Origin of the sequence: Bergeyella anatis (assembly GCF_036016955.1) — a bacterium.
GTDB lineage: Bacteria > Bacteroidota > Bacteroidia > Flavobacteriales > Weeksellaceae > JAYWXI01.
This window is the reverse complement of record NZ_JAYWXI010000001.1, coordinates 172238-229750: the sequence shown is the minus strand read 5'-3', so window position 1 is coordinate 229750 and position 57513 is coordinate 172238. Positions and strand designations below refer to the sequence as shown.

Below are 57513 nucleotides of genomic sequence, written 5' to 3'. Positions count from 1 at the left end.
ACAGATATTTTTAAAGAAAAGACCCAAAAACTCCACGAAGCCCTTGCGGAAATGATGGCCGACGGGGTCATCACTGCCGAAGAGAGGGAGCAGTTCAATCAACTTTACATGGCGATCGTGGAAGAAAGCCGCCAAAAAGTTGAAATGCTAAACCAAGCCGGCATCGGCGTCATCCAGCAGCAGGAACATATAAACAGCCTGCAAGGAGCAATCAAGGGAGCCTCGGAGGAAAGTATTGGCATTTTGACCGGACACATGGCCGGGCTTCGGCTTCATGTCATTGAGATCGTCAAGATGATGAAGTCCAACGGAACCGATGGATTAGAAAAGCTGTCCAAGCTCATCCAAATCCAACAACAAATCGAAAGAAACACGCGAAAAACAGCGGAAAACACGGAAAAGTTGCACGACATCGACGACAACATCCAAAAAGTAGAAAAAACAATAAGCTCGCAATACAACGACTTGAAAGCATCCGGATTAATCTAAAAATATGGAATTTAAAGACCGATTGAACGACCTACTACTCTCCGATATTGGCACGGTAATAATGACCGGAACGGAGGAACTGCTCGCTTTTCCCGAGAGGAAAGAAGTGCTGGAAAACGACTGGCCTGAAGAAAACGGCTCGGAGTACGACCTTTCCGAGCCTAAATTCAAGGACAAGGAAGTAACCCTGAAAATGGGAATCCTCGCCGATAATGACGGGCTATTTTGGGATTACCACGGCGACTTGTTCAACGAGCTGAAAAAGCCGGGGCTTTTATCTCTGTACATTTCTGACCATGAAGAAACCTATAAAGTATTTTATAAGAAATCGAGCAATTTTAAAAAGGTTTTAAAACGCCTTAAAAACGTCCAAAAAGTCTTCGTGAAATTTGATCTAACATTAAAAGTGATAAGCCGTGTTTAGAATTGAAAGAAATAAAACAATAGTAGCTGAAATAAAATCGAAAGGCTCCGTTACCGAAAAATTATTTGGTGAGGAGACCGTTACAATGGATTTCACGCTGCCTAACTTCGTGCTTTTCCGCATAGGCGATGCCGTGGAGGTTTATGGCAAAACTTATTACATCTCACAGGAGCCTGTGGTTAATAAAAAAAGCTCGCGGGAGTATGTTTACAACTTAGTTTTCAATGGCGAAAAATACCGCCTCGCTGAAGCTCAATATTTTTTCTATGATGAAAACAATGAACTTAATGTCTCGGAATTTTCTATCACGGCAACCGCTCAAAAAATGATAGAGCTTTTAGTGGCTAATGCCAACCGAACGCAAACAGGCTGGAGCGTTGGGAATATAGATAGCACCGAAACTAAAACAATAGATTTCAGCGATTATAATTGCCTCGCCGCTCTTACCCGTATAGCGGAGGATTTTGGTTTGGAGTTTTGGGTGGATGAGGACAAATCTATTCATTTAGAAGAAAGAAAAAAGGTGTCTGGTTACACTTTGGAATATGGCAAAAGCAAAGGGCTGAAAGGTATTACCCGAAATCCTTACACAGAGAGTAGCTTAGTTACTCGTCTGTATGCGCGAGGCTCTTCCCGAAATATCCCAAAGAACTATCGCAATGGGCAAAAGTTCTTGCGTATGCCAGTGCCTTTTTTGGAGAAAAACACCGATAAATACGGTGTTATAGAACATACACAACCCTTTGAGGATATTTACCCAAAGCGTGTAGGTACTGTTACACAAGTCTATGCAGATAATCCTTTAAAATTCTCGGATAGCACTTTAGATTTTGATTTAAACGAGTACAACGAATATGGAAACACCATACTACAAAAAGGTATATCGGCAAAAGTTATCTTTCAAACGGGCGATTTGGCGGGTTACACGTTGGAAGTTCGGGAGTATGGCTTTGATAGTGCGACCAAAACCTTCACGCTTCTAAAAAACGACGCTGAAAAGAGCTTTGAAATTCCGTCCGACACCTTCAGGCCGCAAGTGGGCGATAAGTATATTATTGTCGATATAGCCATGCCAAAGGCTTATGTGGATAAGGCAGAGGCGGAGCTCCAAGCTGCTGCACAAGACTATTTGGATAAAAATAGTGAGCAGCGATTCATCTATGCCGTAGAACCCGATCCTATTTATCTGAAAAAAATAAATTTCAATTTGAAGCTGGGGCATACGGTGAGATTCAAAGACTTGGACTTTGGATTAGACGATGATATTAGAATCATTAGTATCACTCGAAACCTCAACGATCCTTACGATGTTAGTTTTGAAATCGCAGAACAGGCAACCATTACGCAGATTGTCCGTAACTACATCGAAAAAGAAAAAGTGCTCTCCGGCCTTCGCAAGGAGCAGAAACACAACGCCCAAATGGCTCGCCGTTCGTGGCTATTTGCAGAAGAAATCAAAAACAATGTGTTTGATAATGAGGGCTATTTTGATGCTCAAAAGATAAAGCCTTTGAGTATTGAAACGGGGATGCTTTCGGTGGGTTCCCGGATGCAGCAGTTTTCGCTTCCGGATGTTGCGCTAAGTTTGTCCGAAGACGGTAAGAGACTTCGGAACACAGCAGGGCAAATGGTACATCTAACGATAGACCCGAACGCCCCGAGGATTTGGAATTTAGCAGAAAATACGACGGCTCAGTTTAGCGACAATTTCAATTTTATTTATGTCAAGGCGGACAAAATAGGTGCTAATGCAACCTTAGTCGTAACCGAACAAAAAATAATGTTCGACAGTGATCCGATATTTTACTTTTTTCTTGCGGGCTCGGTGTCTTCGGCAATAGATGGCATTCGTCGAATTAAAACCTCACACGGCTATACGCAAGTCAGCCCCGGAGAGATCACCACCGGAAGAATAGCCAGCCCAAACGGTAGCAATTACATAGACCTGAAACAAGACGGCATCGAAATAAACGCCAAAGTAACCTTTGCGGGCAATAGTCCTGCCATACAGCAAGCGGTAGATGCGGTGAGTGTGGGAGGTCGGAATCTGGTAAGAGAATCTAACGTTTTTCTAAGTGGTGCACCGGCAGATGGGATAATCGCCAACATTACTTCGGAAGGGTATTTGAGGGTTGCCAGCTCGCTTCCAAACGGCAATTGGCATACAAGCTGGTTTTCAAGAATAGACGAAATAGAGGAGCAAATGACAGAAGGTGAAGCCTTCACTATTACCTTTTGGGTGAAAAGGTTGAGTGGTCATGGTAAGCCCACTATTTACCTGAAAGATGGAATGGGTTACTTTCATCTAAATGGCGAATTAAACAACTCCGAATTCAAGCCCCTAAGCTATACAGGAACTTGGAAAAAAGCCAAATCATTACGCCCTCATTTAGGTTGGGCACCTGCAAATGGAGAATTTATCATTAAATGTTGGAAAATTGAAAAAGGTAATAAAGCCACTGACTGGACACCTGCTCCGGAAGATATACAGCAAGAGATAATGTCGGTAAAGTCAAAAGCCGACCAAATAGATAATCTCGGCACAATGGCGTGGCAGAACTCCGTGGAAAAAGCGATGTTGGGAGACACTATTGTGCAAGGCGGTTACATTAAAACGGAGCTTTTGAACGCCTCGGCAATAGTGAGTAATGGTGGAGGGGCGACAACTGCCCAACTTAATAATGCCATCAACAACATCATTGTTGGGGGGCGGAATTTGGTTTTGGATTCTGACAGGGAAATTTCGGAGGGACATTTGGATTTTAGGTACAGTTTCGAGAATGACCTTAAGAAATTGAGAGGGAAAACCGTCACTGTATCTGTGGATGTAGAAATCGAAGGCGCTACAGGAGGGAGGATAGGTTTTGAGCCTTCGCTCGTGTTTGCAGACGGGTCTTCGATTTGGATCAGCTGCTGGAAGTACGTGGGCACGAATGAGAACTATCGAGGAAGAATATCTGAAACGGTTGAAATCCCCGATAAAGAAATTGTGGCAGTATACCAGCGGGGGATTTATGTCCAGACGAGTGGGCATTTGACGAAAGTAGGCCGTCCCAAATTTGAATTTGGCAACAAAGCAACCGACTGGACACCTGCGCTTGAAGATGTAGAAGCGCAGTTTGCCAACCTTCAACAAGGGATGAACAATATTCAAACCTCTTTGTCTGATGTGAAGACCAAGACCGATAACTTCGCTTCTATTCAAGGCGGGTTGATGATGGCTAACTTGATGTCAGTCGGAAGCAACCAAGCTAATCAAAACGCTTTTATTAGTGGTATTACCGACGAGGGGGCAATGAGCGTGAGGTTTGGAGCAGGAGCTAATTATGCCAATAAAAGCACGGCGCCGTTCCGGGTGTTGGATAACGGAAAAATGTTCGCCGAAGACGCGGTTATTTCAGGGGAAGTGAACGCGAGAGGCGGAAGCATCGGCGATTGGCGGATTTCAGATTCGGTGCTTTGGGCTTCCGACGGAAATGGAAACGACCCATTCGCTCCCTTTTCTAGCTACGCCTTCTTTTCTCCTTCCCAATTTCTCATCCGAAAAAATGGCGACACGAGAGGCGACACGAAGGAGGTGCTGATGGGAATAACCCACAGCATTGCTTCCGGGACAGAAGGAGCTTCGGCAGCAATAAAAAGCACCATTAAAAAAACACCCTTCGATCTCGACAAACATAATGTGGCCCTGCGGCTTGAAGCGAAGAACGGAGTAGAAAATACGGCTTTAGAGGTTGTTTCTGGTGACGTCAGAATAGGAGAAGGGAACCTGATAATGGGTGAGAAATCCGAGGTGTTTGTTGGCGGGGAAAAAGGGTTTACTGGGAGGGTCAGATTAAGCGTGGGTAGTAGAAATGCATTCGGGACGGTTGATTTTTGGGATCAGTATTTGATATTCAAAAATGGAATGCTAATAAGGATATAATAAAACAAATAAAATAGCTATGGAAACGAAAAAATTACAAAAAGTGAACGAAAGAGTGGCCACGACGCTAATGGAAATCATTGGAGAGAAGGCGATTTATTATCAGTATGAAACCGATTACAACACTAAATCGCCTCAGACGATTAATTTTAGCACTCAGCTGAAAGATGGGAAGACCTTATCAGGTTCTTACTCTAAAGGAGGAGGGCTGTCATTAAATGGAACGGGCGTAAATAGTGTGGAAGATTTACAGGTAGTCAATACCGCCTTTTCCACTATCTTAGAAATCATCAACGGGTATGAAGTTGAAAAAGAAGTTTCAGAAGAAGAAGTAAAAGATGGTGGTAGTCAATAAATATTTAGTACCGAAAGGTTACACCGCGATGGCGGTGTTTCCTTTCATCTTTCTGAAGAAGAAAGAATATAAAAACAACAAGTATCTCCTAAACCACGAGAAAATACATCTAAGACAGCAATTAGAATTATTGATTTTACTGAACTTGCAAACACCAAGAGGCAAAAAGATAGAAGGAGCAGAACGAGAAGCTGTTTGTGATATACTTAAAAAAGCTGACGAACGAGGTTTTGTAGATTGGATAAGCCTATCTAGTTCCCTTAAGTTTTCTATGAATTACGGAACTAAGTTGAAGGATTTTACAGAAGACACGCTATACAACAGCATCAGAAAAAGTAACTATGAGACTGCAAGCGATTACCTCACAGGTATAGAGGTGGTTTCAGAGGATTACAAATGCTTATTTGCAAAGTGGAAAGATAATGCTAATGTGGTCTTCTTAGTAGACCCACCGTATCTAAGCACAGATACCGCCACCTATAAAAATGAAGACTACTGGCACCTAACGGATTATTTGGAAGTGCTGGAGACCTTGCAGGGTGCTAATTACTTCTACTTTACGAGTAATAAATCACAGATTGTGGAGCTCTGCCAGTGGTTAGAGACCCGCACAGCCGAGAACGCCAACCCATTCAAGGGAGCAACCTGCACCGCAGTGAACAACCAAATTACTAGTAAATCTAGCTATATAGATTTGATGTATCACTATAAAAAAGGGGCTGAATAAGCCCTCTTTTTGTGTCAAAAAATGTACATTTCAAACTAAATTTTTGTATATTTCGTTTTGCCGATTATAAAAACCCCAAAAACAACCCTTTACGAAAAAGCAAACGGCTACGAAAACTTTACCTCCCAAACCCCCATTGATAGTAGCAGCATCTTTGCCATAGGCTCAGTCAGCAAACAATTCACCGCGGTTCTCATCCTACTGCTTCAAGAGGAAAAAAAACTAAAAATCACTGACCCTGCCGCACTTTATTTACCCCAACTAAAAACCACAGAATACCAACAACTCACCATAGAACAACTCCTAAACCATACTTCCGGGCTGAACGACTTCGGCGAGCGCCTGCTCTTCAAAAGCGGAACCGATTACAACTACTCCAACAAAGGTTATTTCTTCTTAGGAAAAATCATCGAGAAAGCCAGCGGAAAAACCTACGAGCAAAATTTAAAAAACTTGTTTGAAAAAGCAGGCCTGCGGACTTCGTTCTTTCCCGAAAACCTCCCCCAAAACGCCCGTTTTGCCAGCGCACATACCGGTACAACCGAGCTCCCCTCTCCCGTAAATCAAATGCCCCTGCGACTGGCTTCCCCAAACATATCCACCCCAGCCGGCGGACTTCTCTCCACCACCGAAGATCTGCATCGTTGGAACAAAGCTCTATTCGGGGGAAAAATCATTAATTCCGAATCGCTGAAAGCAATGACTTCCATCACGGCTTCCAGAAACCATTATATTTTAGGAAACGTAGGGTACGGCTATGGCATCATGATAAACCCCGACCCCGAAAGCCCGAAAGCCTATTTTCATACCGGCTACGTCAAAGGTTCGCCTTCCCTGCTGATCTACTACCCCGAATCGCAAACCTCTGTGGTTGTTCTTTCCAACATCGCCGACGAAACCAAAGCCAAAGATGCCTTTTTTCTCCCTCACAAAGAAGTAAAAAGAGCCGCTGATTTAGCCGAAAAAACAGCCTCTCTAACTCGGAAAGAAAAGCTAATCCCTTAATCAAAACTCCCCCAGCCTAGTTCTCCCAACAGAAAAATAAACTAAATTTGCCAAGTGGAAACAGAAAAAATCATCATGGGCATCGACCCCGGAACCACCGTCATGGGCTTCGGAATCATCGCCGTAAAAAAAAACAAAATAACCTTAACCGCCATTCATGAGCTCATCCTCGGCAAACTTCCTAACCACGAAACCAAACTAAAACACATCTTTGAACGAACCCTCTCCCTAATCGACGAATACCACCCCGACGAAGTGGCCTTAGAGGCTCCTTTTTTCGGTAAAAACGTTCAATCCATGCTTAAATTGGGAAGAGCCCAAGGCGTTGCCATGGCCGCCTCACTGCACCGCGACATTCCGATTACCGAATACTCTCCAAAAAAAGTAAAAATGGCCATCACCGGAAACGGAAACGCCAGCAAAGAACAAGTGGCCGGTATGCTGAAGCACCTCCTGAATCTCAAAACATTTCCCACCAAACACCTCGACGCCTCCGACGGACTGGCCGTAGCCGTCTGCCATCATTTTAATTCCAGCACAATGGCCAAAGAAAAAAATTACTCCGGATGGGAAAGTTTCATCAAACAAAACCCCGACCGCATCAAATAAAAACGCCCCGCACGAAGCGAGGCATTCAATTTATAGCGCTCTAAACCCTTTGAATGTCGGCACCTATAGCCCTCAAACGACCGTCGATGTTCTCATAACCGCGATCAATCTGCTCAATATTATGAATCACGGATTTACCCTCCGCCGATAATGCCGCAATAAGCAAAGCATTACCCGCCCGAATATCCGGAGAGGTCATGGTCGTCCCCCGCAAAGGAAATTCATGGTTAAGCCCAACCACCGTGGCTCTGTGCGGATCACACAAAATAATCTGAGCCCCCATGTCAATAAGTTTGTCCACAAAAAACAAACGCGATTCAAACATCTTCTGATGAATCAATACCGTTCCTTTCGCCTGAGTTGCCACCACCAAAACAATGGATAGTAAATCCGGCGTAAATCCCGGCCAAGGCGCATCCGAAACCGTAAGAATAGACCCATCGATAAACTTCTGAATCTTATAAGTCTCTTGTGAAGGGATGTAAATATCGTCCCCGCTCTGTTCCAACGCAATCCCTAATTTTCTGAACGTACTAGGAATAACCCCAAGCTGATTCCAATGCACGTCCTTAATTGTAATTTCGGATTTAGTCATCGCTGCCAACCCAATCCAAGATCCGATTTCCACCATGTCGGGAAGCATCGTATGCTCCGTCCCATGCAGGTGCGTCACCCCTTCTATCGTCAGCAAATTAGAACCAATCCCCGAAATGTTGGCCCCCATACGATTCAGCATTTTACACAACTGCTGGAGATAAGGTTCGCAAGCCGCATTGTAGATCCGCGTTTTGCCTTTCGCCAACACAGCAGCCATAATCACATTGGCCGTTCCCGTTACGGAAGCCTCCTCCAAAAGAATAAATTTCCCGCGAAGTTCCTTAGCCTTCAGCGTATAATACGATTCGATTTCGTCATAATGAAATTCTGCACCCAGCTCCACAAACCCCTGAAAATGGGTATCTAAACGACGACGGCCAATCTTATCCCCTCCAGGAGTAGGCATATAAGCCTCACCAAACCTCGCCAACATCGGCCCCAAAAGCATAATCGAGCCCCGAAGACGAGCCCCGTCTTTTTTAAATTCTTTGGATTTGATATAATCAAAGTTTACTTTATCCGCCTTAAACGTATAGTCGCCTTTTCCGTTTTTGGTAATCGCCACACCAAAATCACCCAAAATTTCAATCAAACGATTGACATCGTGGATATCCGGGATATTTTTAATCCGAACCTCTTCTCCCGTCAAAAGCACCGCACACAAAATTTGCAACGCCTCATTTTTTGCCCCCTGAGGAGTAATCTCCCCCTGAAGTCTACGCCCTCCCCTAATCTGAAATGTGCTACTCATAACTACCTTCTGTTTTTATTTTGCTGGTTTTTATACCGGTGATTATTATTCCTGTTATTTTGATATTTCTGGTTTTTATTACGGTTGTTATGAGTCGTATAATAGATTTTGCTCTTCTCCAGCGTCTCAATTCCCATAAGATCCAAACGATTGTTGGAAAGCTCCTTTAAATGACGGAAAATAACATCGTCCGTCACATGTTCCTTATTGTAAATATTATAAGATTTCTTCATGTTGTTGGCAATGACCCCTATAAGAGCCTCCTTCTCTTCGCTCTCTTCCTGCTCGATCGCCATGTCGATAAGTTGCAAAATACTCTTCCCGTAAAACTTATAATCCCCCTGAAGAGCCGGATAATCCATCCGCTTCGGCCGTTCCGCCATTTCTTCCCTCGTAGGAAAAGCATAAGGCGAATCCACATCCAAATCGTAATCTGCCAAAATATAAAGATGATCCCAAAGTTTATGTTTATAATTCTCCTCATCCCTCAACTGCGGATTGCGCTGCCCCATAAAATCCACAATAGCCATCGCCATTTCATTGCGCTCCTCTTTGGTGGGAAGTTCCTTGCACCGCTCCACCAACTGCTGTATAATCCGGCCGTATTCCGGCATTTGGAGTCTTGTTCTTGATGTATTATATTCCATGGTTGCAAATATAGTCATTTCATTATTCCAAATTCAATACTTTAAAAGGCATTCGCCCCCTATTACCAATAAAAAAATCCGGACTGAGCCGAATTTTCATTCTTTCACGTTATCTAAGAATCGCTCCCGCTCCTCAGGCGAGAGATTGAGGCAAATGGTGCTGCCCAAAGATTTTCGCCGCTCCGCTATCCGATCGTAAAGCCAATCGCCCACCATTACGGGAAAAACATTAAGTCTGGAAAGCAAAGCATAACGCCCTCCCAGCAACAAAGCTATTTTGGATACCGCCTGAGATTTTTTCAAATAGAAGGCTTTAGGTTTCCATAAATAAAGTGTATCCAAATGGTTCATCTCCAGCCCCCGTTCTTTCAAAAACGAACGACCAAAGTCCGATTGCAGCGAAGCAAAGCGAAAAACAGCTTTTCGATCGTGCTTCAATATCCAACGAACCCAGCGATTGCAAAATCCACAATCTCCGTCATAGAACACATAATACTTGGATTCCTCCACCATCTCCCAGCGCGATTAATCTTCGTCCGAATCGTGATCCTCTCCAGAAACGGAACCTTCCGCCCCCGCAACCTGATGGCTGGCCGCCTTGAAATACTGAACCATCTCCGCCTTCTGAGCCTCCGTTAGTTTGGCTTCGGGATGCGCCAAAACATAAGAATCCATCGGCATGGCTCCTTTCTTCACAAGCTCCGCCGCTTCATCCAGTTTTCCGGCTTGACGCTTCGCATCGTACGTCGCAAAAGTGGAAAAGTTAAGTTTACGACGCCCCTCATCAATATGATTTTTCAAAAACCAAGCCACCGGCTGGATGTTACTGTACCAAGGGTACTTGGTTTCGTTACTATGACAGTCGTAACAAGCATTGCGAATATTATCCGCCACCCCCTTCGGCGTGTTTTTTATGGCAAGAAAATCCATCCCCTGATCCACGGGAGGATTAGTTTTGTCGATTCTGAAAAATTGGATGAACACAAAGGCTACCAAAAGGCCAATAAAGAGTTTTTTCATGGGTCGTAAAATTTGAATTAATATCGTGTTTTTTTAATCACTTTCCCTTTAAAGTGCAAAAATCACGCCGAAAAAAACTATTTTCATCGAAACAAAAGCCCTCCTTCCCTCTTTTCAAGTTCCACCACCTGAAAAAGAAATCCTTCAAATTAATCGAAAAAAACTTAACTTTGCGAAAATTTTGGGCTCGGATCGTCCGGGTAACCCATTAATAATCATTATCATCTTTCAGCCGCAACACAGGCAAGGTGATTATTAAACAAATTTTATGAGCAATATTGTCGCTATCGTAGGACGTCCCAACGTAGGAAAGTCCACCTTGTTCAACCGTTTACTCGAACGTAGAGAAGCCATTGTGGATTCCACCGCGGGTGTAACCCGAGACCGCCATTACGGCAAATCCGACTGGAATGGCGTGGATTTTACCGTCATCGACACCGGAGGATACGAAGTCAGCACCGATGACATCTTCCAAGAGGAAATCACCAAACAAGTCGAACTCGCCGTTGATGAAGCCACCTCCATCATTTTTATGATGAACGTGGAAGAGGGACTAACCGACACCGATCGTGAAATTCACAAAATGCTTCGGCGTTCCAACAAGCCAGTATACATCGTCGTCAATAAAGTGGATTCTTCCAAAGAAGAACTCGCCGCTACCGAATTCTATCAGTTGGGCATCGAAAAATACTACACCCTTTCTTCTGCCACTGGATCCGGTACCGGAGAACTTTTGGACGACATCATCCGCGATTTTCCGACCACCGACTACAAAGATCCTTTCGAAGGACTGCCAAGAATAACCATCGCCGGACGTCCCAACGTGGGAAAATCCACACTAACCAACGCTCTGTTGGATGTGGAACGAAATATCGTAACCAATATCGCAGGAACCACAAGAGATTCCATCGAAACCCTGTACAATAAATTCGGACACGAATTCGTCCTGGTTGACACCGCCGGGATTCGCCGAAAAGCCAAAGTAAAAGAAGATCTGGAATTTTACTCCGTTATGCGTTCGGTAAGAGCCATTGAGCATTCTGACGTAGTCATCATCATGGTCGACGCCACCCAAGGCTGGGAAAGCCAAGACATGAACATCTTCGGCATCGCCCAAAAAAACAGAAAAGGCATTGTTATTTTGGTCAACAAATGGGATTTGGTCGAAAAAGAAACCAATACCATGAGAGATTTCGAGCGCTCCATTAAGGAAAAAATCGGCCAGTTTAACGACATCCCCATCCTCTTTATTTCGGCACTGACCAAACAAAGAATTCTAAAAGCCGTGGAAACCGCCATGGAGGTTTACGAAAACCGTAAGAAAAAAATAAAAACCTCCAAACTAAACGAAATCATGCTGCCCATTTTCGAAAATACCCCTCCACCTGCCCTAAAAGGCAAATACATCAAAATCAAATACTGCGTACAACTGCCCACTCCAAGCCCGCAGTTCGTCTTCTTCTGCAACCTTCCGCAGTACGTAAAGGAGCCGTACAAACGATTTACCGAAAACCAATTAAGAAAAGAATTCGGATTCACAGGGGTGCCCATCGAAGTCTATTTCCGTCAGAAATAAAAACCTAACATCAACTAAATTTTAAATCATTATGGTAACGATTCTCTCCGATCAATTCTCCTTGGTCAATTCATGGATCAACGACCTGCGCAATACCAAAGTCCAACAGGACCGAATGAAGTTCCGCCGAAACATGGAACGCATCGGTGAAATTGCCGCCTTTGAAATTTCAAAAGGCCTAGAGCAAAAAGAAATGGAAATCACCACACCGCTGGACCTCATCAAAGTAAAAGAAATTGCCGTACAACCCGTTATTACAACCATATTAAGGGCCGGCGTTCCTCTTTTCCAAGGACTGCTAAACTATTTCGACAAAGCCGACTGCGGTTTTGTCGCCGCCTATCGGAAACACGACGCCAATGATTATTTCTCCATCAAACAAGATTATCTAACCTGCCCCAACATCGATGCCCGTCCGCTTATCGTAGCCGACCCCATGCTCGCCACGGGAGCCAGCTTGGTGGAAGCCCTAAAAGATCTTTTAAACCACGGCACCCCCTCGCAACTGCACATCGTGGCAGCCATTGCATCGAAACAAGGCGTCGAAACCGTGCAAAAAGCCTATCCCGACGCTCATATTTGGATTGGTGCCGTAGACGAAAAACTTACTCCGAAAGGTTACATAACCCCAGGATTAGGCGACGCCGGCGATTTATCCTACGGAGAAAAATTACAACGTTAAACCTAAAAAACTGCCCCAAAAAGGCAGTTTTTTTTATTTTCATCCAAATAAATTATTCATCCACGGCCATAACCAAAACCCCAATCGAATGCTCCCCCGATTTCAAAAGCTCCCATGCGGCTGAAGCCATCGTATGCCCCGTAGTATACACATCATCAATAAGCAGGATTTTTTTTGGCGATCCCAAAGGTCTATTCAACGAAAAAGGATGCTGACTTAGTAACCCTTCCCTTTCTTTACGGTCTTTTTGGGCTTGTGCTTTTTTATAAAAATTACGCCTCAGCACCTCTCCGTCATGCTGTACCCCCAAATGTTCCGCCAACGTTTCGGCAAAAAGATGCAGCTGATTATACCCTCTCTTCTTTTCCTTTCGGGGATGCAACGGAATACTCACCAATAAATCGTACTCTTTCAATTCGTCCGCCCAACGCTCCAAAACCCATTCCGCCAAAACACGCCCCACCTTCTCCCGTCCCCCATACTTCAACTGATGTATCATCTTCTGACTGAGATTTCCCGGCTCAAACTTCATCAAACCATAAGCCTTCCTTACAGGAAAGGCCATTCTGCATCTCTTTTCCAACCCATCATCCACCCCTTCCACGCCATGAATAAACCCAATCGAAGGCAAACAAAGATTGCAAACCAACGCTTCTGACCCAATAATCCGAGAACACCCCAAACAACGATTAGGAAAAAGAAAATCTAAAATCATCATAGAAAAATGGCAGGTTAAATTACCTGCCTCAATATACAAAAAATCATGGATTCGTTGAAAAAAAACTATCTTACGACAATGGTTTTCTCCTTGGATGAATCCCAACGGTACTCGAACCTAAGCTGCTTTTTATCCGCATCATACGAAAAAGGAATACTCCGCAAACCAATTCGCACCCTTTTAGGCACAAAATCCAAATGATGCAAAACCAATTCCAAGTGTTTCCGTTCCGCCGAATAAGCCCCTCCCAATTCATTTTCCAACTCAATCCGCAGACGTTTCCCTTTCCGCTCCAGCTCGATTTCCATTTTCTCATATGCCCCGCTTTCCCGGGCGGACGCCGACACACCGTCGTCATTATAAATCTCCGTCTCGGAAGCCTTCACCTTTTCATCCAAATAAAAATGCAACACCAACTCCCGCCCCGTGTAGGCTTTGGTCGACTGCATCGGCTTAGCCATAGGAATAATCGCCCCTCCCCGAACAAAAGTCGGAATTCCGTCCTCCCGAAGGTTCACCGTGTGGTAATCTCCACCTTCGTAAACTTTCCCACTGTAATAATCGTACCAACGATTCCCTTTAGGAAAATAAACCCGTTGCGTAGTCTCTCCGCTTTTCAAAACCGGAGAAACCAAAAAATCATCCCCCCAAAGATAAGCCTCCGAATAAGCATAAAGCATCGGATTCTCGGGCTCTTCAAAGAAAAGCGGCCGCATCAGCGGAAGCCCCTTCCTGTGATTCCGATAAACCAAATTGTAATTGTACGGCAACAAAGCATAGCGAAGCTCTATCGCTTTTTTAGCCAATGCCTTGGCTTTGGCACTACGAAACACCGCCTCACTCGGAGCCTTCTCGCCCGTATGCGGACGATAGATAGGCTGAAAGACCCCATACTGCAACCATCGGGTATAAAGTTCGTCATCCTCCTGATCTCCAGCAAACCCGCCCAAATCACTACTCATATAAGCAATCCCCTGAAGCCCCATCTGCAAGGAGATTTCCGGCTGGCTGCTAAGTCCGCCCCAGTTTTTTCCCACATCGCCCGACCACGGCACAATCCCATAACGCTGCGACCCAGAATACCCCGCCCGCATCAAAATAAAAGGACGCTGATCAGCCTGATATTCCTTAAAGCTCTCAAAAACCAATTTGGCCCAATCATGCCCGTAAATGTTATGCACCTGATCGGCCGTTCCCGTTTCATGTCTCAAAAACGACGGATGCGCTTCCGGTTCGCCCAAATCGCCCCAAATCCCCGTCACGCCTTTAGCCAACATCCCTTTATAAATCGTCTTAAACCATGCATTAGCTTCGGGACGGTAAATATCAATAAGCCCCCCTTTACCGAAGTAAAAATCAAAAACCCCAGGATGCCCAAGCGAATCTTTAGCCAAAACGCCGCGATCCAACGCCTCCTGCCATCGTTCGGAAGTCTGCAAAACAAAAGGTTCGGTAATAAGAACCGTTTCCGTATCCATCGCTCGAAGTTCAGCAATCATTTTTTCGGGATCGGGAAACGTTTCCTTATCAAAAGCCAAATTCCCAAGCGTCCCTTGGATACTCTTCCCAAACCAATACAAATCCAATATCACCGCATCCACAGGAATCGACTGCGCACGAAAAGCCTTAATCACCTCCAAAGTCTCCGCCTGAGAACGGTAACCGAAACGGCTGGAAAAATTACCCAAAGCCCAACGTGGAAGCATCGGCTGACGCCCCGTGAGCGCCGTATAGTTTTCGAGCATTTTCGCCCAAGTTTTTCCCGTCACCACTTGGTAAACCTTTCGCCCCGAAATCGTCTCGTAAGACAACGTCTGATCGCCACGGCTATCCAAATCCAAATACCCAATCGGCGCATTATCAAAATGAAGCAGGTACTTCTTACTGGAAACCACTACCGGCATAGTGTAATTAAGCAATTCACTATGCGCCCCATAGCCATAATGTGCCCGATTGTAAAGTTCAAAACGATGCCCTCTCCGATTCATCCCCACAGCTCGAGCCCCCGCTCCATAAAGCACTTCGTCCGGTGTCAGGTTGAATTCTATCGTTTCCAAATCCTTTTTCTGATAACCGCCCTTTTCGGAAATCAAAAATACCCCGCCATCGTAGTAAGAAATCTGAAATGGGTTTTTATCAATCATTATCGCAAGGGTTTTCCCTTCAATCCTAATACGCTCGGCATCCTGTTCCACACGAACCAGAACGTCCTCCGGCTTCATCACCACAGCATGGGAAGCCTCCTGAAAAACCTCACCGCTAGGCACAAACGCCGTTTCCACAATAGCGTCAGAATAAAACTTAAACAAATAACGCCCGTCATTGGTTTCCAAAACCCAACCGCCAGCCCCCTCGGAAAACGAAACAAACCGACGTTCCGGATTTTGAGCCCCAAACAGAACAAAGCTCAACACAAAAACAACAAATGCTAATTTCTTCATCAAAAAACAAATTGGAAGCGTAAAGTTAAGAAAATAGCCCCGCCTCCGAAAGTGACATTTAGCATCTCTCAACTTTGCTTATCTTTGCACCATGATACGCATTACCAAAATCTTCACGTTCGAGACCGCCCACGTCCTCTACAACTACGACGGCAAATGCAAAAACATGCACGGGCACTCCTACAAACTTTTTGTCACCGTGAAAGGAACGCCCCTGAACGACCTCGACCACCCCAAAAACGGAATGGTGGTGGATTTTGGCGAAATCAAAACCATCGTGAAAAACGAAATAATAACCCCTTGGGATCACGCCGTATTAATCAATGGCGACTCTCCGCACGAAACCCTGGGCAAAGAACTTCAGAGCCAAGGGCACAAGGTCATTTTTTGCCCTTACCAACCCACCTGCGAAAACATGCTCTACGACATCGCCGAAAAAATAAAACGCAAACTTCCCCCGTCGGTAGAACTGGCCTACCTAAAACTCCACGAAACCGAAAACTCCTACGGCGAATGGTTTGCCGAAGAAAACCCTTAACCCGATTTTCAAAATCCAGCATTTATTTTTTCATTCCGCTTTAATGACAACCATACGGCTAAAACCCCACAAAAAAGTATTCTTCTGCTCCGACCAGCACTTCGGAGCCCCCTCTGCCGAAGCAAGCAAAAAAAGAGAAGCCCTTTTTGTCCGATGGCTGGACGAAATAAAACCCGAAGCACAAGTGCTTTTCATCATGGGGGATCTGTTCGATTTTTGGCACGAGTGGAAACACGTCGTCCCCAAAGGCTATGTAAGAGTACTGGGCAAAATCGCCGAACTGAAAGAGGCCGGAACCGACATTTATTTCTTCGTCGGAAACCACGACCTATGGATGAAAGACTACTTCGAAAAAGAACTGGGCATCCCCGTATTCTTTGAAAAAAAACTCTTCGATGTCGACGGAAAAAGATTCCTACTGGCCCACGGAGACGGCCTAGGCCCCGGCGATTACGGCTACAAACGGATGAAAAAACTCTTCACCCACCCCCTCGCCCAATGGCTATTCCGCTGGTTGCATCCCGACATTGCCATGCCCATCGCTATTTACTTCTCCCAAAAAAACAAAATGATTTCGGGGGAAGAAGACAAAGCCTTTCTCGGCGAAGACAAAGAATACCTCATTTGCTATGCCAAAGAAAAACTAAAAACCGAAAAAATAGACTACTTCGTCTTCGGACACCGCCATCTTCCCATGACCCTTAACCTAAACGATCAAGGAGCCCAATACATTAACTTAGGCGATTGGGTTTCTTATTTCACTTACGGCGAATTTCAAACCACCTTCCAGCTAAAAAAATACAAACCCTAAACCCTCACAAGAATTTTCTATGCACCTCAACAATCTCCCATTTCAGATCAAAAGCATGGAGGAGTTTCAAAAAGCCTGCATCGAAACCTTTTTACACCAATACCAAAACGTTGAGGTCTATCGGCATTTCGTGGATTTCCTGAACGTTCGTCCCGAAAACGTTTCACAAATCGACCAAATCCCCTTTCTCCCCATCGAAATTTTCAAAAAACACGTGGTGATCGACCGTCGCTTTCAGCCCGTTCACTACTTCCAAAGCTCTGGGACAACCAACATCCAAACCCGATCCCGCCACTACATCGCCGATTTTTCGTTATACGAGGAAAGTCTGCTACGGAGTTTCGCCCACTTCATTGGAGCCCCCGAAACGTTTGTCTTTTTGGGGCTGTTGCCAAACTATTCCGAAAATCCGCACTCTTCCCTCATCTACATGGTGGATGCATTAATGAAAGCCTCCGCCCATCCCGAAAACGGCTATTTTCTTTACAACCATAACGAACTACTGGCAACCCTCGAACGGTTAAAAGACCAAAAAGCTATTCTTTTCGGGGTTTCTTTTGCTCTTCTCGACTTCTTGGATTCCGTGCGTACCCTTACCGGCCGAAACCTCGAAACCCAAGACCGCCCCCTTACCATTATCGAAACCGGAGGAATGAAAGGCCGCAAAGAAGAAATCACCAAAGACCAACTCCTGAAAAGCCTGAAAGAAGGATTCGGAACCGAACGCATCTATTCCGAATATTCGATGACCGAACTCCTCTCCCAAGCCTATTCCCTGGAAGAAAACACCTACCAGTGTCCTCCCTGGATGCGCATCCTCATCCGAAACACGGAAGACCCTTTCGCCTATCTACCAGACGGAAAAACCGGAGCCATCAACATCATTGATTTGGCCAACCGCCACTCCTGCGCCTTCATCGCCACACAAGATTTGGGGAAAACCCTCCCCGAAACTTCATCCAACCCGCTTCACCCTCGCTTCCAGGTGCTCGGTAGAATAGACCATTCCGACATCCGAGGCTGCAGTCTTTTGGTCTCCTGAAAAAATCCACAAAATAAAAAACACTCAAAACCAAGGCTTTGAGTGTTTTTTTTCGTTTCCTTAAAACTTCGCCATAAGCTTCTCCTCCTGCAAATCCAAATACCGCAAATGTTTCCGTATGATTTCCTCATCCAACAAAAGCTCTTCCGAATTTCGCCGTAACAAGTAAGCCCTTTGGCTGTTTAATACATCCAAATGAATCTTACGGTATTCTTCCAAGTGAAAAATAATCTCGGTACTCTCCAGCCTTTTCTCCCAATGCGACAACTGGTCTTTAAGTACCGGAAATTGTTCCAATTTATCACTATACTCATTCTTGATCTTCTCCACCGCTATCCTCGCCATCTGGATATTAATCTCATCGTCAATCTCTTTTTCAGGGCGCGTAAAATCCGGATCCTCAATCTTAAGCTGGCGAATCAAAAAAGGAAGTGTAAGCCCCTGAACCACCAAAGTCAAAAGAATCACCACAAAAGTAATGAACAAAATAAGGTTACGCTGAGGAAAAGCCGTCCCGTCTTCCAACGTCATGGGAATCGACAAAGCCGCCGCCAAAGACACCACCCCACGCATCCCCGTCCAGCCCAAAAGCAAAGGCCCCTTCCAGCCCGGATTCTTCGTATCCGCCACCGGAATAAAATTCTTCATCACCATTGTCGTTACTACCGCTCCATACGCCGCAATAATCCTCACCACAATCAAAACCACCGTAATCAAAACCCCATAACCAATCGCCGTATACAAATCCGTATCCCCCAAATTCCCAACAATTTCCGGCAAGTCCAAACCAATCATCATAAAAACAAAACCGTTAAGCAGAAAGCAAAGACTCTCCCAAACAGACACCCCCTGAATCCGAGAAGTACTCCCCAAAAACGAATGCTGACGGTAAGCAAGGTATAACCCGCCAGCCACCACGGAAAGAACCCCCGAAGCATGCACCTCCTCCGCAGCGATATACATAAAAAAAGGAGCCACCAAAGTCAATACCACGTCAATGGTCGCATCCGTAGGTAAAATCTCATGCATCTTGATGAACACATAGCCAATCAACAATCCGATGCCCACGCCCCCCAAACACATCCAAAAAAAGCTCAGCGTCGCCTGATGCCAAACAAACTGCCCCGTAGCCACCGCCACCATAGCAAAACGAAAAACAATAAGCGAAGAAGCATCATTCAGCAAACTTTCCCCCTCCAAAAGAGAAGAAAAACGTTTGGGAACCTTAATAAATTTCAAAATCGCTCCCGCACTCACCGCATCGGGCGGAGAAACAATCCCCCCCAACAAAAACCCCAAAGCCAAAGAAAACCCCGGAATAAAATGGTTGGCAATAAAAGCCACCACGCAGGACGTAAAAAACACTACCACGAAAGCAAAACCAAAAACAATACGCCGCCAACGCCACAATTCTTTCCAGGAAGTTGCCCAAGCCGCCTCGTAAAGCAAGGGCGGAAGAAAAATAAAAAAGATAAGTTCCGGATCTATCGTCAATTGAGGCGTCCCTGGGATGAAACTAATCGCAAGCCCCGCCAATACAAGTAAAATCGGATAGGCAATTTTGATTTTTTTGGCCAGCATGATCAACAGTACAATCACCACCACCAAAATCAAATAAAAAGGAAATACGTCCATTTTCATAATCAAATTCTTGTTTCTGTTAAATTAATAAAAAACATTAACTCCCCGAACCGAGCGAAAAAGCCAAAAACGAAACCCAACCTCAATGATGATGGAACAAATGCCCCAACATTGCTAATCCTACACCCAAAACCACCAGCCCCATTTTTGCCCAATCCACATTGTGATTCTTGTTGCTTTCAAAAATAATCACCGACGAGATATGAAGAAAAATTCCTCCGACCAAAGCCAAAAAATAAGGCTGCCACTGTGGATGAAAATAATTCCCCAAATAAATGCCCAACGGAGAAGCCAAGGCAAACATCACCACCACAACCCAAGAAAGCGTCCTAAACGGTTTTTTCCGGCCAAAAAGAAACGCCCCCAAAACAAATGAAATCGGAAGATTATGGAACAATATTCCCTGCAAATAAGGTGAACCGACCTGCGTTTCATTGGAAAGCGGAATCCCCTCGATAAAAGCATGAATAAACATCCCGATAATCAATCCCAAAGGAAGAATCCCCTTACCCGAATGATGAAAATGGCCATGCTCGAACCCCTTGGTAAGGTTCTCCAAAATCATCTGGAGCAAAACCCCGCCAATTACCCAAAGTCCGATATGATGATGCTCCGAAGCATATACCTGAGGAAAAACCTCATTCAGACACACGGTGATTAAAAACCCCGCACTCAAAATGAGAAGACTCTTGGCCAAACGCTCCCGCTCCCCGTAATACTTACCCAAAATAACTCCCAGTAATACACTGGCGATCAGTAACGTTACAATCATTTCTCTTTACGAAATACGTTAATACATCTCGGCGATTTTTCAAGCTCGAAAGGATTCAAAGCATAATCACCATAAATTTTCTCGTTAACCAGCCCCACTTTCTCCGCCAAAGCATGAATTTCTTCCAAAGTATGCAATTTGACTTTTTCAAAATAATGATGCGAACGCCCTTGGTCTTCAAAACGAATATCCTTCACCACCTCATTGCCTTCCAGCTTCCGATGAATCCGAAAAACAATCCCATCCACACAGACTTCACTTTCGGCTACCAGCGTATTGCGAACATGCCTCTCGTTTAAAAAATCCAAAACAAAAACACCGCCCGCAGAAAGCACCCCGGCCACCGAATCAAAAACGAGAAAATCATCCTTAGGATCGTCAAAAAAACCAAAACTCGTGAATAAATTAAAAACCGCATCCACCTCGGCAACCTCCGTTATCGGGCAACGCATATCATGCACCCGAAACTTCAGGCTTTCGCTGGTCCATTGGCGGTTATGCGCAATGCTTTCCTCCGATAAATCCAACCCCAAAACCCGATACCCCATACCGTTAAGAAACACCGAATGCCGCCCCTTACCACAAGCCAAGTCAATCACCTGAGCCTGAGGAGGTAATTCCAAAGCATTAACCAAAGCCCGAATAAACCCTTCGGCCTCGGCATAATCCCTGTGACGATAAAGTTGATGATAATAAGGCGTATTAAACCATTCTTTAAACCAAGCCATTTTGCAAAAATAACTAAATTTGCCGAAACATCGTCAGAAGTAAAACTATGGACTACGACAATCTAAAGATTCAAATCAAAACTTTTTTCGGACTGGAAACCGTTTTAGCCGAGGAAATAAAAAAACTCGGCGGACGCCAAGTGGAAATAAAAAACCGAGCCGTAAACTGCGAAGGCGATTTGGGCTTTCTTTACAAAATAAACTACGCCGCCCGAACGGCCGTAAAAATCTTGGTCCCTCTTTTTGAGTTCAAAGCTTTCGACGAACAAAAATTTTACGACAGACTCCTGAAATTCGATTGGTCGGCCCATATGGACGTGGAGCAAACCTTCGCCATCGATGCCACGGTACACTCCGAGCGTTTTACGCATTCCCAATTCATGACCCTGAAAATGAAAGACGCCATCGTCGATTTTTTCAGAAAAAAAACAGGACGCCGCCCCAACGTAAATCCTAAAAATCCCGACATCAAATTCAATCTTCATATCGACCGCCAGCACGTTACCATCGCTTTGGACAGCTCGGGTGAGCCCCTTTTCAAACGAGGGTACCGCTGCGAACAAGGCGAAGCCCCTATCAATGAGGTTTTGGCCTCCGGAATGCTTCAAATCGCGGGATGGGACGGCAAAGGCAACTTTCTTGACCCCATGTGCGGAAGCGGAACCCTGCTAATCGAAGCCGCCATGATCGCCCTGGAGCTTCCCGCCCAGCTGTTCAGAAAACATTTTGCTTTTCAAAACTGGAAAAACTACGACGAAACCCTTTTCCGTAAAATAAAAGAATTCCGCATCAACCGTATCAAAGCCTTCGACGGAAAAATCATCGGCTTCGACATCGACCCCAAAATGCTCTACGCCGCCAAAGCCAATATTGCCAAAGCGGAAATGGAAGACGTCATCGAAATCAAAAAACAAAATTTCTTTGAAAGCAAAAAAGAACACTTCCCCCTTCTGATGGTCTTCAACCCGCCTTACGACGAACGAATAGCCATCCGCTTCGAAGATTTTTACAAAAAAATAGGCGACACCTTCAAACAAAATTACCCCAATACTTTGGCATGGCTCATCACCTCCGATCTGGAAGCCGTGAAAAAAGTCGGACTAAGACCCTCCCGAAAAATCAAATTGTACAACGGAAAACTGGAAACCCGATTCCTCCAGTACGAAATGTACGAAGGCAGCAAAAAAGAAAAAAACACGGAATCCCAACCCTTCAATACCTAAAACCATCGTGATGCCCACCCTTTCGATTATCATCGCCATATACAACCGTAAAGACGAACTCTTTGAACTCCTGAGCTCCCTGAGCCGCCAGACCGATAAAGCATTCGAAATTATCATTGTGGATGACGGTTCGTTGATTAACCTTCGTCCCACCGTCGACTATTTTAACACCTCGCTGAGCATCCGTTTTTTCCGAAAAGACAATTCCGGCCCCGGATTAAGCCGAAATTACGGCGCCCGAAGAGCCGAAAACGAGTGGCTGGTCTTCCTCGACAGCGACGTCATCGTAGAGCAAGACTACATTGCCAATGTTAAACAAAATCTCAGTCGCACCCAATGCGATGCCTTTGGCGGTGCCGACAAAGCCCACAAAGGGTTCAACCTCATGCAAAAAGCCATCTCCTACGCCATGACCTCCGTATTTACTACCGGCGGCGTGCGCGGAAGCAAAAAAAGCATCACCAAATTTCAACCCCGAAGTTTCAACATGGGCGTAAAAAAAACCGCTTTCGACCAAGTTGGCGGATTTTCCGAAATGCGCATCGGAGAAGATCCCGACCTGTCCATGACCCTCTGGGAAAACGGCTACAAAACCGCTTTTTTCGATAATATTGGCGTATACCATAAGCGAAGAGTGGATTTCGGTAAGTTTTCTAAACAAGTTTACCAATTCGGATGCGCCCGCCCCATCCTCAACCAAAGACACCCCAATTACGTTAAACTCTCGTTCGCTTTTCCGTCCCTATTCCTTATCGGGTACCTCCTGGGCTTTATCGAATACTTTGCATTCCACCGGGGATTTATCCTTTCCCTCTACGGACTCTATACCTTCTTGGTATTTTTCCACGCCCTTGCCCTGACCAAAAACATCAGCATCGCCGGCATGGCCGTTATCGCCACCTACATCCAAATGTTCTCGTACGGATGGGGCTTTTTAAAGTCATGGATTAAACTTAACCTACTAAGAATGAAACCTCAAGACGCCTTTCCGCATCACTTCCACAACCCCTAACCCTACACGATCACCGCGTCAATGGCCTCCAATACAGCCGCATAAATCGTCTCCAAACTCTCATCGGAAATCGTATACGGCGGCAAAAGATAAACGGTATTGCCCACCGGGCGAAGAACAATGCCCTTCTCAATGAAAAAACGGTAAAGGCGGTTTCTAAGCGATCCATAATAATCATGCGCCCCGTCCAAATCCAGTTCAAAAGCCAAAATAACCCCCAGCACCCGTACATTTTTCACCTTTTTTCCCTTCAAACGCTGCTCAAACCTCCGATGCGAACGATTAACCCTCGCCACGTTTTCCTGCATGACCTCCGACAGCAGCAAATCCACCGCCGCCAAAGCCGCCGCACACCCCGTAGGATTAGCCGTAAACGTATGCCCGTGGAATAAAGCCCGATGAACCTCATCCGAATAAAACCCGTCAAAAACCTCCTGAGAAAAACTCGTTACCGCCATGGGAATCGTTCCGCCCGTAAGCGCCTTAGATAAACACACCATGGCCGGCGGACGAGAAAGGTAATCGCAAGCAAACGTCCGGCCCGTCTTCCCAAATCCCGTCATCACCTCATCCGCAATACTGAAGATTCCAAAACGCTCCGCCATCGCCAGCAGAGCCTCCAAAGGTGCAGCCTCATACATCTGCATCCCCGCCGCTCCCAGCACTAAAGGTTCAAAAATAAAACAAGCAAATTCGCCCGTCTTTGCCAAAGCCTCAAACCGAGACAAACTCTCCTGCTCCCGCCCCGCCACCGGAACCGGAATCCGCTCCACCTGAATCAACGAATGACGAAAAGCCTCGGTAAAAAACGAAATACCACTGGCCGCCATAGCCCCAAACGTGTCGCCATGAAAAGCATTTTCGAAAGCAATGACTTTCGTCCTTTTCTCCCCTCTATTGTAGAAAAACTGCAATGAAGCCTTTATCGCTATTTCCACCGCCGTGGAACCATTATCCGAATAAAAAATTTTCTTCTGATTCGACGGTAAAAGCCCCAATAACTTTTCGGAAAGTTCAATCGCCTTAACATGGGTAAACCCGCCGAATAAAACATGCTCCAAAGTCCTGAGCTGCCGATAAATCGCCTCAGCCAATACCGGATGAGAATGCCCGAAAGGATTAACCCACCAGCTCGCTATCCCGTCAATATACCGCTTCCCATCCACATCCCACAAAAACTCTCCCTCCCCCTTTACAATCACCGGCAAAGCCTCAAGCCCCTTGTGTTGGGTATAGGGATGCCAATTATACTCCAAATCTTTTTCCGCCCAAGTCATGCCTTAAAAAAATTCCGGTTAAACTGCTCCGCATACCGACGAACCGTCTCTTGAGTCCATAAAGGCTCCCGATTAATACGGCCAATCACTTCGAGCCCCGTTTTGGAAACGATAAGTTCCTCCGTGGAAGTATTCGCCTCCCCATTGAATACCAGCCCCAAACAATCCGCTCCGCTGTTCTTCAGCACCTCGTAAGTCATCAACGTATGATTGATGCTCCCCAAATAATTCATCGAAACCAAAACCACCTTATAATCCGGACGAATGAAGTCCAAAAAAGTGTGCGTCTCATTAATCGGAACCATCACGCCCCCTGCCCCCTCAATAACCAAGGAACGCTCGGTCTGAGGCTCCACCATGGACTCCAACGTTATGCGAACCCCGTCCAAAGCCGCCGAATAATGCGGACTCGCCGGCGTATGGAGCGCAAAAGCATTCGGATGGAAAACCACATCCCGACGCGAAACCAATTGCCGAACCGTAGCCGTATCCGAAGCTTCCAAATCCCCCGCCTGTACCGGCTTCCAATAATCCGCCCCCAAAGCCTCCACAAAAACCGCAGACACCACCGTTTTTCCTACCCCCGTGCCAATCCCTGTAACAAATATTTTCATTTTTTCATCGTTGATTAATCAAAAAAGCTCGCTGCATCCCCCTCGGCAAACATTACGATTTCGCCCCCAAGCCAATCGCAGCCAAAGCTTATCCCAACCGCCAAATATAAACAATTTTCTAACCAACACCGTCCCTGAGACCTTTCGTTACCGTCGGGACAACGACTCTGCTAAAACTTCAAGCAAAAAATCCGCAAAGCGCATCTGCCTCTCCGTCAGCCTTCCTCGGTTGGAAGCAATACCCTCCGCTAAAGCCAGTTTAAACTCATGCCAGCCGTCAGTCATGCCGTTCACCCTATTCCGTGTTTCCTTCAATTCGAGAGCTACTTCCTCTTTTCCGTCAGCCTTCAGCCCCGAAATAAAATCGTCAAATAACCTCCAATAGTCCTGCCAATCCGCCACCATCGAAAAATCAAAATCTCGTGTCGCCATATTTCTCTCCCTTTAATTTTCCCGCTTAGCCGAATTTCGCCAATTTCCCTCCAAACAATCCAGCCCAAAAACGATGCGAGCGCCCCCGATTTTTATCATTTCACAATTGGATTTTGCTCCTCAAACGCTCTTCCAAAGCCTTAAAAAACACTTCGAATTCCGAACGTTGGCTCGCCTTAATCTGAGATTTGACAATTTTCATTTTCTTGTGCGCCGTCTTAAAGACATAATCTCCCGCAAAATACTGCGCTTTAGTTATTTCATCAAAGGACATCTCCTTCGGAAAGAGCCCGAAAACCTTAATCCGATCTCTCGCTATTTCAAAATATTTCATGCGGTATTCGTACAAAGTAACAGCAAGATACAGTCCCCCCAAAAAAATAGTAAGGTAATGCCTCCACCTCAGTTGTTGTTGTTCAAAGAAAGGTTCTGCGCCAATAACCACCCACAAAACCCCCATCAATAAATTGAAATACAAACGATTGCTGGCGTAAGAAAACTTTTTCCCCATTTGAGTATTGTTAAAATCATCCATTAGAATTAGTTTTTCAAAATCAAAAATCATTTACAATCAGACCTCTCTCCATCCTCCGATTATCATTTCGCCCGACAGGCAAAAATTTAGAGCCGTTAAATTACGTTTTTTTTAAGAATCCGCTCCTCTTCCCACTTATTTTTCCCCTGATGAATTTCTTTCAAAAAAATAAATAAATTTTTATTTATTGTAAATCAATCACTTAACAAAATTAACTAACATAAACCACTACTTTGTATTGCATAATACTATTTTAATACCATATCTTTGCATCATACAATAATAAACACCAATTTCATAACCTCATAAAATGAACACCGAAAACACCAAAGCACAGATGCGGAAAGGAATTCTGGAATTCTGCATTCTCTCGCTGATTCATCGAAGGGAAATGTACGTTTCCGACCTGATCGAAGAGCTGAGAAAAGGAAAACTGGACGTCGTAGAAGGAACCCTCTACCCCCTTTTGACCCGATTGAAAAACGGAGAATTTCTCTCCTACCGATGGGAAGAGTCCTCCGGAGGCCCCCCAAGAAAGTATTACCAAATCACCGAAAAAGGAAGGCTTTTTCTCACCGAGCTTCAAGCCACCTGGAACGAATTAACCCAAAGCGTTAACCAAATTACTAACCCTCAATAAAAACTCAAATCACATGAATCGAACTCTTTCCATTGGTCTTGCCGGCTATTCCTTCGTCATCGAAGAACACGCCTATATCAAACTAAGCGACTATTTGGACGCCCTAAAAAAAGCACTGGATGCCGAAGAAGCCGAAGAAGTCTTGCACGATATCGAAATCCGCATGGTAGAAATCTTTAAAGAATCGCTGGGAAAACGCGAAGTCATCAACGACGCCGATGTGGAAAAAATGATTAACCAAATCGGAAAACCCGAACAAATCGAAGAACAAGAAGAAGTCTACTTCTCCGAAAAAAAACAAGAAAAAAAACACTCTTTCGGCCAAAAACAACTCTTCCGCGATCCTTCCAGAGCCAAAATCGCAGGGGTATGCGCCGGCCTTTCCCATTATTTCGGAATCAACGTTACCCTAATCCGAGCCGTTCTTGTCGGCCTCATTATCTTGGACGTAACCACCGCTTGGTCGTTTTCGATCTCCGTCCTCTTCCTCTCCTACCTGATTCTATGGATTATTCTGCCCAAAGCGCAAACCGCTTCCGATTTTCTAAAAATGGAAGGTAAACCCGCCAACTTCGATAATCTGAAAGAACAATCCAACAAAATCATCCAGTTCGCCAACGAATCTTCCCAAAAAGTCGGCGAATTCTACCACGAAAACCAACCCTACCTCCAACGTACCGGAAGCAGCATTGCCAATGCCTTCAGATACTTTTTCGGAGGGCTCTTCGGACTCATCGCTTTAAGCTTGTTTTTCGGCTCTTTCAGCATCTTTGCCTTCAGCGACAGCGGCAACGTCAAATTCGGAGAAAACCTAGGCTTTTTCCTTCAGTCCGACCATTTGGGTTATTTGGTCTTTGCGGTTTCTTTTCTAACCCTATTCATCCCTTCTCTTATCTTCGCCTACATCGCTCTTCGCTTTTTGGCTCCGAAAACAAGACTGCAAAACACCCGATATGTCATCGGAGGCCTTTGCTTCCTTTGGTTCATCCTGACGTCCATAACCGGATTCAAGGCCTTGAAATACAACACCCAGTTCAGCGGAAAAAATGAAGAAACCGAAAACATCGTACTGCCAGCCGAGTCGGATTCCCTTTACGTCGATCTAAAAAAAGTGGTCATTCCTAAAACGTTCAAAGCCTATTGGAACGACGTGTACTCCGATGGAAAAATCGTCTACAAGGAAAACCACCCAAGGCTTAATATCCAACGGCAAGACGTAAAACAACCGTACCTCGCCGTGGAAAAATCCGCCAAAGGCTACAACCTTCCCCTTAACCTGAAAATCCCATTGGAAATCCAAGGCAATAAAATCCTGCTTCCCAACTATATCGCCTATTCCTTTGACAATCGGTTAAGAAAATACGAAGTGAAATACCAACTGGTTATTCCCAAAAACACTAAAATCATCAATCTCAACCCCAAAAACATCCTCTATTTCGAGGAAAACCCAAGCGATCCGTTCGACTCCTCCGATAACGTTTCCTTTAATATTGAAACCGAATCGGACAGCATCATCATCCGGCATAAAAAATACGCTACCGATGATCTTAACGGAATACTGGACTCTCTGGTAAATGACAAATTAGAAAAATTAAATTCAGACCATAAACAAAAATAATTTTAATCCTTATTCTTGCGTCTGTTTAAAAAAAATATTTTATATTCGTATAAAATTATAACCGCTTATAAAACACTGAATCATGGCACAATTTGTTATCGAAATCGTTATCCGAATCATGGACTTCGTTAGTCACTTGTTTTAACAAAGTCAATATTTCAATATATTTGTAGGCATAACCCACAGGGGTTATGCCTTTTTTATGACTTATCCGATACAACAATGAAAAAATTACTCGGCTCCGCCATTTTGAAATTATTAGGCTGGAAAGTGGTTCTCCAAGGCGATGTAAATAACCTGAACCGCTGCATCCTCACGGTTGCCCCACACACCCATAACATGGAGTACATCCTCGGCAACTTGGCTTATTGGAAACTGGGCAAACCACTGAAAATCATCATAAAAGACCAACACACCAAAGCTTGGTACGGAAGCCTTGTCCGCGGATTGGGCGGCATCGGGATCGACCGTTCCCAGCGCAACGACTTGGTAAACTTTGTGGCCCGCCAATTCGAAAAAGAAGATTTTTCCTTGGTCATCACTCCCGAAGGCACAAGAAGCCGCGTCGCCAAATGGCGCAAAGGCTTCTACCACATGGCATTGGCCGCCAAAGTGCCCATTGTAATTGCCGCTGGCGATTTCAAAAGAAAGATCATTTATTTGGGTTATCAAATCCCCTATGAAAAAATTGCCAGCGTTCCCTACGAAGAAATCATGGACGAAATCGAAAATTACTTCGTAAAATACGACATTCACCCCAAAGTTCCCGAAAATTGGAACCCCAAAATCTATTAACCCATGACACCGGAAACCAAACAGGACATTCTGCAAAAACTCAACAACACCAGAGCCAATACCCTGGCCGAAACCCTTGACATCGTATTCACCGATGTTGATGACGATAGTCTTCAGGCCACCATGCCCGTAACCCCAAAAGTTCACCAGCCCTACGGGCTATTGCACGGCGGCGCCAGTTGCGTACTGGCCGAAACCCTTGGGTCCTGCCTCTCGGTAATCCACGTTGATTTGGACAAACACGTTCCCGTAGGCACAACCCTCAACACCAACCACCTTAAAGCCAAACGAGACGGCATCGTCACCGGAACCGCCACTTTCATCCGAAAAGGAAGCACCCTACACGTTTCCCAAATCGAAATACGGGACGAAAAAGGCCATCTCATAAACCACACCACCATGACCAACGCCATTATTCCTAAAGATAAAGTCTGACCTCAAACGGTAAAACCGAACCTATGATTTTTTTCAAACTTCCCAATGAAAACGCTTTTTACACCGTCGAAGAAGGAACCGGCTGTACTCCCGTGCAGTTTCACCCCTTTCTGAGCGGTCTTCCGCCCGTCAAATTCCAAGGGCAACTGAAGATTTTAGAGGAAAGCCAACTCCCTGAACTTTCTTCTCAAATTCTAAATCCGCTATCCGATTTCCAAAACGAGCAAACTCGGGAAGATTACCTGAAAAAAGTAAGCGACGTCATCGCCTTCATCAAAAAGGAAAATCTAAAAAAACTGGTTCTTTCTCGAGTAAAAACCCTCCGCTTTGAACAAGGCAAGCTGGATCTTTCTGCCTCCTTCAAACATTTGTCCCAAAACTTTCCCAACGCCTTATCCTACCTTTTTATCCGAGACGGTTACGGATGGATGGGAGCCTTTTCCGAACTGCTGGGGAAATTCCACAAAAAAAGCGGTCGTTTCGAAACCATGAGCCTTGCCGGAACTCTGCCCATTAACGAACAATGGAGCCGCAAGGAAATTGACGAGCAATCCGCCGTGACCGACTACATCGCCAACGTACTGGCCAATTATGCCGATAAGGTAGATCTATCACCGGTAAAGGACCATCATTCCGGAAACATCAAGCATCTTCGAACCGATTTTCGAGCGGAAATTCAAGCGGAAAATCTGGAAAGACTCATCGAAGAACTGCATCCCACTCCCGCCGTATGCGGCTTTCCAAAAGACCTCTGCCTTAAAGCCATTCGTCATTTTGAAAACCATAACCGCTCGCTGTACTCCGGGTACATCAAAATAGAAAACGAAGATACCATACAGTATTTCGTCAATCTACGATGCTCCGAACTTCACGCCGATAGTGCGAGTTTGTACCTGGGCGGAGGCATCACCGCCGAAAGCTGCCCCGAAAAAGAATGGAGAGAAACCGAACTTAAATCCCAAGCTATTGCCCAAAATCTCAAGTTCGGGTAAATAATTTTAATTCAAGACGAAAGTCCGTTTATTTCTTAGCCGAAAGCTTGGCCCAAGTGTTAAGAACCAAAGCAAACAAAAGCCCTAAAACCCCAGCCGCAATGGAAAAAAGAAACTTGGTGTTCTCCTCGTGCAAAAGCCCCAACTGCCAATTAAAAGCATAAAGATTCAACCCGATAAACAGAACAAAAATCACCAAAAAAACTTTATATAAAGTGCTCATAATCTCAAATTAAAATTTAACGTACATTTGAAACAATTGCGCGAAATTAGCCGTAAAAAGTTTAATAGCAATCGCCATCAAAATAATCCCAAAAACTTTCTCCAAAACCTTCAGCGTGCCAATCCCAATCTTTCGCTCCAGCCAATTGGCCGACTTCAAAACCACATACACGAAGAAAATATTAAGAATTATCCCCAAAATGATATTTATATCGTGGTATTCCGCCTTCAAAGAAAGCGTCGTAGTAAGCGTCCCTGCCCCCGCAATCAAAGGAAAAGCAATAGGCACAATCGACGCCGATGCAGACTCTTCGTGCCGCTGAATCTGAATTCCCAAAATCATCTCGATGGCAATGATGAAAATAATAAATGCCCCCGCAATTGCAAAGGAATTGACATCAACCCCGATGAAAGTCAAAATCTTTTTCCCCACAAACAGAAAAACAATCATCAAAAGCCCCGCTACAATAGCCGCCTTTCCAGATTCAATTTTCCCGAATTTCTGCTTCAGACTCACAATAATCGGGATGGAGCCCACAATATCAATAACAGCAAAAAGCACCATGGTGCAAGTCAAAATCTCCCGAAGATCAAAATGCTCGAACATGATTAAAATAGGGTTTTTAGTTTCTGAGCGCAAAACTAAGGAATATTTTACAAGAATAAATCATCCGCCACGCTTCTTTTTTGGGAAATCCCAACGAATCTAAAATACACCTTCAAAAACACCTTTCAGTCCAGCAATCAATTCCTTAAGGTGTTCGCTATTTTGTAACGGCGCATATTTTTCCATCTGCAACTGCTGCTTTAGCTCCCGATATTCTTCCAATACCCGAGGCCCTTTGGTATGCAACAAATACGTCTCAAAAGAAGTCTTATGCCGCTGCTGAACATACTGTTCCAAATCGCCGATAAATTCGTCGTAAGTTTTAAAGAATCCGTCCGGCGACGACGCTTGCACTTCAACAAAATCCAAACGCTCCGCTGCATCAAAACTCAGGTATTTACGAATTTGCGTTTCGGTTTCGTCTACCGAACCCAAATCCACCCCTTCCGTTTTGGGCCCCGTCCCTTTCAGCTTTCTGTATCCTGTAATCCCCAAAATAACCGCAAGGAAAAACCCGAAAATCAAACCATAATTCCCCAAAAGCGTACGCCAACGCACCCCTTCCCCATTCGAAAGCTTATATTTCGTGGTAGGCGTTACCGGCGTATTCACCGTTTCCAAAACCGTATTGGTGTAATCGGCCATCCGTTCCATGGTCGTCCGCGTATTCGAAATCTCCTCCGAAGTCAGAACCTCCAGCACCAACGTCCGCCCGCCCAAATCTTCATAACGCCGCTTCTCAGGATCAAAAAAAGAAAAATTTTCTGTGCGTAAAGTCATCTTACCCGAAGTTTTGGGCACCACCACATAATGTGCCACCACCTCGCCTTTCATCCCGTCTTTCCCACTTTTAATCCGACGAACCACATCAGGTTTATAAAACACGTAATCTTCCGACGCTAAAATCCTAGGCAACTGATCGTTACGAAGACGCCCTTCGCCCTTAACCCTCAGCATCACATCCACCGGCTTGCCCACCTCCACTTTCGAAACCTTATCGGTAGTGACGCTATAATCGAAACGGCCAACCACCTCTTTAAAATGCTCCGGCTTCCCCGAAGGCAGCTTTTTCACGTTTAATTTAGCCGCATTGGAACGGATTGTCTCCCCCCTGCGCTCCTCATCGGCATACACCGCCGTCATCGGCGGAATGTCAATTTTCCCCGATTCGTTAGGAAAAACAAGCATCATCGCCACCACTTGGGACCAACCGTTATTCGAATGCTGTTCGATTTCGTCTTTCGAAAAATGAACCGGCCGAATTTCCACATTCGAGCGTTCGGGAAAATGAACTTTCCCCACACGACGAAGGTTATTAAAATCCCGACTGTAAGCCCGTAGCACGGCAACCGTCGGCTGATTTTGATACACTTCGCTGTCTTTAAGCTCCATGGTCAAATACACATTGTCGGTCTTTTTTTCCACCGCCGAACGCTGCGCCACCTCCCCATTAACCACAACCTCGAAAGGCTCACTCTTATAAATCGTCCCGTTAACAGTAACCAAAAAAGAACCTATTTTGTAACGCCCACTCTGCTTGGGCTCCAAAAGAATTTCATAAACCAAACGGTTAATCACCGTCTTGGACTCGGGATCCACATAAGTATGCCGAACCGACCCCTGCCCGACAATCGTAAATTTGGATAAATCGGGGGAACGCAAAGGCGTCTCCTGAAGATAATTGCTCCCATTAACCTCCTGAATCACCGTAAGAACAAACTGTTCCTTGCCGCTAATAACTTTTTTGTCGGTATCCGCCACAATATTGACCTGACTATACCCCAAAACGGAACACAGCACCATCATCACATACTGAAGCCTTTCCTTTATCACCAATCTTTCTCTTTACTTTGCGGTAGTATATAGGCGTTTCGATTGAGAATTTTTCTTGCCGTCTCTTTTTCCTTTTCTTCCACGCGCTCCATCAACGCGTCCTCCAACGCCTTCGGCATCTTATTTTTAGTTTTGTTTTCCGGCGTATTTTCATCGCTCTCATCCCCTTCGCCTTCGCCTTGATCCCGACGCTTCTCGCCCCCCTGCTGCTTTTGCCCTTCAGACTCGTCCGAAGAAGACTTCCCTTGCTTCTGCTCTTTTCCTTCGTCTTTCTCCTCGGAATCGTCTTGGGAATTCCGTTCGGATGATTTTTCCTTCTCTTTAAGCCTCGCAATCTCGTAATTCTTACGGATAGACTCGTTATAAGGATCGACCTTCAAAGCCTTACGGTACAAATCCGCAGCCCTTTCCGAATCATTGGTCTGCATAAAAGCATTGCCCTGATTGTAAAGTGCAGCCGCCTTATCCGCCTTATTACGGGCTAAAGTCTCCGCCTTGGCATATTCCGCCTTAGCTTCCTCATACATTTTGCGCTTGTAAAACGCATTTCCCAAATTGTAATGCGCCGTAAAATCCTCTTGATTCATCTCCGACGCTTCAAAAAATTTGGAAGAAGAACGCTCGTAATTTCCCTTTTCAAACTGCTTGTTTCCCTCATAGATAAGGGCGTTGTATCGGTTCTGAGCCGAAACCCCAAACCACGTAAGCAACACCAGCCACACCGAAAAGAAAAACCTTGCCATAGATTATACAAAAATATCCTTTTAATTGTTAAAACAAGAAAAACCAACCGTTAAAATTTGGTTAAAAAAAACTTTAATCCTCTGAAAACAAGGTCTAAATATTCAAATCCCGCTTCGGGTTAAAAAGATAAATCAAAAAGAAAAACAACAAAGAAACCGCCAAAAAATATTGGTAATAATGTTTAGCATTGCGAGAAAAAACCTTCACCATTCCGCCAGATTCAAATCCGTTGATCTGTTTAACCAACTGGCTAACAGACGACTCCAAATCATTTCCATCCACATACTGCCCTCCGGTTTTCGAAGCCAGCGAAACCAAAGCCCCCGATTCTCGTTTCGTAAGAACCGTCTGCCCGCTCCGATCGGCCTTATACCCGAGCAACTGCCCGTAACCGTACTCGGGAACAGGCGCCCCCTCTTCCTTCCCTATCCCAACACTCAAAACCCTAATCCCTTCTTTTTCAGCCAGCTTTAATGCCGCTTCGTCATTCCCCTCGTTATCTTCCCCGTCGCTTATCAAAACCACCTGCCGCACTCCTTTGGGAACATGTTTAAACTTCCGGACAGCCTCTTCCATTGCCGCCAAAAAATCCGTCCCCTGAATCTGAACCACCGAGGTCTCCACACCCGAAATATACGTTTCCGCCGCCTTAAAATCCGTCGTCAAAGGCATCACCGAACGCGCCTCCCCCGCAAAAACGATAAGCCCAACCCGTTCCCCAACCAAGGAATGCAGCACCTGAACTACCGTATGCTTAGCCAATTCTAAACGGCTGGGCTCCACATCCTCTGCATTCATGGAGTTGGACACATCCAAAAGAAAAATAACGCTCCCCGTTCGTCTTTGCGATTCCACCTCCTGCGCACCGCGAAGCAAATCCACCACCGACAAAACCAAAAACAAAAAAGCCAAAAGATAAAACACGGGAAAACCCTTAGAAAAAACAGACCCTCCCGCAAACAAACGAGACTGAAACGCCCGATCCGCAAACCGATCCTTACGCTCTTCCCGCCACCGGACAAACCGAAACAAAATCACGCCCAAAATCGGAAGCAAAAGAAGCAAAAGCAAATACCAGTAATTACCCAACGTCCATTCCATCACAAAATCATTTTATAAATCACCCATCGAAACAATGCATCCACAAGCAAAACCACCAGTGCCATCAACAGAAAAAAACGAAAATGTTCCTCGTACTGGTAGAGCTTAGAGGTTTTAATCTCCGATTTTTCCATTTCATTAATTTCCCTATACACTTCGGCCAACTTCGCATTGGAAGTCGCTCTGAAATATCGCCCGCCCGTTTTGCGTGCAATATCCGTAAGAAGCGCCTCATCAATAGTAACCTCCACCTCGCTAAATATCAAATCCCCAAAAGGGCCTATGCTCGTAGGCATCAGCGCATAACCATTAGTCCCGATGCCAATCGTATAAACCTTAATCCCATTGCTCTCCGCCAAATCGGCAGCCACCAAAGGCGGCATCGCACTATCCACCGTATTGACACCGTCGGTCATTAAAATCACCACTTTGCTCTTGGCTTTGCTATGACGAAGGTGACTGACCGCCACCGATAATCCGTCGCCAATAGCCGTGCCTTGCGTCAGTTCGTCCTGAACAATCGTTTTAATCTCGTCAATCACAATCTGGTGATCCGTGGTCACAGGAACCTTCGTAACCGCCTCCCCCGAATAATTTACCAAACCGATACGGTCATTGGGACGGTTACGGACAAAATCCACCGCTATCTTCTGCAATGCCCCCAGCCGATCCGGCTCCAAATCTTTGGAAAGCATACTAAGCGAAACATCCACCGCCAACATAATATCAATGCCTTGCGACTCGTCCGTCTCATCCGACACCGTAAAAGTTCGGGGCCGAGCCATAGCTATAATCAAAGCCGTTAAAACCAAATATTTAGAAAACCGAAGCCCCGCCAAAACCACCACAATCCCGCGGCTCTCCATCATTCCTCCCGTCGAAGGAACCAAAATCCCCTTTTGCTTTTTCCGCCGTAAATCCCTAAATAAAAGAGGAATAAATAGCAAAAACAAAAGCAAAAACCAAGGACTGTAAAATTCAAAATTAAAATCAAACATCGGTTCTCAGGTTTTCAAATTCCAAATCTTTAAGCGAATTTTTCACCAAACGCCTAATCGCCTCAAAATCCTCCCGCATCACCGAAGCACTCGGAATATCCTTAGCAAACTTCACCCCATCGCCCCGCAAAAAAACCGCCTCAATCACCGCTTCATTTTCCTTGGAAATGGTTTGGTTATCCCGCATCAAAGCAATCAAGTCATCGGTCAGAAGCACCTCGGCCGGCACGCGATACTGTTTGGAAAGAAACTCACGGCTGATTTCTATCAATTCCACATAAAAAGCCCGATAAGCGCCTTTTTCGATATAATTTTTCTTTTTAAGTTGTTCCAATTGCCTCAATGTCTGATTTGTAGCCACAGCAGGCGAAGAACGACGATAACGCCCATAGCGCAAAACCTGCCAAATCAAAAAAAGCAAAGCCACCAAAGCCAAAGCCCCAAGCAAATACCATTTGTACATCGCCCAATAGTCCTGCATATCCAATTGGACGGTTTTGTTATTCATGATATCGTTAATCGCCTCGCCCTGCTGAGCCGTATTGACCACTTCCACCTCATAAGTCGTCGTCTTGTAAAGCTTTCCGCCGATTTTCACATCAAATGAAGGAATAGGAAACACCCCTTCCTCAAACACCGCAAAAACCACCGTGCGCTCATAAAAATTCCCCTGAATGGAAACACTGTCCTTAATTTCTTCAAAATGAAAAGGCAACAGTTCGTTTTTCGGCGCCATCACCACTTCCTGCCCCTTCAACCCTTCCACCCTGATTCGGTAAACGTTCGGCTCGCCCAGCGCTACCGTTTTCTTTTCCAAAACAGAAGACAGCGTCTGCGAAAACAACACCGACCCCAAACAAAGCCAAAAAAGATAAATGATTTTTTTCAATGCTAATGCTAAATTGTGTTATACTCCCTATTATCTCTCACTTCTTCCGAAAATAATCGTAAAGTCCTTTGGAATAATCCTCCCCCGTTTTGATGGAAACAAAACCCGCCGACGCGCTTTCAAAATCCTCTTTTATCTGCTCCATCCGCTGCTTGAGCGTCTCCGTAAAATGATACCGCCACCTGGACGAAGAAGTGTTAACCCATAGCTCGCGCCCCGATTCCGCATCGCGAAACATCGCATACCCCATGTCCGGAATCGTTTCGTCCCGGTCGTCGTAAACCCTCAGCCCCAACAACGAATGTTTTTTAGCCGCCACCCGAAGGGTCTTCAAAGGAAAATCGTCTCCAAAGTCCGAAAACAAGAAAACAAACGATTTTTTCTTGAAAAGATTCATCATGTACCGCAAAGCTTCGTCCATGTCGGTTTTTGCAGGAATATACTCCGCCGAAAGCAATTGCGAAACCATCGCCAAAACATGTTTTCGCCCCTTTGCCGGAGGAATCACCTTGTAAACCTTATCAGCGAAAAGTATCAAACCGACCTTATCGTTGTTTCCTACGGCCGAAAAGCCCAAACTCGCACAAATTTCAGCCACAAACTCACGCTTAAGCGAATTCCGAGTGCCGTAATCCATCGAAGCCGATACATCCACCATCAGCATCACCGTTAGCTCCCGCTCCTCCTCCATTACCTTCACGTAAGGCTCCCGAAAACGTGCCGTCTTATTCCAATCCATCCGACGGATTTCGTCCCCAGAATGGTACGGCCGAACCTCCGAAAAAGTCATCCCCTGACCTTTGAAAGCACTATGATACTGCCCCATCAGAGCCGCCTCCGATTTTTTTCGCGTGCGAATCTCAATCTGCTTTACCTTTTTTACGATAGCCTTTACGTCCACCTCAAACCGTTTTTGTAAAAATTAAGGCGCCTGAATTTTGGAAAGAATCCGATCGATAATTTCCTCCGCATCCACCTCTTCGGCTTCCGCCTCGAAACTAAGCCCAATCCGATGCCGCAAAACATCTTTCGCCACCGCCTTCACATCCTCCGGAATAACAAAAGCCCTATTACCCAAAAAAGCATGCGCCCTGGACGCCACCGCCAAATTAATCGAAGCCCTAGGGGATGCCCCAAAACTAATATAGCTCTTTAATTCGCCCAAGCCGTAACGTTCCGGATACCTCGTGGCAAACACCATATCCAAAATATATTTCTCGATCTTCTCATCCAGATAAATTTGATTCACCAAAGCCTTGGCTTCCACCACCGTCTGCATGGAAATCACCGGGCGAATCTCCGGCTGATAAGCCCCCGAAACCATCCGCATCACCTTACGCTCATCCTCAAACTCCGGATAACCGACCTTGCACTTCAGCATGAAACGATCGCTCTGCGCCTCAGGCAAAAGATAAGTCCCCTCCTGATCAATCGGATTCTGAGTCGCCAAAACCAAAAAAGGCTTCGGAAGAGCCATCGTCTCATCCCCTATGGTAACCTGTTTTTCCTGCATAGCCTCCAATAGAGCACTCTGCACCTTGGAAGGAGCACGGTTGATTTCATCCGCCAAAACGAAATTAGCAAACACAGGCCCCCGCTTCACGGAAAAATCGTTCTCCTTCACGTTATACACCTGAGTCCCCACCACATCCGCAGGAAGCAAATCCGGCGTAAACTGGATTCTCGAAAAACTACCGTCCACCGCCTGAGCCAGCGACTTAATCGCCAACGTTTTGGCCAAACCAGGAACCCCTTCCAAAAGCACATGCCCATTCCCCAAAAGCCCAATCAAAAGACGATCCACCATATACCCTTGCCCCACAATCGCCTTGTTAATTTCCTGTTTCAAAAGCGAAAAAAAAGCATTCTGCTCCCTTACGCTTTCCGTCAACTGCCGAATATCCTCGGCCTGATGTATTTCTGACATAACCTTGCTATAAAAACTACCGTAAAATTGCAATAATTCCCCACAGTAATCAACACAACCAATGCCAATTTTGAGTTAAATTTTGTTAAAAGAAAACAAAACGCTGACTTCCCTCCCTCTTTTTACGACTTAATTTCATTTTAAGAGAATTTTAACCTTAAAAAAAACATTCAAACCCAAGCATTTGCGTACTTTTGAAAAAACAAAAAAACAATTAAAATTATGGCAAGTATCACTCTAAAAGGCCACGAAGTTCACACCAATGGCCATCTTCCCGAAATTGGACAAACCCTAAAAGATTTTGTATTAATCAACGAAAAACTCGAAGAAAAAACCCTCGAGGACTATAAGGGAAAAAAGAAAATCCTAAATCTTTTCCCCAGCATCGACACCGGCGTATGTGCCGCTTCCGCCAGAGCCTTCAACTTGGAAGCCGGTAAACTTTCCAATACCGTTGTCATCAATATTTCAAAAGACCTTCCCTTCGCACTTGGACGCTTCTGCGCAGCCGAAGGCTTGGAACACGTGGAAACCCTATCCGACTTCCGAAGCTCCTTCGGAGACGACTACGGCATTATTCTAAACGATTCTCCGCTAAAAGGTTTATTCTCCAGAGCCGTCATCGTGGCGGACGAAAACAACCAAATCCTCTACACCGAACAAGTTCCTGAAATTACCCAAGAACCAAACTACCAAGCCGCTCTAAACGCCGCAAAATAATCCATAAAAAAACGCTTCTTTTACAAAGAAGCGTTTTTAGTAATTACTTTTTTTCGGGGATGTTTTCCAAAATAGCTTTCAGAAAACGCCAAAACTTTTGGGTACTTTCAATATTCGCCTGCTCGTCCGGCGAGTGCGCCCCCCGAATCGTCGGCCCAAAGCTGACCATATCCATCTGAGGGTAATTCGCCCCAATGATACCGCATTCCAACCCGGCATGACAGGCCACCACGTGAGGACGAGAACCAAAATTGCTTTCGTACAACGCCTCCATGATTTTCACGATTTCCGACCCCGGCTTAGGCTTCCATCCCGGATAATCTCCGGTAAGTTTCACCTCAAAACCTGCCAATTCAAACACGGATTTCAGTTGTGCCGCCACCGCTGCTTTCGTCGACTCCACGGAAGAACGAGACAAACAAAGAATTTTCAAACCGCCTTCCTTCAATTCCACACGAGCAATATTATTGGAAGTTTCCACCAAATTTTCCACATCAGGACTCATTCGGTAAACCCCGTTGTGCGCCGAACATAGCGATAGAACCACCCGACGGCTGTCCCTCGGAGAAAGCCCCACCTTCTTATGCTCGGATGGAGAAATCGACAAAGCCAAAGCAGGTTCCAACGAAGCAAATTCCTCCAATATCGCTTTCTTAAGTTCTTCAAATTTATTCAAATAAGCTTCCGAAGAACTTACAGCAACCACCGCCGAAGCCTCCCGCGGAATCGCATTGCGGAGCCCGCCACCATCAATTTCAATTAAAGATAATTCGTGCTCCTCCACACCGGCATAAAGCAAGCGCCCCAAAATCACGTTGGCATTACCCAAGCCCTTGTGAATATCCATCCCCGAATGACCGCCTTGAAGTCCTTTCACCTCAATTGCAAATACCGATCCTTCCACCGGTGCCGTATCAAAGTGAGCCGTCGCCGTAACGTCAATCCCACCGGCACAGCCGATGTCAATCTCATCGTCCTCCTCCGTATCCAGATTCAATAAAATATCCCCGGTAAGCTGTCCCGGCTTCAGCCCTTTCGCTCCGGTCATCCCCGTTTCTTCATCAATCGTAAACAAAGCCTCCAAGGCAGGATGCGCGATATCCGCGCTTTCCAAAACCGCCATCATCGCCGCAACTCCCAAACCATTATCTGCCCCTAAAGTCGTCCCTTTAGCCTTAACCCAGCCGTCTTTCACCTCCATTTGAATCCCCTGCGTATCAAAATCAAAATCCACCTCATTGTTTTTTTGGCACACCATGTCCAAATGCGACTGCAACACCACCGTCTTGCGATTTTCCATCCCTTTTGTTGCCGGTTTTCGGATAATAACATTACCCGTTGGGTCAACCGTAGTCTCCAAATTCAGCGATTCGCCAAATTGCTTCATGAAAGCAATAACTTTCTCCTCTTTCTTCGACGGCCTCGGAATGGCATTGAGGGCTTCAAAATTTTTCCAAACCGCCTGAGGTTCCAATTGTGTAAGATTCATAATTTATAAAGTCTTTGTTATTCTGTTCTTTCAGGAAAGAGGTTTTAGCCTCCTCCCTCCGATTTCAAAGCCAAAAATAACGAAAGTATGCGGCATATCCTAATAAACTTTTACCCGACGCCGCCTCGCCCCAAGCTCTCCGGTTGTTTTTTGAAATCCTTTTCAAAATATGTAAATTTGGCGGTTTAAATTTTTATTCTTCTCAACGCCCAATTTATGGATTATCTGAAAGGACTCAATGAAGCGCAATATCAAGCCGTAACCACCACCGAAGGCCCTTTGATGGTACTTGCCGGAGCCGGCTCCGGAAAAACCCGAGTGCTGACGATGCGAATTGCCCACCTGATTACCAACGGAGTGGATCCGTTCCACATTCTCGCCCTTACCTTTACCAACAAGGCCGCAAGAGAAATGAAAGAACGTATCGCCAAAGTCGTGGGCGTAAGCGACGCCAAAAGCCTTTGGATGGGAACCTTTCACTCCGTCTTTGCAAGAATCCTAAGAAGCGAAGCCCACCATCTAGGCTATCCTTCCGATTTCACGATTTACGACGCCCAAGATTCGCTTAACGTCATAAAGAAAGTCCTGAAGGAACTTCAGATTGATTCCGATTTATACAAGCCCAAAAAAGTACAATCCCGCATTTCCAGCTACAAAAACAACCTAATCACCGTGCGGGCCTACCACAATAACCCCGAGTTGATGGAAGCCGACGAAAAAGCCAACATGAAGCTCCTGGGGAAAATTTACAAACACTACGTCGAAGCCTGCTTCCGAAACGGAGCCATGGATTTTGACGATCTGCTGCTAAAAACCAACGAACTACTAACGCGATTCCCCGAAGTATTAGCCAAATACCAGGACCGTTTTCGCTATATTTTGGTAGACGAGTATCAGGACACCAACCACTCCCAATACCTCATCGTAAAAGCCCTTGCTTCCAAATTTGAAAACATTTGCGTCGTTGGCGATGACGCCCAGTCCATCTACTCGTTTCGGGGTGCCAACATTTACAACATCCTGAATTTCAAAAAAGATTACCCCGACGCCCAAACCGTTTCGCTGGAGCAAAACTACCGCTCGACCCAAACCATCGTTAATGCGGCAAATGTGGTGATTTCCAAAAACCTTCAACAATTCAAAAAAAATGTCTTTTCCGACAACGAAGAAGGCGAAAAAATAAAAATCTATCGTGCGCTAACCGATGCCGACGAAGCCAACTTCGTATCGAACAACATTTGGGAAATGCATCACTTCCATCAACGGCAATTCAGTGATTTTGCCATCCTCTACCGAACCAACTCCCAAACCCGTGCCTTTGAAGACGCCCTAAGGAAAAAAAACATCCCTTACCGCGTCTACGGCGGGCTATCCTTCTATCAGAGAAAAGAAGTTAAAGACCTGGTGGCTTACCTGCGCTTGCTGGTAAACCCCAACGACAATGAAGCCCTAATGCGTATCGTAAACTACCCGGCTCGAGGCATCGGAGAAACCACCCAAAATAAACTCATCGTCTACGCCGACTCCAAAAACTTAGCCGTTTCCAAAGTTTTAGACGACTTGGGGATGCACGCTCCCCACTTGAAGCTTAACAACGCCGCCCTAACCAAATTAAATGATTTTTGGGCCATGATTAAAGCCTTTCAAGTGATGCTAAAAACGGAAAACGTCTACACAGTGGCCATGGAAGTGGCAAAACGAAGCGGATTAATCAAATTCCTCAAAGACGATCAAACCCCCGAAGGCATTTCCCGTTTGGAAAACGTACAGGAGCTCCTGAATTCCATGCAAGGTTTCATTGAAGAACAACAGCAACTGGAAGACGGCGACGCCTCACTTTCGGCTTTTCTCGAAAACATTGCCCTCTCCACCGACCAAGACAAAAACGACGAAGACGGCGACAAAGTGTCCTTGATGACCATTCACCTTTCAAAAGGATTAGAGTTCCCGATCGTTCATTTGGTCGGATTGGAAGAAAACCTTTTCCCCAGTTTTATGAGCGCCTCCTCGCGCGAGGATCTGGAGGAAGAAAGACGTTTGTTCTACGTGGCCTTAACCCGAGCGGAGAAACAAGCCTTCTTTACTTACGCCACCTCCCGTTTTCAGTGGGGTAAAATTACCGATGCCGAACCCTCCCGTTTTTTAAGTGAAATTGATTCCCAATTTTTGGAGTTCATCAACCCCGCCACAGAAAGCCGTTTTGTGAATCATTCGGGGCTGAAATCTTCCATTTTCGACGAATTCCCCAGCGAACCGAGAACCTTAAAAAAACTGGAACCCAAAAAGAAACTAATCCGCGAAAAAGAAGAGCCCAAAATCAGCTCCACCAGAACACTAAAACCAATCGCCTCCGCCAAAATCACCAATCCCGGAGGGAACCACGTTCAGGACATCGAAGTCGGCGACCAAGTACGGCACGACCGTTTCGGAGTGGGAGAAGTTGTCTTTTTGGACGGAACCGATCCGGAAAACATCAAAGCAAAAGTAAAATTTGCCGGCGGTGAAGAAAAAAACCTGATCCTGAAATACGCAAAACTAACCAAACTTTAATTTCAAAAACCGTTGAACTTCGCTTCAGCGGTTTTTTCTATCCCTCCTCCAAGCCCTTCCCCTGATCGGACGATTTAAGAAAAGCTACAGTCCTCTGTAATCCTTTGAATTTAGCCCGTTTCACCGGAGACTTACGAAAAACCTCCGAAAAAAGAGCCTGAGTCAGCTCTTCCCAATCGTTTTTCCTAAACGCTTTAAGCGCCTCATTAGGTTGAAAAGCCGGCTGGTTATGCGGCTTCGAAAAACGATTCCAAGGACAAACATCCTGACAAATATCGCAACCAAACATCCAGTCCTCCAAATGATTTTTAAATTCCGAAGGAATATCGTCTTTCAATTCAATCGTAGCATAAGAAATGCATTTACTGCCGTCCACCACCCGATCCGCCACTATCGCCCCCGTAGGACAAGCCTGCAAACAACGGGTGCAATAACCGCAATGATCGGTAACAGGAGCATCCGCCTCCAAAACCAAATCGCAAACCAGTTCTGCCAAAAAGAAAAAAGACCCCGTTTTTTTCGTAATGAGATTGGCGTTTTTCCCAACCCAACCGATCCCCGATTTTCTTGCCCAACTCCGCTCCAACACCGGAGCCGAATCCACAAAAATACGATATCCGAAATCCCCAATCTCCGCCTGAAGTTCCGCCACCATTTCCCTCAAAATATCCTTAATCACTTCATGGTAATCGTAACCATAAGCATACTTCGATATTTTGTAGTTATCCAACGTTTCTATCGTTTCCGAAGGGTAATAGTTATAAGAAAAAGAAACCACCGATTTTGCCCCCGGCACTAATAAGCGAGGATCCAGACGCTTATCAAAATGATTGGCCATATACGCCATCTCCCCATGGTAGTGGTTCTTCAGAAAGTTTTCCAACGGCAAAGCATCTTCCTCCAAAAAACCCGCCGCCGAAATCCCACAGCCCTGAAAACCAAACTTTCGGGCTTTGGACTTAATCAGCTCCGAATATTTCCTTGCGTTGTGTAACATAAATTGCACTGCAAAACTAATAATTTTTCTATTTTTGTCCATAGTTAAAGTGCCAATTACCAGCAACGATTAAAAAACAAACTATGTCTTTAGAAGAAGTATTAAAAGCAGGAAATTACGAATTAATCGACGTCCGCGAACCCCTTGAACTGGAAATGGACGGAGAAATTGCCACCGCCAAAAACATCCCCTTGGGAGAAATCGAGGCTCGCCAAGACGAAATTCTAACACTCGAAAAACCCGTTGTCCTCTTCTGCCGAAGCGGTAACCGAAGCGCAAGAGCCTTAGAATACCTCAACGCCCAAGGCCTGAAAAACGGCTACAACGGTGGCGGATGGGCCGAGTTGAAAAACACACTGGCCAACTTGTAAAACCCAAGTAAAGTCAATAAAAAATGCGGATTAAAAAAATCCGCATTTTTTGTATTTCAAACTAAAAGATTTAGTTCTTATAAAAAGCATTGGTCCCCATACCCGCCGTAAATTCCTTCAACAAAGTTCCCACCGCCGAATAAACCGAAACTTTGCTATCTTGAGTGAACGTAGCGTTTGAGGTATAAACTCGCCCATCAATAACATTAAACGCATAAACATATCCTTGTTGATCCGAAGAAAGCGAAAACATTTTATTTATTCCCCCCGAAACCACACTATACACTACATTATTACCGCTTTCTTTATCGGTCCCCAAACAATACACATTCTGATTGTCAACCGCCAACCGCTCCAACTTGGCCGCACTTGTGAAAGTCGTTTGGATTATCCCTCCCGTCGAAGCATTGATTTTATAAACATAAGACCCACTATCATCGGAGGACAGAGCATAAACCACCCCTTCCGCTGAAGCCAAATCACGAATAACGCCTTCATCAGGTAAAGTTACAGGCGACATAACCTCATCCGTAGAAGCATTTATTCGCCCAATGGTGTGTCCCGTAGGTACAGCCTTATAGTCGTTTCCAACAAGCTCGTACTTTACTCCATCCGTTTGAACATAAACATACCCCGATTGAGACACTATTTTCTCAGCGTAGCGATCAAAATTTATCGTTTTCAATCTATTAGAACTGCCATCATAAACATTAACCTGCCTCAAATCCCAAAAATTATTGCTTGTTACGTACATCTTAGAATTGGAAAAAGCAACATATCGAGGTTGGGTAACATTGCTTATTTCCGCCTCTTTTTTCATTGTATAACGATTAGCAACAACGATTTTATTGCTATTATTAACCACCAAATAAGCCTTATCGCCGTAAAAACCAACCGATTGAAGCACATCTCCCAAGGCTTCACCATTGACGGAAGAATAGATGTTCTGATCCACTTCAGTTAAATCGGATGTTACAAAAGACAGATCCGCATTGGGGCGGCCAAAATTCCCTTCATTGGCCATTAGAATTCCGTTTTCGTAATCCCCCTTAGGAAGGGTAACCACCTCTTCGCCATTACGGCAAGACACATTGAGCAACAAAGCCGAAGCCATAGCCCATCCAAAAATTTTACTTAATTTCATATAAAAAAATTTATTAATTGTTATTCCTTCTTCGTTATTTTGTTCTTTAAAAATTCAAAGTCAAAAACACACTGTAATTTCTGAGCGGCAAAGGATAATAAGCCACCGTTTCATAAACCGTGTTCCCTAAATTATTTACCCGCATGCCTATTTTTTGTTTCTTGAGCACCACTACATAAGCTCCCGCATTCAGCACAAAATAAGGATCAATCGCTTTGGAAAGGCTCTCATCCGAAGTCGTATACGTAAGCCCATTAAAAAGCCCCTGAAAATAAACTCCGAAAACCGAATGGTCATAACCCAACTTACCAAATACATGATGGATAGGCACATACATCAATTGCTTACCCGTCGCCCTATTGACGGAGCGATTGTAAGCATACCCCCAATCCGCTGACAAACGCCTCCCTCCACTAAAAGTCTTCCCATAGCTTCCCCGGCTTTCCAATCCCATAATCTCCACCTGATCCGTGTTCACCGGCTTCCAATAGCCCGCTGAAGACGGCAGCCAGCGAATCATGTTTTCAATGCGATTATAGTAGGGCGTGATGCTCCAGCGCATTCCCCACCGCTCAAACACATGGCTCATTTCCGCTTGATAAGACGTTTCGGAACGAAGCCCCGTATTTCCTCCGGGCTGCCAAAACAAATCATTGAATGTCGGCACCCTAAAATTTTTGGAAGCACTCCATTTTACCGTATACCCCTCCGAGAAGCGGTAATTTCCCGCTAGTGAATACAACTGTACTCCGCCATACCCTTGCGCCTCCTCCCGTTTGGATCCCATTTCCCAATAAAAACGACGATTAGAATCCCCCTGAAGCAACACCGTAAGCGAACCCAAGGAGCGTGTCGGACGTCCTATGCCCGATCCCATTCCTTCTGCTTTTTGGTATTGAAATTCGCCAATTGCCGAAAATTTTAATCCCTGACCCAATCGGTACTCAAAATCATTCTTTACCAAATGCACCATGGCTTTTCCCCCACTTGATTTAGACCGGCTCACCTCCCCGTAATACCCAAAGTTCTCTTCCATGTAAGCCAATCGAAGATTATTATGGAAACGCGGCTTCTCAACACTCCAGGTCAGTAAGGAACGGGTGGTTTGCGTTTCGTATTTGGTTTTGGTCTGCGAAACAGAAAATACGGGGTAATGCTGCATCCCATCAAAAAACTGCGTCTGCCAGTACAACTGATGCTTTTCGTTCAGCCGATAGGCCGCCCCCAAATCCACCGAATGATTGGCATATTGTCCATTACGATTAACATAGCGTTTTTTCGGCACTTCGTAGTCGTTCTCGCTTTGGCGATGGTCTAGGTTAAACTGCACACTCAGGCGTTCGTCACTAAACGAGGTTTTCAAAGCCTGATGAAACGTACCGTACGAAGCCGCTTCCGAATACAAAGAAACCCGAGCCCCACGACCGTAAGCCCATCGGTTATTCAGGTGAACACTACCACCAATCGCCCCGCTTCCATAGACCACACTGCCACCTCCCGATTTAACAACCACTTCATCCGCCCCCAAAATCCCCATATTATTGAGATCCCCCTGCCCTAAAAACAAGGAGTTAATCGTAATGCCGTTCCAAACAAATGCCGTTTGCTGCGCCGTAGTCCCCCGAAACGAAGGCGAAGAAACCATGCCTCTTCCATTCTCCTTAATGTATACCGGACTCTGAAAACGAAGCACTTCCGAAAGGCTGGCCGCATTCTTACGAACCTCCTCCGAAGAAAGTTTCCACAATGGTTGAGTTTTGCCAAATTGGGCAATGCGGCTGTCGATATAAACGGTATCAATAATCTGTTCCTGAGAAAAAACAGAAAAGACCATGCCCTGAACAAAGGCACCAAGAATGATTTTTTTTAACACCATAACCTAGAAGCTTTTCCTCCGAAAGCCTTTATTTTGTTTTACCCTTTCGGCAAGGTCTCCTGACTTTCGCTTCTTGTACGCCTTCCCGCTCATACGGCAGTGGCTTTAGGTGCAAGAATCCCCAAAAACATTTCTTGTTTTCAGGCACGAATCACAGTTGCGGGGACAGTCCGCGATTTTCACGCGGTTCCCTTTTCCGAAAGTTTGGCGAAATTACAAAAAATACCCGCGTATCTGACGAAATGACAAAAAAAATACTAAAGATACGAAGCATCAAACGAAAACGGCAACAAATCCCGAACCGAACCCAAACGGTAAACCTCGCCATCCACCGACGCAAAGTATAACGTGATAGGCTCTTCTTGGCGGGCTTCATACTCCAAAATACTTTGGCGACAAGCTCCACAAGGCGGCGTAACCACCTTACCCTGCCTCTCATCCAACGGACCGCCAACCACCATCATGGTTTTGATTCTCTCTTTGGGAAAATTGGAAGAAGTCCAAAAAATCGCCGAACGCTCCGCACACGTCCCCGAAGGAAAAGCCGCATTCTCCTGATTATTCCCCGTAACAACCACCCCGGAATCCAATAGCAAAGCGCAACCTACCAAAAAATTGGAATAAGGCGCATAAGCTTTCTCCCTGGCCTCCAAGGCCCGCTGAAACAACATCTGGGCTTGCTCATCCATTTCTTCAACGCTCGGATAATAGTCGTAATCGATTTTAAGCTCTTTTTTCATCCTAAAAATTAAAAGGGAAGTAAAATTAGTCTATTTTTATAATTCCGCCAAATCTCGCACCAGGAAGTAAAATAACCACTCCGTCTCCGAAGTGGTTTTGTCTTTACTTTAGGACTTCCATGCTTCAAAAAAAGCCTTTACCTTCTCTATATCATAACTCTTGCCGGACTCCAAACTACCGCTCTCCTGCGTATGGATATGCTTCCCGTTTTTATCCAACACAATAAAAACCGGATAACCGTAATGCTTTCCCGGATCCCCGTAACGGGCAAAAACCGCCTCGTTTTTGTTCTCGGGCGAGTAATTGAGATGATAATAAAGGTAATGGTCGTCCACTATTTTTTTCAACTCGGGCGTTTTCTGTACAAAATCATGGAAACGAAGACACCAAATGCACCAGTTACCCCCCGCCTGCAAAATAATCGTTTTGTTTTCTGCCTTCGCCTTCGCTATCAACCCTTCAATCACCGCATTGGCGTCGTCTTCGGGATGGTACGGCTTTTCCAGTTTTGCTTTTTCAGCCTCCTGAGCCTTCTTCTTGGCTTCAGCCGCCGCTACACTATCGGAAACAACCGCCTCCGAACCTTTTCCGTTCTCTGCCCCCGCCTCGCTTTTCCCGCAGGACGTACTCGCCAAAAGCAAAAGCCCGACACCCAACAATTGCAATCTCTTTCTTATCATTTCTATTGATTTTAAAGTCAAATGTAACGATTTTATCCTAAAACGACTGCATATAAGCCCCATAATTCTTAAATTTGTCCGTTATATCTCATGAATGCTATCGTTCAACTCATCAAATTGATTTCAAAACTTCCTTTGAGCCTGCTCTACGGATTCGCCGACCTTATCTTTGTACTCAGCTACTACCTCGTCGGCTACCGTAAAAAAGTAGTGAGCGAAAACCTGCACAACGCCTTCCCCGAAAAATCGGAGCAGGAACGAAAGGCCATCCTAAAAGCCTTTTTCCGACACTTTGCCGATTATATCGTGGAAACCTTTAAATCCTTAACCATAAGTTCCCACGAACTAAGGGTAAGAATGCAACACCTTAACCAACACGTCTTTCAGGAAGCCAAAGACGAAGGAAAAAATATAATTTTCCTCTCCGGACACATTTTCAATTGGGAATGGATTTCTGCCTTGGCTAAGGTTATTCCGCAAGAGCACTGCTACCCCGTTTACAGAAAAATAAAAAACCCCTTCTGGAACAAACAAATCGAGAACATCCGCAATCGTTTCGGGAATCAATCCGTGGACGCCAACGAAGTCATGCGCCATATCCTAAGAACCCCAAACGATGGCAACCACACCTATATGTTCGTTGCCGACCAATCTCCCCATTACCACATCTCGGACATCGGCCTCGAATTCCTAAACCAAAAAACCCCCGTTTTTTTAGGCTACGACAAACTCGCCACTCGAATGGACCTGGCTTTCATCTACTGCGATATAAAAAAAATAAAACGGGGATTTTATCAGGTAAATTATTACCGTATACACCCCGATGGAGAAAAATTCCAAACCTACGAAGTAGTGAAAAAATTTCATCAAATGCTGGAAAACACCTTAAAAAGAGACCCTTCCAATTACCTGTGGTCGCACCGCCGATGGAAATACGCCGACTTGGTAAAAAAAATCGTTTAAACATAACCTTACCCCAAAAACCCATTACTCCTTGACACTCGCCATCGCCATACTCAACTGGAACGGAAAACATTGGCTGGAAAAATTTTTACCAACCGTAATCCGCCATTCCGACAATGCCGAAGTCTACGTCATCGACAATGCCTCCACGGATGATTCGGTGGCTTTCGTCCGCAAATCTTTCCCCACAGTAAAAATCGTTCAGAACCCAAACAATAACGGCTTTGCCGATGGATACAACCAAGGGCTAAAAACCATAAAAGCAGACGTCTACTGCCTGCTGAACTCGGATGTGGAAGTCACCGAAAACTGGACCCTCCCCGCCCTAAAACTCCTCGACCAAAACCCCGAAATCGCAGCCGTACAACCCAAAATCCTATCCTTTGAAAACAAAGACTATTTTGAGTTCGCCGGCGCCGGCGGCGGTCTTATCGACCATTTGGGCTACCCCTATTGCCGAGGACGCCTCTTCGACCAACTGGAAAAAGACCAAGGCCAATACAACGACGAAACCGAAATCTTTTGGGCGTCAGGCTGCGCCCTTTTCATCCGAAGCAAAGATTTTTGGACTCAAAAAGGATTTGACGAACGTTTTTTCGCTCATCAGGAGGAAATAGACCTGTGCTGGCGGCTGAAAAACGAAGGTCGCAAAGTCTACTACACAGGACGATCCACCGTATACCACGTGGGCGGAGGCACCCTGAACAAACAAAGCCCCCAAAAAACGTTTCTAAATTTCCGCAACAATCTCTCCATGCTGTTGAAAAACCTGCCTTTCCCCCACCTGATTTGGATTATTTTCATCCGTTTGTGTCTGGACGGCATTGCCGGAATAAGATTCGGAATAAAAGACGGATTTCCACACCTTTGGGCTGTGGTAAAAGCCCATTTCGGTTTCTACGCTCAAGCCCCCGAAACCTGGAAAAGAAGAGCCCCAAAACAATCCCAAACCTATTACCAATCCCGCTGGCTCATCTTCAAACACTTCCTGTAAGAATTTCGTCATAAATCAACCCTAAAAAAAGAGCCCTCAAAAGAGAGCTCTTTTCTTGTATTACGATAAATAAAATTCATCAATCCAACTCTTGGTGCGAAATCGCCTCCAAATCCTTTACCGTATAAGGAATATTCTGAAGCACGTATTCCAAAGCCTCTATCCGTGCCTTGGATTTCTTGTTCGCCTTCAATATCTTCCAAGGCGCATGCGCCGTACTGGTTACTTCAAACATTTTTTCCTTGTACTCCGTGTACTTATCCCAAAGCGCCAGCGCATTGCGATCCACCTCGCTGTATTTCCACTTTTTCAAAGGACTATTCCTAATATCGGCAAACCGTTTAGCCTGCTCCTCTTTAGAAATAGAAAAATAAAGCTTCAATAAATAAACACCGGAACCAATCAACATTTTTTCAAATTCATTCACCTGAGCCATAAACGTTTCGTATTCCTGAGGCGTACAAAAACCGTTCACCGGTTCAACCACTGCACGGTTATACCAACTGCGGTCAAAAAACACAATCTCTCCCGAACGCGGCAACTGGTTAATATACCGCTGAAAATACCACTGCCCGAGTTCCACCTCATCCGGCTTCGGCAATGCCACCACCCGATGCTGGCGAGGATTGAGATTTTCGGTGATCCGTCGGATCGCCCCGCCTTTACCCGCAGCATCGCGCCCCTCAAAAACCACCACCACCTTCTTCTTGTTCTCCACCACCCAGTTGAGCAGTTTTATCATTTCCTCCTGAAGTTTGGCCAATCGTTTCTCGTATTTCACGAATTTCTGAGCCTTCTCGACATCCAAATATTCGTTCTGAAGCAAAGCATAAAGCCCCTTCTTCGTATTAAGTAACTCGAATTGTTCTTTTGTAATGTTCATAATTTAATCGGTTTAATGCATTAAACAACGGCACTCGGTCTCAGACTATTGGTCAATCTGTTTAACCGTACGGAAATAACGCTGCACCACATTCGGATCGGGATTCAGATTCACCGCCGATTCCGCCTTCCCCGAATAATTAAACAAGGAAAGAACGTAACGAATCGCCTCCAGCCTCGCCTGCAGCTTATTGTCAGACTTCACGATCACCCAAGGCGAAAACGCATTATGCGTACGGCTGAACATCTGATCCTTATAATAAGTGAACGTATCCCAAAGTTCTTGCCCCTTCTCATCCACAGGGCTGTACTTCCAACGCTTCAAAGGGTTCTTCAAACGACGGTTGAAGCGGTAAAGCTGCTGATCCTTCGACACGCTAAACCAAAACTTAATAATATGCGTCCCCGCCTCGTAAAGCATATGCTCAAATTCAGGCACCTGAACCATAAAACTCTCGTACTGCTCCGGCGTACAAAACCCCATCACAGGCTCCACCACCGCACGATTGTACCAACTCCGATCAAAAAACACAACCTCTCCCTCGTTCGGAAGCTCCTTGATATACCGACGAAAATACCACTGCCCCCTCTCCACGTCCGTAGGTTTATTTAATGCCACCAAACGCATTGCCCGAGGATTAAGGTGTTCAATAAAACGCTTAATCGTTCCGCCTTTCCCACTGGCATCCCTCCCCTCAAAAATAATGGCGATTTTTTTCTTGTTCTCCACCGCCCATTTTTGAAAATCAACCAGCTCCGCCTGCAACTGCCGCAGTTCAATCTCGTATCGCACCTTGTCTAACACCTCGCCATAAAAAGGATTCTCTTCCTTGTTCGCCATAAGATAGCGAATCAAATCTTCCTTGGATTCTAACTTTTGAAAATCGGTCAAATTACTCATATCTCGGTTTAATAAATACTTCTCTATCGGTTTACGGCTTGGCGATGTGGCGGATTTTAGCACAAAAGTTCAATAGAATTACTGCCGTTGAACCTTGTACCAATGTTTCATAGAAGTACTTCAGCCGCCATATTGCCAAACCGATGTTGGCTGTTCGTTATTTTTTATCAGTTTTGTTTGTTAGTTCAAAGCAAAGTTCGTCAATATTTTCGTTGATGTCAGCAACATTGGATAAAATAATGATTGCCGTTTTTTCTTGAATATTTACGGCCATTGATGAAGAATATCCACCGGTTCCTCCGTTGTGCCAAATTAAGTCTTTTCCGTTCTCGGATTTTAAAATGTGCCAACCTAAACCAATTTTCATATTTTCGTTAATGTCAAACGTTGGTTTTCGTGTCAGTGCGAGTTCTTTGTTTTTTAGATTGAATTGAGCGTTTGCAAATTTTGCCAAATCTTCGGTTGTCGATAAAATTCCTCCACCTCCAAACAGAACGTCAAAATCCCAATTTGAAGTAGTATTACCGTTGTTATTTAATCCTTTTACGAGATTATTTCCCAAATTTTGAGAATTTACAAAAGAATTTTTCATTTTATATTTATCAAAAATTCTCTTTTGCAGCAATTCTTGAAATGTTGTTTTTTGTGATAAGCCAAGCGTATAGCCCAATAATCCTGCACCTAAATTTGAATAAGCATAGGTTTTTGAATTGAGTTTCATCAAATTTTGTAAATACTCATTAATCGCTTTTTTGTCATAATCTTCGTATGGATTATTTTGGTCTTTTGGGTCTAAATTTTCAGGCAAACGAGGCAAACCCGATGTGTGATTGGCTAAACTTTCAAAATTGATTTTCGTATCGTCTTTGAAAGTGAAAGGATAAAAAGTATTGATATTGTCTGCTAATTTGATTTTTTTATCTTCAACAAGTGAAGCTAAAACAGTCGATGTGAAAACTTTTGTAATAGAGCCGATTTCAAAAATTTTGTTGTGATTTTCGATAGTTTTTATAGTGTCGTTTATTTTTATAATTCCGTAATAATTTGTTTTTCCGTTTTGGATTAACGCAATAGAAAGCTGTGCATTATTCGGAATATTTTTAGTTTTTCCGAAGATTATTTCCGCAATTTCTTTGGGGTAACTATTTAGTGCATTTACGGCATTATTGGTTTGTGTTGGTTCTTCATACTGTTTGATATAAAGTCCGTTTATTAGGTTTTCAATGTCAAGAGAAATATTTACTGCTAAAATCATTCTCTCGAACTTCGTTTTATACATTGCGTAAGTCCCTTGTTTATAAGCAACAAACTCTTTGTTCTCAATTTTACCGACCTGTTTTTTAAGTCCTTTTAAAAATTCAACAATTTGCCCAAGTGGCAATGCTTGTTTCATCTCTGGCGAAAAGTCGTTGAAAATTTCGTCATACTTTTCAGCATTGTAGTTCGCTTGAAAATTATCAATCGCAGTTTTGTAATTGTCGGTTTGAGTGAACAATAAATTTGTCGTCAATGCTAATATTAAAATTAAGAGTGATTTTTGCATACGGTTTGTTTTATAATGACAGCCAACTTTTGAATTCCCCCTCATTCATCCCCTTTATAAAGGTACGGCTTTTTCAGGAATTTTAAAAATTTTAGAGCATGACTTTCTATAAAAAAACTCCGGTGTTAGTACCAGAGTTTTTTTTGATTTAGATTTTGGAAGCCCGAAGCCTTTCCAGCTCCGAAATCACCTCGTGATGGCTCACCGTTTTATCCTTAAAATACTGTACAAAATATTGTTTTTCCTCCTCCGTGGCTCCAAATTGATTAAGAATATTGAACAAATGCATCTTCATATGCCCCTTCTGAATGCCCGTTGTGACCAAAGAACGAAGCGCCGCAAAATTCTGCGCCAGCCCCGAAACCGCCAAAATACTCATTAATTCCTGTGCCGAAGGCTTGCCCAATAAAGCCAGTGAAAAACGCACCAAAGGATGCAAATTCGTTAATCCCCCAACCACACCCACGGAAATCGGAAGATCAATCCAAAAACGAAACACTCCATTTTCGGTCGTGCAATGCGTCAGCGAACGGTATTGTCCGTCTTTCGCCGCGTAAGCATGCGCACAAGCCTCCGTCGCTCGGAAATCATTCCCGGTGGCGATCACCACGGCATCCACTCCATTCATGATGCCTTTGTTATGAGTGGTTGCCCGATAAGGTTCTATTTCCGCAATCGTTACCGCCTGCTTAAACTTCCAGGCAAATTCTTCCGGTGAAATCCCCGAATCGTCCTTCAAATCTTCTATCCGGCACGAAACTTCCGCCCTTACAATGCAATCCGGTGTAAAATTCGACAAGATGTTCATCACCACCTGCAAAGACGCTTTCTCCTCCTCCGTGAATGCCGCCGAAGTTTCAATTTCCTGCTTCAAAGTCTTTCCAAACTGCTCCAAGCAAGAATTGATGAAATTCGCTCCCATGGAATCCACCGTATCGAAACTAGCCTTCAACTGATAATAATTGGACAATTCCGACGTTTTATCCACCAACTCCACATCCAATATTCCTCCGCCACGCTTCCTCATATTGGCCGTAATCGCCTCGGTCTGCTGCAAGAGTTTCTTTTTGAGTTCAAAATTGAAAAAATGCTTCAGGCGATGCGGCTCCACCTCAAAAATAAAATGCGTATGCCCCAATTTGGTCGTGTTGATGATAGTGGTTTTAAACCCGCCTTTATCCAGCCAAAATTTAGCCGATTTCGACGCCGCTGCCACCACCGAACTCTCCTCCACGGCCATAGGCAAAGCCAAAAGTTTCCCGTCAATCAAAAAATTGGGTGCTATGCCGTAAGGCATATAAAAATTGGAAACGGTGTTCTCCGAAAATTCCTCGTGCAGTTTTTGAAGTTCGGGGTTCTCGTTCCAGTATTGTTTTAAAATCTTCTGATACTCGTCATTTCCCTCAAGGTATTCGTTCACGATCCAATCGATTTTCCCTTGCTTGGACAACTTGGAAAATCCCTCAACCGGCTGATGCTTCATAGTGCATTATTTTTAAGGGTCAAAGATAGGCATTTTCACCGGGGCAAAACAAACCCTCAGCCCCAAAAGCAACCTCAAAAAAAAGGAGCACTCAAAAAGCACTCCTTCGTTTCACTTTTATTTATTGACAATAAATGCCCGGTCTTTAATCAGTTCGGCAATAGCCAAAATGTCTTTACCGATTTCCCTATCGTTGGTCAGCTTCCGTACCGAACTCCGAAGAATGTCGTAATTTTCTTCCACAATTTCCGAGCACCGGGCGGGTCGGCGGAACTCCAAACCTTGAGCCGCAAACATAAGCTCAACGGCAAAAATCGGCACCAAATTATCCAAAACCCGATTAAATTTCCGCCCCGAAATACTTCCCATCGACACATGATCCTCCTGCCCTAAACTGGTTGGGATAGAATCCGCAGAAGCCGGAAAGCACAACGTCTTATTCTCGGTAACCAACGCCGCCGTCGTGTATTGCGGAATCATAAAACCCGAATTAAGCCCCGAACTTTCCGTCAAAAGCCTTGGCAAACCAAATTTCCCCTCCAAAAGCAAGTAGCTCCGACGATCGGAAATATTTCCGATTTCGGCCGCCGCTAACGTCGCATAATCCAAAGGCAAAGCCAAAGGTTGACCATGGAAATTACCTCCCGAAATAGATTCTTCCCCACTCAGAACAATAGGATTGTCCGTCACAGAGTTCAACTCGATCTCGGCCATCGCTTTCAAATGCTCAAAAGCATTGCGGCTGGCACCATGCACCTGAGGCACGCAACGAATGGAATAAGGATCC

Annotated in this window: 57 protein-coding genes and 1 riboswitch (2 of these 58 only partly in view); of the genes, 24 read left to right on the top strand and 33 right to left on the bottom strand. The window is 45.0% G+C overall.

Going from position 1 to position 57513, the window contains the following annotated elements; genetic code table 11:
* The 7 genes in view from VQ048_RS01135 to ruvC are tightly spaced (at most 57 nt apart) and all read left to right on the top strand, a layout consistent with a single transcriptional unit that may run on beyond the window.
* A protein-coding gene (locus VQ048_RS01135; RefSeq protein WP_327609843.1) for a hypothetical protein crosses the window boundary here: on the top strand, positions 1-489 show its final stretch. Its footprint begins 3939 nt before the window's first position; only the last 489 of its 4428 coding nucleotides appear in the window; its start codon lies off the left edge, out of view; the stop codon is at positions 487-489.
* A gap of 4 nt (positions 490-493) precedes the next feature.
* Positions 494-913, top strand: a complete 420-nt coding sequence (locus tag VQ048_RS01130; RefSeq protein WP_327609842.1) for a hypothetical protein — start codon at positions 494-496, stop codon at positions 911-913.
* A complete protein-coding gene (locus VQ048_RS01125) occupies positions 906-4838 on the top strand; it encodes a phage tail family protein (protein WP_327609841.1) in 3933 nt (1310 codons plus the stop codon). The genes VQ048_RS01130 and VQ048_RS01125 overlap by 8 nt, the downstream gene beginning before the upstream one ends.
* A 19-nt stretch (positions 4839-4857) precedes the next feature.
* A complete protein-coding gene (locus tag VQ048_RS01120) occupies positions 4858-5193 on the top strand; it encodes a hypothetical protein (RefSeq protein ID WP_327609840.1) in 336 nt (111 codons plus the stop codon).
* Positions 5177-5920, top strand: coding sequence for a DNA adenine methylase (locus VQ048_RS01115; protein ID WP_327609926.1), 744 nt, complete (start codon positions 5177-5179; stop codon positions 5918-5920). Before VQ048_RS01120 ends, VQ048_RS01115 begins: the two co-directional genes overlap by 17 nt.
* Before the next feature lie 57 nt (positions 5921-5977).
* The gene (locus tag VQ048_RS01110) at positions 5978-6925 is read left to right on the top strand and encodes a serine hydrolase domain-containing protein (protein ID WP_327609839.1); all 948 of its coding nucleotides are present in this window, start codon (positions 5978-5980) and stop codon (positions 6923-6925) included.
* Positions 6926-6979: 54 nt separating this feature from the next.
* Entirely contained in the window at positions 6980-7534 is a 555-nt protein-coding gene (ruvC, locus tag VQ048_RS01105; protein WP_327609838.1) for a crossover junction endodeoxyribonuclease RuvC, read from the top strand.
* A 40-nt stretch (positions 7535-7574) separates the two neighbouring features.
* On the opposite strand, the gene murA is transcribed toward ruvC, so the two are convergent.
* From murA to VQ048_RS01085, 4 genes are all read right to left on the bottom strand, one after another.
* Positions 7575-8882, bottom strand: coding sequence for a UDP-N-acetylglucosamine 1-carboxyvinyltransferase (gene murA, locus VQ048_RS01100; RefSeq protein WP_327609837.1), 1308 nt, complete (start codon positions 8880-8882; stop codon positions 7575-7577).
* Between the two features lie 2 nt (positions 8883-8884).
* On the bottom strand, positions 8885-9529 hold the full coding sequence (locus VQ048_RS01095; RefSeq protein ID WP_327609922.1) for a DUF4290 domain-containing protein: 645 nt from the start codon (positions 9527-9529) through the stop codon (positions 8885-8887).
* A 96-nt stretch (positions 9530-9625) separates the two neighbouring features.
* Positions 9626-10042 (bottom strand): thiol-disulfide oxidoreductase DCC family protein, encoded by a 417-nt coding sequence (locus VQ048_RS01090; protein WP_327609836.1) that lies wholly within the window; start codon positions 10040-10042, stop codon positions 9626-9628.
* A 12-nt stretch (positions 10043-10054) separates the two neighbouring features.
* Positions 10055-10549: a heme-binding domain-containing protein gene (locus VQ048_RS01085; RefSeq protein ID WP_327609835.1), complete on the bottom strand. Its 495-nt coding sequence runs from the start codon at positions 10547-10549 to the stop codon at positions 10055-10057.
* Positions 10550-10817: 268 nt separating this feature from the next.
* Here VQ048_RS01085 and der point away from each other — a divergent pair, with 268 nt between their 5' ends.
* Positions 10818-12125 carry a ribosome biogenesis GTPase Der gene (der, locus tag VQ048_RS01080; protein ID WP_327609834.1) on the top strand — a complete coding sequence of 436 codons (1308 nt, stop codon included), beginning with the start codon at positions 10818-10820 and terminating at the stop codon, positions 12123-12125.
* A gap of 31 nt (positions 12126-12156) precedes the next feature.
* Positions 12157-12807: a uracil phosphoribosyltransferase gene (upp, locus tag VQ048_RS01075; RefSeq protein WP_327609833.1), complete on the top strand. Its 651-nt coding sequence runs from the start codon at positions 12157-12159 to the stop codon at positions 12805-12807.
* A gap of 52 nt (positions 12808-12859) precedes the next feature.
* Here upp and VQ048_RS01070 read toward each other — a convergent pair whose 3' ends face one another.
* Positions 12860-13525 carry a ComF family protein gene (locus VQ048_RS01070; RefSeq protein WP_327609832.1) on the bottom strand — a complete coding sequence of 222 codons (666 nt, stop codon included), beginning with the start codon at positions 13523-13525 and terminating at the stop codon, positions 12860-12862.
* 65 nt (positions 13526-13590) lie between these two features.
* Positions 13591-15966: a glycoside hydrolase family 31 protein gene (locus VQ048_RS01065; RefSeq protein ID WP_327609831.1), complete on the bottom strand. Its 2376-nt coding sequence runs from the start codon at positions 15964-15966 to the stop codon at positions 13591-13593.
* A 91-nt stretch (positions 15967-16057) separates the two neighbouring features.
* On the opposite strand from VQ048_RS01065, the gene VQ048_RS01060 reads away from it, so the two are divergent.
* The 3 genes from VQ048_RS01060 to VQ048_RS01050 are packed head-to-tail and all read left to right on the top strand — an operon-like array spanning position 16058 to position 18357.
* Positions 16058-16504, top strand: a complete 447-nt coding sequence (locus tag VQ048_RS01060) for a 6-pyruvoyl trahydropterin synthase family protein (RefSeq protein ID WP_327609830.1) — start codon at positions 16058-16060, stop codon at positions 16502-16504.
* A gap of 43 nt (positions 16505-16547) precedes the next feature.
* The gene (locus tag VQ048_RS01055; RefSeq protein ID WP_327609829.1) at positions 16548-17315 is read left to right on the top strand and encodes a UDP-2,3-diacylglucosamine diphosphatase; all 768 of its coding nucleotides are present in this window, start codon (positions 16548-16550) and stop codon (positions 17313-17315) included.
* A 55-nt stretch (positions 17316-17370) separates the two neighbouring features.
* Entirely contained in the window at positions 17371-18357 is a 987-nt protein-coding gene (locus VQ048_RS01050) for a LuxE/PaaK family acyltransferase (protein WP_442872802.1), read from the top strand.
* Positions 18358-18417: 60 nt separating this feature from the next.
* On the opposite strand, the gene VQ048_RS01045 is transcribed toward VQ048_RS01050, so the two are convergent.
* The 3 genes from VQ048_RS01045 to VQ048_RS01035 all read right to left on the bottom strand — a co-directional run bounded on the left by VQ048_RS01045 (position 18418) and on the right by VQ048_RS01035 (position 21498).
* Entirely contained in the window at positions 18418-19998 is a 1581-nt protein-coding gene (locus tag VQ048_RS01045; protein ID WP_327609827.1) for a Na+/H+ antiporter, read from the bottom strand.
* An 82-nt stretch (positions 19999-20080) separates the two neighbouring features.
* Entirely contained in the window at positions 20081-20770 is a 690-nt protein-coding gene (locus VQ048_RS01040) for a ZIP family metal transporter (RefSeq protein ID WP_327609826.1), read from the bottom strand.
* The gene (locus VQ048_RS01035; protein ID WP_327609825.1) at positions 20767-21498 is read right to left on the bottom strand and encodes a class I SAM-dependent DNA methyltransferase; all 732 of its coding nucleotides are present in this window, start codon (positions 21496-21498) and stop codon (positions 20767-20769) included. The genes VQ048_RS01040 and VQ048_RS01035 overlap by 4 nt, the downstream gene beginning before the upstream one ends.
* 47 nt (positions 21499-21545) lie before the next feature.
* Between VQ048_RS01035 and VQ048_RS01030 the strand changes: the two genes are divergently transcribed.
* Both VQ048_RS01030 and VQ048_RS01025 read left to right on the top strand, forming a co-directional pair.
* A complete protein-coding gene (locus VQ048_RS01030; RefSeq protein ID WP_327609824.1) occupies positions 21546-22721 on the top strand; it encodes a THUMP domain-containing class I SAM-dependent RNA methyltransferase in 1176 nt (391 codons plus the stop codon).
* Between the two features lie 10 nt (positions 22722-22731).
* Positions 22732-23733, top strand: coding sequence for a glycosyltransferase family 2 protein (locus VQ048_RS01025; RefSeq protein ID WP_327609823.1), 1002 nt, complete (start codon positions 22732-22734; stop codon positions 23731-23733).
* Positions 23734-23735: 2 nt separating this feature from the next.
* On the opposite strand, the gene bioA is transcribed toward VQ048_RS01025, so the two are convergent.
* The 4 genes from bioA to VQ048_RS01005 all read right to left on the bottom strand — a co-directional run bounded on the left by bioA (position 23736) and on the right by VQ048_RS01005 (position 26591).
* Entirely contained in the window at positions 23736-25010 is a 1275-nt protein-coding gene (gene bioA, locus VQ048_RS01020) for an adenosylmethionine--8-amino-7-oxononanoate transaminase (protein ID WP_327609822.1), read from the bottom strand.
* Positions 25007-25624: a dethiobiotin synthase gene (bioD, locus tag VQ048_RS01015; protein WP_327609821.1), complete on the bottom strand. Its 618-nt coding sequence runs from the start codon at positions 25622-25624 to the stop codon at positions 25007-25009. Before bioD ends, bioA begins: the two co-directional genes overlap by 4 nt.
* A gap of 147 nt (positions 25625-25771) precedes the next feature.
* Positions 25772-26056: a hypothetical protein gene (locus VQ048_RS01010; protein ID WP_327609820.1), complete on the bottom strand. Its 285-nt coding sequence runs from the start codon at positions 26054-26056 to the stop codon at positions 25772-25774.
* Positions 26057-26156: 100 nt separating this feature from the next.
* Positions 26157-26591: a hypothetical protein gene (locus VQ048_RS01005; protein ID WP_327609819.1), complete on the bottom strand. Its 435-nt coding sequence runs from the start codon at positions 26589-26591 to the stop codon at positions 26157-26159.
* A 310-nt stretch (positions 26592-26901) separates the two neighbouring features.
* Between VQ048_RS01005 and VQ048_RS01000 the strand changes: the two genes are divergently transcribed.
* From VQ048_RS01000 to VQ048_RS00980, 5 genes are all read left to right on the top strand, one after another.
* Positions 26902-27231, top strand: coding sequence for a PadR family transcriptional regulator (locus VQ048_RS01000; RefSeq protein WP_327609818.1), 330 nt, complete (start codon positions 26902-26904; stop codon positions 27229-27231).
* A gap of 13 nt (positions 27232-27244) precedes the next feature.
* Entirely contained in the window at positions 27245-28849 is a 1605-nt protein-coding gene (locus tag VQ048_RS00995; protein WP_327609817.1) for a PspC domain-containing protein, read from the top strand.
* A gap of 222 nt (positions 28850-29071) precedes the next feature.
* Positions 29072-29644 (top strand): 1-acyl-sn-glycerol-3-phosphate acyltransferase, encoded by a 573-nt coding sequence (locus tag VQ048_RS00990; protein WP_327609816.1) that lies wholly within the window; start codon positions 29072-29074, stop codon positions 29642-29644.
* Positions 29645-29647: 3 nt separating this feature from the next.
* Complete coding sequence (locus VQ048_RS00985) at positions 29648-30079, top strand: PaaI family thioesterase (protein ID WP_327609815.1); 432 nt, start codon at positions 29648-29650, stop codon at positions 30077-30079.
* A gap of 23 nt (positions 30080-30102) precedes the next feature.
* On the top strand, positions 30103-31071 hold the full coding sequence (locus VQ048_RS00980) for a chorismate-binding protein (RefSeq protein WP_327609814.1): 969 nt from the start codon (positions 30103-30105) through the stop codon (positions 31069-31071).
* Between the two features lie 28 nt (positions 31072-31099).
* Here VQ048_RS00980 and VQ048_RS00975 read toward each other — a convergent pair whose 3' ends face one another.
* The 9 genes from VQ048_RS00975 to VQ048_RS00935 all read right to left on the bottom strand — a co-directional run bounded on the left by VQ048_RS00975 (position 31100) and on the right by VQ048_RS00935 (position 39392).
* Positions 31100-31294, bottom strand: a complete 195-nt coding sequence (locus tag VQ048_RS00975) for a hypothetical protein (RefSeq protein WP_327609813.1) — start codon at positions 31292-31294, stop codon at positions 31100-31102.
* Between the two features lie 9 nt (positions 31295-31303).
* Positions 31304-31900: a MarC family protein gene (locus tag VQ048_RS00970; protein ID WP_327609812.1), complete on the bottom strand. Its 597-nt coding sequence runs from the start codon at positions 31898-31900 to the stop codon at positions 31304-31306.
* A gap of 99 nt (positions 31901-31999) precedes the next feature.
* Positions 32000-33733: a BatD family protein gene (locus tag VQ048_RS00965; RefSeq protein ID WP_327609811.1), complete on the bottom strand. Its 1734-nt coding sequence runs from the start codon at positions 33731-33733 to the stop codon at positions 32000-32002.
* Positions 33730-34476 (bottom strand): tetratricopeptide repeat protein, encoded by a 747-nt coding sequence (locus tag VQ048_RS00960; RefSeq protein ID WP_327609810.1) that lies wholly within the window; start codon positions 34474-34476, stop codon positions 33730-33732. The genes VQ048_RS00965 and VQ048_RS00960 overlap by 4 nt, the downstream gene beginning before the upstream one ends.
* 94 nt (positions 34477-34570) lie before the next feature.
* On the bottom strand, positions 34571-35578 hold the full coding sequence (locus VQ048_RS00955) for a vWA domain-containing protein (protein WP_327609809.1): 1008 nt from the start codon (positions 35576-35578) through the stop codon (positions 34571-34573).
* Positions 35578-36576, bottom strand: coding sequence for a VWA domain-containing protein (locus VQ048_RS00950; RefSeq protein ID WP_327609808.1), 999 nt, complete (start codon positions 36574-36576; stop codon positions 35578-35580). Before VQ048_RS00950 ends, VQ048_RS00955 begins: the two co-directional genes overlap by 1 nt.
* Positions 36569-37465: a BatD family protein gene (locus VQ048_RS00945; protein ID WP_327609807.1), complete on the bottom strand. Its 897-nt coding sequence runs from the start codon at positions 37463-37465 to the stop codon at positions 36569-36571. The genes VQ048_RS00950 and VQ048_RS00945 overlap by 8 nt, the downstream gene beginning before the upstream one ends.
* 37 nt (positions 37466-37502) lie before the next feature.
* Positions 37503-38366, bottom strand: a complete 864-nt coding sequence (locus VQ048_RS00940) for a DUF58 domain-containing protein (RefSeq protein WP_327609806.1) — start codon at positions 38364-38366, stop codon at positions 37503-37505.
* Between the two features lie 21 nt (positions 38367-38387).
* Entirely contained in the window at positions 38388-39392 is a 1005-nt protein-coding gene (locus tag VQ048_RS00935; protein WP_327609805.1) for an AAA family ATPase, read from the bottom strand.
* 222 nt (positions 39393-39614) lie between these two features.
* Here VQ048_RS00935 and tpx point away from each other — a divergent pair, with 222 nt between their 5' ends.
* Entirely contained in the window at positions 39615-40112 is a 498-nt protein-coding gene (gene tpx, locus VQ048_RS00930) for a thiol peroxidase (RefSeq protein WP_327609804.1), read from the top strand.
* A gap of 43 nt (positions 40113-40155) precedes the next feature.
* Here the strand turns inward: tpx and VQ048_RS00925 are convergent, their stop codons facing one another.
* Positions 40156-41601 (bottom strand): aminoacyl-histidine dipeptidase, encoded by a 1446-nt coding sequence (locus VQ048_RS00925; protein WP_327609803.1) that lies wholly within the window; start codon positions 41599-41601, stop codon positions 40156-40158.
* Positions 41602-41817: 216 nt separating this feature from the next.
* Here VQ048_RS00925 and VQ048_RS00920 point away from each other — a divergent pair, with 216 nt between their 5' ends.
* Positions 41818-44151, top strand: a complete 2334-nt coding sequence (locus tag VQ048_RS00920) for an ATP-dependent helicase (RefSeq protein ID WP_327609802.1) — start codon at positions 41818-41820, stop codon at positions 44149-44151.
* 37 nt (positions 44152-44188) lie between these two features.
* On the opposite strand, the gene queG is transcribed toward VQ048_RS00920, so the two are convergent.
* On the bottom strand, positions 44189-45148 hold the full coding sequence (queG, locus tag VQ048_RS00915; protein ID WP_327609921.1) for a tRNA epoxyqueuosine(34) reductase QueG: 960 nt from the start codon (positions 45146-45148) through the stop codon (positions 44189-44191).
* A gap of 83 nt (positions 45149-45231) precedes the next feature.
* Here queG and VQ048_RS00910 point away from each other — a divergent pair, with 83 nt between their 5' ends.
* Entirely contained in the window at positions 45232-45519 is a 288-nt protein-coding gene (locus tag VQ048_RS00910) for a rhodanese-like domain-containing protein (RefSeq protein ID WP_327609801.1), read from the top strand.
* A gap of 70 nt (positions 45520-45589) precedes the next feature.
* Here the strand turns inward: VQ048_RS00910 and VQ048_RS00905 are convergent, their stop codons facing one another.
* The 4 genes from VQ048_RS00905 to VQ048_RS00890 all read right to left on the bottom strand — a co-directional run bounded on the left by VQ048_RS00905 (position 45590) and on the right by VQ048_RS00890 (position 49957).
* Complete coding sequence (locus tag VQ048_RS00905) at positions 45590-46663, bottom strand: DUF5074 domain-containing protein (protein WP_327609800.1); 1074 nt, start codon at positions 46661-46663, stop codon at positions 45590-45592.
* 46 nt (positions 46664-46709) lie between these two features.
* Positions 46710-48539 (bottom strand): TonB-dependent receptor plug domain-containing protein, encoded by a 1830-nt coding sequence (locus VQ048_RS00900; RefSeq protein WP_327609799.1) that lies wholly within the window; start codon positions 48537-48539, stop codon positions 46710-46712.
* A 31-nt stretch (positions 48540-48570) separates the two neighbouring features.
* A riboswitch (cobalamin riboswitch) is annotated at positions 48571-48766 on the bottom strand.
* Between the two features lie 30 nt (positions 48767-48796).
* Positions 48797-49279, bottom strand: coding sequence for a cytidine deaminase (locus VQ048_RS00895; protein ID WP_327609798.1), 483 nt, complete (start codon positions 49277-49279; stop codon positions 48797-48799).
* 108 nt (positions 49280-49387) lie between these two features.
* Positions 49388-49957: a thioredoxin fold domain-containing protein gene (locus VQ048_RS00890; protein WP_327609920.1), complete on the bottom strand. Its 570-nt coding sequence runs from the start codon at positions 49955-49957 to the stop codon at positions 49388-49390.
* A gap of 93 nt (positions 49958-50050) precedes the next feature.
* On the opposite strand from VQ048_RS00890, the gene VQ048_RS00885 reads away from it, so the two are divergent.
* Positions 50051-50923: a lysophospholipid acyltransferase family protein gene (locus VQ048_RS00885; RefSeq protein ID WP_327609797.1), complete on the top strand. Its 873-nt coding sequence runs from the start codon at positions 50051-50053 to the stop codon at positions 50921-50923.
* A gap of 31 nt (positions 50924-50954) precedes the next feature.
* On the top strand, positions 50955-51917 hold the full coding sequence (locus VQ048_RS00880) for a glycosyltransferase family 2 protein (protein ID WP_327609796.1): 963 nt from the start codon (positions 50955-50957) through the stop codon (positions 51915-51917).
* 79 nt (positions 51918-51996) lie between these two features.
* On the opposite strand, the gene ppk2 (VQ048_RS00875) is transcribed toward VQ048_RS00880, so the two are convergent.
* The 5 genes from ppk2 (VQ048_RS00875) to hutH form a co-directional block, all read right to left on the bottom strand.
* On the bottom strand, positions 51997-52800 hold the full coding sequence (gene ppk2, locus VQ048_RS00875; RefSeq protein ID WP_327609795.1) for a polyphosphate kinase 2: 804 nt from the start codon (positions 52798-52800) through the stop codon (positions 51997-51999).
* A gap of 45 nt (positions 52801-52845) precedes the next feature.
* Positions 52846-53700 (bottom strand): polyphosphate kinase 2, encoded by an 855-nt coding sequence (gene ppk2, locus VQ048_RS00870; RefSeq protein WP_327609794.1) that lies wholly within the window; start codon positions 53698-53700, stop codon positions 52846-52848.
* A 157-nt stretch (positions 53701-53857) separates the two neighbouring features.
* Positions 53858-55243 carry a serine hydrolase domain-containing protein gene (locus tag VQ048_RS00865; RefSeq protein ID WP_327609793.1) on the bottom strand — a complete coding sequence of 462 codons (1386 nt, stop codon included), beginning with the start codon at positions 55241-55243 and terminating at the stop codon, positions 53858-53860.
* A gap of 148 nt (positions 55244-55391) precedes the next feature.
* Entirely contained in the window at positions 55392-56726 is a 1335-nt protein-coding gene (locus VQ048_RS00860) for a hydroxymethylglutaryl-CoA reductase, degradative (protein ID WP_327609792.1), read from the bottom strand.
* Between the two features lie 117 nt (positions 56727-56843).
* On the bottom strand, positions 56844-57513 hold the 3' portion of the coding sequence (gene hutH, locus VQ048_RS00855) for a histidine ammonia-lyase (RefSeq protein WP_442872806.1). Its footprint extends 821 nt past the window's final position; the window shows 670 of its 1491 coding nt (coding positions 822-1491); its start codon lies off the right edge, out of view; it ends in the stop codon at positions 56844-56846.

Bases quoted from the DNA above. Each gene is read 5' to 3' on its own strand.
- VQ048_RS01065 (WP_327609831.1), bottom strand. From the start codon at position 15,966: ATGAAGAAATTAGCATTTGTTGTTTTTGTGTTGAGCTTTGTTCTGTTT.
- ppk2 (WP_327609794.1), bottom strand. From the start codon at position 53,700: ATGAGTAATTTGACCGATTTTCAAAAGTTAGAATCCAAGGAAGATTTG.
- VQ048_RS01055 (WP_327609829.1), top strand. From the start codon at position 16,548: ATGACAACCATACGGCTAAAACCCCACAAAAAAGTATTCTTCTGCTCC.
- VQ048_RS00905 (WP_327609800.1), bottom strand. From the start codon at position 46,663: ATGAAATTAAGTAAAATTTTTGGATGGGCTATGGCTTCGGCTTTGTTG.
- VQ048_RS00985 (WP_327609815.1), top strand. From the start codon at position 29,648: ATGACACCGGAAACCAAACAGGACATTCTGCAAAAACTCAACAACACC.
- tpx (WP_327609804.1), top strand. From the start codon at position 39,615: ATGGCAAGTATCACTCTAAAAGGCCACGAAGTTCACACCAATGGCCAT.
- VQ048_RS01115 (WP_327609926.1), top strand. From the start codon at position 5,177: ATGGTGGTAGTCAATAAATATTTAGTACCGAAAGGTTACACCGCGATG.
- VQ048_RS01070 (WP_327609832.1), bottom strand. From the start codon at position 13,525: ATGATGATTTTAGATTTTCTTTTTCCTAATCGTTGTTTGGGGTGTTCT.
- VQ048_RS01045 (WP_327609827.1), bottom strand. From the start codon at position 19,998: ATGAAAATGGACGTATTTCCTTTTTATTTGATTTTGGTGGTGGTGATT.
- VQ048_RS01120 (WP_327609840.1), top strand. From the start codon at position 4,858: ATGGAAACGAAAAAATTACAAAAAGTGAACGAAAGAGTGGCCACGACG.
- murA (WP_327609837.1), bottom strand. From the start codon at position 8,882: ATGAGTAGCACATTTCAGATTAGGGGAGGGCGTAGACTTCAGGGGGAG.
- VQ048_RS00995 (WP_327609817.1), top strand. From the start codon at position 27,245: ATGAATCGAACTCTTTCCATTGGTCTTGCCGGCTATTCCTTCGTCATC.
- VQ048_RS01030 (WP_327609824.1), top strand. From the start codon at position 21,546: ATGGACTACGACAATCTAAAGATTCAAATCAAAACTTTTTTCGGACTG.
- VQ048_RS00960 (WP_327609810.1), bottom strand. From the start codon at position 34,476: ATGGCAAGGTTTTTCTTTTCGGTGTGGCTGGTGTTGCTTACGTGGTTT.
- VQ048_RS00895 (WP_327609798.1), bottom strand. From the start codon at position 49,279: ATGAAAAAAGAGCTTAAAATCGATTACGACTATTATCCGAGCGTTGAA.
- VQ048_RS00860 (WP_327609792.1), bottom strand. From the start codon at position 56,726: ATGAAGCATCAGCCGGTTGAGGGATTTTCCAAGTTGTCCAAGCAAGGG.
- VQ048_RS00970 (WP_327609812.1), bottom strand. From the start codon at position 31,900: ATGTTCGAGCATTTTGATCTTCGGGAGATTTTGACTTGCACCATGGTG.
- queG (WP_327609921.1), bottom strand. From the start codon at position 45,148: ATGTTACACAACGCAAGGAAATATTCGGAGCTGATTAAGTCCAAAGCC.
- VQ048_RS01060 (WP_327609830.1), top strand. From the start codon at position 16,058: ATGATACGCATTACCAAAATCTTCACGTTCGAGACCGCCCACGTCCTC.
- VQ048_RS01050 (WP_442872802.1), top strand. From the start codon at position 17,371: ATGGAGGAGTTTCAAAAAGCCTGCATCGAAACCTTTTTACACCAATAC.
- VQ048_RS01005 (WP_327609819.1), bottom strand. From the start codon at position 26,591: ATGGATGATTTTAACAATACTCAAATGGGGAAAAAGTTTTCTTACGCC.
- ppk2 (WP_327609795.1), bottom strand. From the start codon at position 52,800: ATGAACATTACAAAAGAACAATTCGAGTTACTTAATACGAAGAAGGGG.
- VQ048_RS00955 (WP_327609809.1), bottom strand. From the start codon at position 35,578: ATGGAATGGACGTTGGGTAATTACTGGTATTTGCTTTTGCTTCTTTTG.
- VQ048_RS01130 (WP_327609842.1), top strand. From the start codon at position 494: ATGGAATTTAAAGACCGATTGAACGACCTACTACTCTCCGATATTGGC.
- VQ048_RS00935 (WP_327609805.1), bottom strand. From the start codon at position 39,392: ATGTCAGAAATACATCAGGCCGAGGATATTCGGCAGTTGACGGAAAGC.
- VQ048_RS00865 (WP_327609793.1), bottom strand. From the start codon at position 55,243: ATGCAAAAATCACTCTTAATTTTAATATTAGCATTGACGACAAATTTA.
- VQ048_RS01035 (WP_327609825.1), bottom strand. From the start codon at position 21,498: ATGGCTTGGTTTAAAGAATGGTTTAATACGCCTTATTATCATCAACTT.
- VQ048_RS01095 (WP_327609922.1), bottom strand. From the start codon at position 9,529: ATGGAATATAATACATCAAGAACAAGACTCCAAATGCCGGAATACGGC.
- bioD (WP_327609821.1), bottom strand. From the start codon at position 25,624: ATGAAAATATTTGTTACAGGGATTGGCACGGGGGTAGGAAAAACGGTG.
- VQ048_RS00980 (WP_327609814.1), top strand. From the start codon at position 30,103: ATGATTTTTTTCAAACTTCCCAATGAAAACGCTTTTTACACCGTCGAA.
- VQ048_RS00990 (WP_327609816.1), top strand. From the start codon at position 29,072: ATGAAAAAATTACTCGGCTCCGCCATTTTGAAATTATTAGGCTGGAAA.
- VQ048_RS01085 (WP_327609835.1), bottom strand. From the start codon at position 10,549: ATGAAAAAACTCTTTATTGGCCTTTTGGTAGCCTTTGTGTTCATCCAA.
- VQ048_RS00900 (WP_327609799.1), bottom strand. From the start codon at position 48,539: ATGGTGTTAAAAAAAATCATTCTTGGTGCCTTTGTTCAGGGCATGGTC.
- VQ048_RS00975 (WP_327609813.1), bottom strand. From the start codon at position 31,294: ATGAGCACTTTATATAAAGTTTTTTTGGTGATTTTTGTTCTGTTTATC.
- VQ048_RS01000 (WP_327609818.1), top strand. From the start codon at position 26,902: ATGAACACCGAAAACACCAAAGCACAGATGCGGAAAGGAATTCTGGAA.
- VQ048_RS01025 (WP_327609823.1), top strand. From the start codon at position 22,732: ATGCCCACCCTTTCGATTATCATCGCCATATACAACCGTAAAGACGAA.
- bioA (WP_327609822.1), bottom strand. From the start codon at position 25,010: ATGACTTGGGCGGAAAAAGATTTGGAGTATAATTGGCATCCCTATACC.
- der (WP_327609834.1), top strand. From the start codon at position 10,818: ATGAGCAATATTGTCGCTATCGTAGGACGTCCCAACGTAGGAAAGTCC.
- VQ048_RS00885 (WP_327609797.1), top strand. From the start codon at position 50,051: ATGAATGCTATCGTTCAACTCATCAAATTGATTTCAAAACTTCCTTTG.
- VQ048_RS00925 (WP_327609803.1), bottom strand. From the start codon at position 41,601: ATGAATCTTACACAATTGGAACCTCAGGCGGTTTGGAAAAATTTTGAA.
- VQ048_RS01040 (WP_327609826.1), bottom strand. From the start codon at position 20,770: ATGATTGTAACGTTACTGATCGCCAGTGTATTACTGGGAGTTATTTTG.
- upp (WP_327609833.1), top strand. From the start codon at position 12,157: ATGGTAACGATTCTCTCCGATCAATTCTCCTTGGTCAATTCATGGATC.
- VQ048_RS00920 (WP_327609802.1), top strand. From the start codon at position 41,818: ATGGATTATCTGAAAGGACTCAATGAAGCGCAATATCAAGCCGTAACC.
- VQ048_RS01090 (WP_327609836.1), bottom strand. From the start codon at position 10,042: ATGGTGGAGGAATCCAAGTATTATGTGTTCTATGACGGAGATTGTGGA.
- VQ048_RS00950 (WP_327609808.1), bottom strand. From the start codon at position 36,576: ATGTTTGATTTTAATTTTGAATTTTACAGTCCTTGGTTTTTGCTTTTG.
- VQ048_RS00910 (WP_327609801.1), top strand. From the start codon at position 45,232: ATGTCTTTAGAAGAAGTATTAAAAGCAGGAAATTACGAATTAATCGAC.
- VQ048_RS01010 (WP_327609820.1), bottom strand. From the start codon at position 26,056: ATGGCGACACGAGATTTTGATTTTTCGATGGTGGCGGATTGGCAGGAC.